The organism is Deinococcus ficus (assembly GCF_003444775.1).
GTDB lineage: Bacteria > Deinococcota > Deinococci > Deinococcales > Deinococcaceae > Deinococcus > Deinococcus ficus.
The window spans coordinates 569,564-627,234 of record NZ_CP021082.1 but is presented as its reverse complement, the minus strand read 5'-3'; the positions used below and the strand labels follow the sequence as shown (position 1 = coordinate 627,234).

The 57,671-nt window shown below is 69.0% G+C and carries 47 protein-coding genes (2 of these 47 running past the window's edge); 39 read left to right on the top strand and 8 right to left on the bottom strand.

The genetic code is table 11. The features are described 5' to 3' along the window. The 9 genes from cobN to DFI_RS20990 form a co-directional block, all read left to right on the top strand. Window positions 1-685: the end of a cobaltochelatase subunit CobN gene (cobN, locus tag DFI_RS16465; protein ID WP_244940381.1), read on the top strand. The gene continues 3,611 nt to the left of window position 1, outside the view; 685 of the gene's 4,296 nt are visible here — the last part of the coding sequence; its start codon lies beyond the left edge, outside the window; the stop codon is at window positions 683-685. Next, on the top strand, window positions 675-1,454 hold the full coding sequence (locus DFI_RS16460) for a class I SAM-dependent methyltransferase (RefSeq protein ID WP_027464146.1): 780 nt from the start codon (window positions 675-677) through the stop codon (window positions 1,452-1,454). Before cobN ends, DFI_RS16460 begins: the two co-directional genes overlap by 11 nt. Then, window positions 1,451-3,115: a VWA domain-containing protein gene (locus tag DFI_RS16455; protein WP_027464145.1), complete on the top strand. Its 1,665-nt coding sequence runs from the start codon at window positions 1,451-1,453 to the stop codon at window positions 3,113-3,115. Before DFI_RS16460 ends, DFI_RS16455 begins: the two co-directional genes overlap by 4 nt. Window positions 3,116-3,345: 230 nt before the next feature. Continuing rightward, complete coding sequence (locus tag DFI_RS16450; protein WP_051308269.1) at window positions 3,346-5,214, top strand: GAF domain-containing protein; 1,869 nt, start codon at window positions 3,346-3,348, stop codon at window positions 5,212-5,214. A gap of 405 nt (window positions 5,215-5,619) precedes the next feature. Further along, on the top strand, window positions 5,620-6,108 hold the full coding sequence (locus DFI_RS16445) for a hypothetical protein (RefSeq protein WP_027464144.1): 489 nt from the start codon (window positions 5,620-5,622) through the stop codon (window positions 6,106-6,108). Between the two features lie 11 nt (window positions 6,109-6,119). Continuing rightward, a complete protein-coding gene (locus tag DFI_RS16440; protein WP_027464143.1) occupies window positions 6,120-8,129 on the top strand; it encodes a DUF11 domain-containing protein in 2,010 nt (669 codons plus the stop codon). Window positions 8,130-8,241: 112 nt separating this feature from the next. Next, window positions 8,242-11,028: a DUF11 domain-containing protein gene (locus DFI_RS16435; protein WP_027464142.1), complete on the top strand. Its 2,787-nt coding sequence runs from the start codon at window positions 8,242-8,244 to the stop codon at window positions 11,026-11,028. After that, a complete protein-coding gene (locus DFI_RS16430; protein ID WP_043779530.1) occupies window positions 11,025-14,174 on the top strand; it encodes a hypothetical protein in 3,150 nt (1,049 codons plus the stop codon). The genes DFI_RS16435 and DFI_RS16430 overlap by 4 nt, the downstream gene beginning before the upstream one ends. A gap of 100 nt (window positions 14,175-14,274) precedes the next feature. After that, window positions 14,275-18,036: a beta strand repeat-containing protein gene (locus DFI_RS20990; RefSeq protein ID WP_027464140.1), complete on the top strand. Its 3,762-nt coding sequence runs from the start codon at window positions 14,275-14,277 to the stop codon at window positions 18,034-18,036. A 286-nt stretch (window positions 18,037-18,322) separates the two neighbouring features. On the opposite strand, the gene DFI_RS16420 is transcribed toward DFI_RS20990, so the two are convergent. From DFI_RS16420 to DFI_RS16405, 4 genes are all read right to left on the bottom strand, one after another. Next, on the bottom strand, window positions 18,323-19,375 hold the full coding sequence (locus DFI_RS16420) for a hypothetical protein (protein ID WP_155864604.1): 1,053 nt from the start codon (window positions 19,373-19,375) through the stop codon (window positions 18,323-18,325). Between the two features lie 135 nt (window positions 19,376-19,510). Next, entirely contained in the window at window positions 19,511-20,635 is a 1,125-nt protein-coding gene (locus DFI_RS16415; RefSeq protein WP_027464138.1) for an NAD(P)/FAD-dependent oxidoreductase, read from the bottom strand. Next, window positions 20,632-21,453, bottom strand: coding sequence for an SDR family NAD(P)-dependent oxidoreductase (locus tag DFI_RS16410; RefSeq protein WP_027464137.1), 822 nt, complete (start codon window positions 21,451-21,453; stop codon window positions 20,632-20,634). The genes DFI_RS16415 and DFI_RS16410 overlap by 4 nt, the downstream gene beginning before the upstream one ends. Before the next feature lie 185 nt (window positions 21,454-21,638). Continuing rightward, complete coding sequence (locus DFI_RS16405) at window positions 21,639-22,547, bottom strand: EamA family transporter (RefSeq protein WP_027464136.1); 909 nt, start codon at window positions 22,545-22,547, stop codon at window positions 21,639-21,641. A 107-nt stretch (window positions 22,548-22,654) separates the two neighbouring features. On the opposite strand from DFI_RS16405, the gene DFI_RS16400 reads away from it, so the two are divergent. From DFI_RS16400 to DFI_RS16350, 11 genes are all read left to right on the top strand, one after another. Beyond that, window positions 22,655-23,398 carry an AraC family transcriptional regulator gene (locus tag DFI_RS16400; protein WP_043779529.1) on the top strand — a complete coding sequence of 248 codons (744 nt, stop codon included), beginning with the start codon at window positions 22,655-22,657 and terminating at the stop codon, window positions 23,396-23,398. A gap of 62 nt (window positions 23,399-23,460) precedes the next feature. Then, window positions 23,461-23,790 (top strand): DHCW motif cupin fold protein, encoded by a 330-nt coding sequence (locus DFI_RS16395; protein WP_027464134.1) that lies wholly within the window; start codon window positions 23,461-23,463, stop codon window positions 23,788-23,790. Window positions 23,791-24,083: 293 nt separating this feature from the next. Continuing rightward, a complete protein-coding gene (locus DFI_RS16390) occupies window positions 24,084-25,301 on the top strand; it encodes a tetracycline resistance MFS efflux pump (RefSeq protein ID WP_043779526.1) in 1,218 nt (405 codons plus the stop codon). Window positions 25,302-25,305: 4 nt separating this feature from the next. Next, complete coding sequence (locus DFI_RS16385; RefSeq protein ID WP_043779524.1) at window positions 25,306-25,515, top strand: hypothetical protein; 210 nt, start codon at window positions 25,306-25,308, stop codon at window positions 25,513-25,515. 26 nt (window positions 25,516-25,541) lie between these two features. Then, window positions 25,542-26,093, top strand: coding sequence for a helix-turn-helix domain-containing protein (locus tag DFI_RS16380; protein ID WP_043779522.1), 552 nt, complete (start codon window positions 25,542-25,544; stop codon window positions 26,091-26,093). Window positions 26,094-26,127: 34 nt separating this feature from the next. Continuing rightward, a complete protein-coding gene (locus tag DFI_RS16375) occupies window positions 26,128-26,604 on the top strand; it encodes a GNAT family N-acetyltransferase (RefSeq protein ID WP_051308265.1) in 477 nt (158 codons plus the stop codon). Between the two features lie 99 nt (window positions 26,605-26,703). Further along, window positions 26,704-27,177, top strand: a complete 474-nt coding sequence (locus DFI_RS16370; RefSeq protein ID WP_027464132.1) for a DinB family protein — start codon at window positions 26,704-26,706, stop codon at window positions 27,175-27,177. 407 nt (window positions 27,178-27,584) lie between these two features. Next, window positions 27,585-27,992: a response regulator gene (locus DFI_RS16365; RefSeq protein ID WP_027464131.1), complete on the top strand. Its 408-nt coding sequence runs from the start codon at window positions 27,585-27,587 to the stop codon at window positions 27,990-27,992. A gap of 272 nt (window positions 27,993-28,264) precedes the next feature. Next, entirely contained in the window at window positions 28,265-28,669 is a 405-nt protein-coding gene (locus tag DFI_RS16360; protein ID WP_027464130.1) for a hypothetical protein, read from the top strand. A 1-nt stretch (window position 28,670) separates the two neighbouring features. After that, a complete protein-coding gene (locus DFI_RS16355) occupies window positions 28,671-29,411 on the top strand; it encodes an SRPBCC family protein (RefSeq protein ID WP_027464129.1) in 741 nt (246 codons plus the stop codon). Further along, the gene (locus DFI_RS16350) at window positions 29,408-30,640 is read left to right on the top strand and encodes a zinc-dependent alcohol dehydrogenase (protein WP_027464128.1); all 1,233 of its coding nucleotides are present in this window, start codon (window positions 29,408-29,410) and stop codon (window positions 30,638-30,640) included. The genes DFI_RS16355 and DFI_RS16350 overlap by 4 nt, the downstream gene beginning before the upstream one ends. 72 nt (window positions 30,641-30,712) lie before the next feature. On the opposite strand, the gene DFI_RS16345 is transcribed toward DFI_RS16350, so the two are convergent. Together DFI_RS16345 and DFI_RS16340 are read right to left on the bottom strand one after the other, a co-directional pair. Beyond that, complete coding sequence (locus DFI_RS16345) at window positions 30,713-31,711, bottom strand: transposase family protein (protein ID WP_118375969.1); 999 nt, start codon at window positions 31,709-31,711, stop codon at window positions 30,713-30,715. Between the two features lie 111 nt (window positions 31,712-31,822). Further along, a complete protein-coding gene (locus DFI_RS16340; RefSeq protein ID WP_027463837.1) occupies window positions 31,823-32,101 on the bottom strand; it encodes a hypothetical protein in 279 nt (92 codons plus the stop codon). Between the two features lie 531 nt (window positions 32,102-32,632). Between DFI_RS16340 and DFI_RS16335 the strand changes: the two genes are divergently transcribed. The 10 genes from DFI_RS16335 to DFI_RS16295 all read left to right on the top strand — a co-directional run bounded on the left by DFI_RS16335 (window position 32,633) and on the right by DFI_RS16295 (window position 43,964). Then, entirely contained in the window at window positions 32,633-33,322 is a 690-nt protein-coding gene (locus DFI_RS16335) for a winged helix-turn-helix domain-containing protein (protein WP_162145435.1), read from the top strand. Window positions 33,323-33,379: 57 nt separating this feature from the next. Beyond that, on the top strand, window positions 33,380-33,616 hold the full coding sequence (locus DFI_RS20325) for a hypothetical protein (protein WP_155864584.1): 237 nt from the start codon (window positions 33,380-33,382) through the stop codon (window positions 33,614-33,616). A gap of 26 nt (window positions 33,617-33,642) precedes the next feature. Beyond that, window positions 33,643-35,139, top strand: a complete 1,497-nt coding sequence (pelF, locus tag DFI_RS16330) for a GT4 family glycosyltransferase PelF (protein WP_043779158.1) — start codon at window positions 33,643-33,645, stop codon at window positions 35,137-35,139. Window position 35,140: 1 nt separating this feature from the next. After that, window positions 35,141-36,535 (top strand): hypothetical protein, encoded by a 1,395-nt coding sequence (locus DFI_RS16325; protein ID WP_043779160.1) that lies wholly within the window; start codon window positions 35,141-35,143, stop codon window positions 36,533-36,535. 62 nt (window positions 36,536-36,597) lie between these two features. Then, window positions 36,598-37,590, top strand: a complete 993-nt coding sequence (locus tag DFI_RS16320; protein WP_043779164.1) for an SDR family NAD(P)-dependent oxidoreductase — start codon at window positions 36,598-36,600, stop codon at window positions 37,588-37,590. 36 nt (window positions 37,591-37,626) lie between these two features. Continuing rightward, window positions 37,627-38,388, top strand: coding sequence for a nucleotidyltransferase family protein (locus DFI_RS16315; RefSeq protein ID WP_051308151.1), 762 nt, complete (start codon window positions 37,627-37,629; stop codon window positions 38,386-38,388). Next, complete coding sequence (locus DFI_RS16310; protein WP_051308153.1) at window positions 38,376-39,302, top strand: NAD-dependent epimerase/dehydratase family protein; 927 nt, start codon at window positions 38,376-38,378, stop codon at window positions 39,300-39,302. Before DFI_RS16315 ends, DFI_RS16310 begins: the two co-directional genes overlap by 13 nt. A gap of 24 nt (window positions 39,303-39,326) precedes the next feature. Next, a complete protein-coding gene (locus DFI_RS16305; protein ID WP_155864585.1) occupies window positions 39,327-41,447 on the top strand; it encodes an Agd3-related carbohydrate-binding protein in 2,121 nt (706 codons plus the stop codon). A gap of 79 nt (window positions 41,448-41,526) precedes the next feature. Continuing rightward, a complete protein-coding gene (locus tag DFI_RS16300; RefSeq protein ID WP_081425955.1) occupies window positions 41,527-42,291 on the top strand; it encodes an endo alpha-1,4 polygalactosaminidase in 765 nt (254 codons plus the stop codon). Window positions 42,292-42,593: 302 nt separating this feature from the next. Then, complete coding sequence (locus DFI_RS16295) at window positions 42,594-43,964, top strand: endo alpha-1,4 polygalactosaminidase (RefSeq protein WP_081425956.1); 1,371 nt, start codon at window positions 42,594-42,596, stop codon at window positions 43,962-43,964. Between the two features lie 58 nt (window positions 43,965-44,022). Here DFI_RS16295 and DFI_RS16290 read toward each other — a convergent pair whose 3' ends face one another. Then, complete coding sequence (locus tag DFI_RS16290) at window positions 44,023-45,339, bottom strand: AfsR/SARP family transcriptional regulator (RefSeq protein ID WP_051308157.1); 1,317 nt, start codon at window positions 45,337-45,339, stop codon at window positions 44,023-44,025. Window positions 45,340-46,064: 725 nt separating this feature from the next. On the opposite strand from DFI_RS16290, the gene DFI_RS16285 reads away from it, so the two are divergent. From DFI_RS16285 to DFI_RS16275, 3 genes are all read left to right on the top strand, one after another. After that, window positions 46,065-46,256, top strand: coding sequence for a hypothetical protein (locus tag DFI_RS16285; RefSeq protein ID WP_155864586.1), 192 nt, complete (start codon window positions 46,065-46,067; stop codon window positions 46,254-46,256). Further along, window positions 46,257-46,610: a phosphotransferase gene (locus tag DFI_RS16280; protein ID WP_118376004.1), complete on the top strand. Its 354-nt coding sequence runs from the start codon at window positions 46,257-46,259 to the stop codon at window positions 46,608-46,610. A 311-nt stretch (window positions 46,611-46,921) separates the two neighbouring features. Continuing rightward, the gene (locus DFI_RS16275; protein WP_027463843.1) at window positions 46,922-49,597 is read left to right on the top strand and encodes an ATP-binding protein; all 2,676 of its coding nucleotides are present in this window, start codon (window positions 46,922-46,924) and stop codon (window positions 49,595-49,597) included. A gap of 344 nt (window positions 49,598-49,941) precedes the next feature. On the opposite strand, the gene DFI_RS16270 is transcribed toward DFI_RS16275, so the two are convergent. Continuing rightward, window positions 49,942-50,673, bottom strand: coding sequence for a FadR/GntR family transcriptional regulator (locus DFI_RS16270; RefSeq protein WP_027463844.1), 732 nt, complete (start codon window positions 50,671-50,673; stop codon window positions 49,942-49,944). Window positions 50,674-51,057: 384 nt separating this feature from the next. Between DFI_RS16270 and DFI_RS16265 the strand changes: the two genes are divergently transcribed. The 6 genes from DFI_RS16265 to DFI_RS16240 form a co-directional block, all read left to right on the top strand. Next, entirely contained in the window at window positions 51,058-52,215 is a 1,158-nt protein-coding gene (locus DFI_RS16265; protein ID WP_027463845.1) for an ABC transporter substrate-binding protein, read from the top strand. A gap of 4 nt (window positions 52,216-52,219) precedes the next feature. Next, entirely contained in the window at window positions 52,220-53,131 is a 912-nt protein-coding gene (locus DFI_RS16260; RefSeq protein WP_027463846.1) for a carbohydrate ABC transporter permease, read from the top strand. Continuing rightward, window positions 53,128-54,000: a carbohydrate ABC transporter permease gene (locus DFI_RS16255; protein ID WP_244940380.1), complete on the top strand. Its 873-nt coding sequence runs from the start codon at window positions 53,128-53,130 to the stop codon at window positions 53,998-54,000. Before DFI_RS16260 ends, DFI_RS16255 begins: the two co-directional genes overlap by 4 nt. Before the next feature lie 116 nt (window positions 54,001-54,116). After that, on the top strand, window positions 54,117-55,082 hold the full coding sequence (locus tag DFI_RS16250; RefSeq protein WP_081425958.1) for a dihydrodipicolinate synthase family protein: 966 nt from the start codon (window positions 54,117-54,119) through the stop codon (window positions 55,080-55,082). A 49-nt stretch (window positions 55,083-55,131) separates the two neighbouring features. Beyond that, a complete protein-coding gene (locus tag DFI_RS16245) occupies window positions 55,132-56,040 on the top strand; it encodes a ribokinase (protein ID WP_043779168.1) in 909 nt (302 codons plus the stop codon). 57 nt (window positions 56,041-56,097) lie between these two features. Beyond that, window positions 56,098-57,671, top strand: the 5' portion of a protein-coding gene (locus DFI_RS16240; RefSeq protein ID WP_027463849.1) for a fucose isomerase. Its footprint extends 37 nt past the window's final position; only the first 1,574 of its 1,611 coding nucleotides appear in the window; the start codon lies at window positions 56,098-56,100; its stop codon lies off the right edge, out of view.

The following is a 57,671-nucleotide window of genomic DNA, read 5'->3' as shown; positions in this document are numbered from 1 at the left end:
CGACCTCATTCAGGAAGGCAACTGGCAGACGGACGCGGACTTCGCGAACGTCTTCGTGAACTGGGGCGGGTACGCCTACACGGCCGCCGAGCAGGGCGCCGACGCCCGCGAGGACTTCCGGGCCCGCCTCTCCCAGACGCAGCTGGTGCTGCACAACCAGGACAACCGAGAACACGACATCTTCGACAGTGACGACTACCTGCAGTTTTTCGGGGGGATGCTCGCCTCGGTCCGGCACCTCAGCGGCGCGCAGCCGAGAGGGTACTTCGGGGACAGCGCCAACCCCGAGCGGGCGCGCGTGCGCGACCTCAAGGAAGAAGCCCTGCGGGTGTACCGCTCACGGGTGGTGAACCCCAAGTGGCTCGAGGGCATCCGGCGGCACGGGTACAAGGGCGGGCTGGAGCAGACGGCCACCGTGGACTACCTGTTCGGTTTCGACGCCACCGCCCAGCTCGCGCATGACTTCATGTTCGAGGGCGTGGCGCAGGCCTACGCCCTGGACCCCGAGAACCAGGCCTTCCTGAAACAGAGCAACCCCTGGGCGCTGAACGCGATCACCAGCCGCCTGCTGGAAGCCGAGCAGCGGGGCATGTGGAAGGCGGGCAGCGGGACGCTGGCCGCCCTGCACGACCTCCTCGCCGAAAGCGAGGGGCTGCTGGAGGAACGGGGGGAACATGCCCGCTGATCCGTTCATCCGCTGGCGGGACCTGGTGTACTCCGCCCGGTCGGAGCGGTACCGGCCGGAACGCGACCTTGCTTTCTGGCAGGGCAAGGCGGCCGGGTACGACCACTCCCAGCCGCCGCTGCCGAACACGGCCGCCTGCCTGCGGGAGGACCTGCGCGGGCTGGGCAGCCTGCTGGAGGTGGGGGCAGGCACGGGCCGCCTGCTGCTTCCCCTGGCGGACGCCGTGGCGCAGGTCACGGCGCTGGACCACTCGCCCGACATGCTGGCGCAGCTCCAGGCCAAAGGCCCACCCGCGCACGTGCGCGCCGTCTGCGGCTCCCTCGAGGAGGCGGAGGGAGTGGTCGCCCCCCATGACGCGGTCCTCGCGGCCTGGTCCCTGGCCTACCAGCCGGACCTGCGCGCGGCCCTGCTGACCCTGCGGCGCCTGAGCCGCCGCGCTCTCTACCTGCTGGAAGACGACGGCGTCGGCAGTCCCCATGTGCAACTGCGCCGCGCGCTGGCCGGCACTCCCAAGCCCGGCCGGGCGAGTCTGCTGCAGGACGCCCTGGACGCCCTGGCCTGGACCTGTGACGTCCGGCGCGTGACCGAGCGCCGCAGGCTGACGTTCACGGACATCGCCTCCCTGCTGGCCTTCGCGCGCCTTCCCCTGAGCGAATCCGAGAGTCTGGCGGCGCTCGGGCCGTTCCTGACCGAAGAGGACGGTCAGTGGACCTACGCCTGGACGTTCGACATCACCATCCTCCGGGTCGACCAGGGGGTGCGGGCGTGACCGCGTACCCATTGTCGGCCGTGGCGCACCAGCCCCAGCTGCTGCTGGCACTGTCGCTGGTGGCCGCCTGCCCGGACCTGGGTGGGGTGCTGATCCGGGGCGACAAGGGCGCCGCGAAGAGCACGGCCGCGCGGGGACTGGCGGCCCTGCTCCCGGACCGCGGCCCCTTCGTGAACCTGCCCTTGGGCGCCACCGAGGACCGGGTGGTGGGAACCCTGGATCTGGACGCGGCCCTGCGGGGCGAGGCCCGGCTCCAGCCAGGCCTGATGGCGCAGGCCCACGGCGGCCTGCTGTACATCGACGAGGTCAACCTGCTGCCGGACCACCTCGTGGACGTGCTGCTGGACGCCGCGGCGATGGGCGTGGTGCGGGTTCAGCGCGACAGCCTCAGCGCCGAGCAGCCGGCCCGCTTCGCGCTGGTGGGCAGCATGAACCCGGAAGAGGGCCAGCTCCGGCCGCAGTTTCTAGACCGGTTCGGGCTGTGCGTGGACGTGCTGGCCCCCCGGTCGCCGGAGCACCGCGTGGAGATCATCCGCCGGCGCATGGCGTTCGAGGCTGACCCGGCAGAGTTCTGTGCCCGCTGGGCGGAGCAGGAACAGGCGCTGCGCGCCTGCCTCCGGCAGGCCGCCGAGGGGTGGCGGGGCGTGCAGGTCAGTGACGAGGTGCTGACACAGGTGTCCGAACTGGTGGTGCGCTCCGGTGTGAGCAGCCTGCGGGCCGACCTGGTGCTGCACCGCGCCGCCCGCGTTCACGCCGCGATGCACGGCCGCGAGACGGTCACGTGGGACGATGTGGACACGGTAGCCCCGCTGGTGCTCAACCACCGCGCGTCCGTTCCGCCGCCCCCCGCGCCGCCCCCGCCGCCTCCCCCACCGGAACCGCCCGCACCGGCCCCGCCTGACCGCCCCCAAGACCCGCCGGAGGCCGCCGCGGACGAGTTCTTCGCCGCCACGCCGGCCGCGCCCATCGTGCTGCACCGGGCCGCCCCGGGCCGGCAACCGGCAGGCGCGCCGCGCGGACCGGTGATCCGCACGCAGCCGGATCCGGCGGCCGAGCGTCTGGACCTGCCCGCGACCCTGCGCACCGCCCTGCAACGCGGGCTGGGAGCGCAGGGCGACTTCACACTGACCCGGCAGGACTTCCAGGCCCCCGTCAGGCAGGAGCAGGCGGGACGGCGGGTGCTGTTCGTCGCGGACGCCAGTGGCAGCGTCGGGGTGGCGGGGCGCATGGGCGCGCTCAAGGGCGCAGTCATGGCCCTGCTGGCGGAAAGTGGCGGGCGCGACCGGGTGGCCCTGATCACCTTCCGGGGCAGCGGAGCGGACCTGCGGCTTGGCTGGACGACGGACCGCCAGGCCGCCGAGGACGCCGTGCGCGCCGCCCCGACCGGGGGGCGGACCCCGCTGGCGCACGCCCTGCAACTCGCCGGCGAGGTTCTGCGTCAGGAGGCGCACGCCGAACTGGTGCTGTTCACCGACGGGCGCGCCAATGTCCCCCTGAGCCCGGGCAGCGACGCCTGGGCCGACGCCCTGGCTCAGGCCCAGCTGCTCAAGATCTACCCCAGCACCGTCGTGAACACGGAGCACGGTCACGTCCGCCTGAACCGCGCCGCGCAACTGGCCCGTACCCTGGGGGCCACCATGCAGGACCTGCAGCCGGTCTGAAGGGGGGGGGTGGGGCGGCCCTGGCGAAAAGGGGGCTCACCAGGGGGCAGCCCGCGGGGCTTGTCTGCAAAAGATCCTCGGAATCCGGATCCTGGTGCTGGGCACCGTGGTGCCCGCAGTGACCTGCGCGCTGGCGTCCGGCGGGCAGGGACGCTCAGCCGGCGACTTTTTCGCTGACGCGTTGTGTTTTACATGGGCGCAGCCACAGCCAGCCCCTACAGTGTGCGGTGATGTCCGCGCACGTCGATGCCGAATACGCCCGCCTGGAGGCCCTGGCGCGTTACCAGATCCTCGACACGCTGCCGGAGGCCGCCTTCGACCGGCTGGTCAACCTGGCAGCCCGGCTGTTTGACGTGCCGATCTCCATGATTTCGCTGGTGGACGAGACGCGGCAGTTCTACAAGGCCTGCGTGGGTCAGAACAAGCGGCAGGATGACCGTTCCGTGTCGTTCTGCGCCTACGCCCTTCACAGCCCGGAAGTGCTGGTGATTCCCGACGCGACCCAGGACGAACGCTTTGCGCACAATCCCCTGGTCACCCACAGCCCCCACATCCGTTTCTACGCCGGGGCGCCCCTGATCACCCCGGACGGCCACATCCTGGGAACCCTCTGCGTGATCGACAGTCGGCCGCGACTGGGCCTGACCCCGATCGAACGTCAGACCCTGGAGGACCTCGCGGCCCTGGTGGTGGACGAACTGGAGCTGCGTTTCCGCACCATGGAACTGGAGCGGGAAGCCAGCGCCAATGCCTCACTGGTCCGAGCGCTGCGGGACACCCAGACGTACAGCGACACCCTCCTGGGCGTCAACGCCCTGTTGCAGCTGGTGGACCTGCCGGTGGAGGACGTCGCGGCGCAGGCCATGGCCCTGGTCGCGCACACCACCGATACCGACTGGGCGGCCCTGGTCGCCGTCCAGGGGGACGAGGCCTGTCATCTGGCGGCCTGGGCCCGGCCGGGCGTGGGGGAAACCTTCGGCGCTGCCGTACCCGGCCGGCTGGTCCGGCCGACGGGCCTGATCTGGGCCGCGGTGTCGTCCCCCAGGGCCGTGTACGTGGAACGGTACCGCGAGCATCCGGACGCGGCCCCCACCCTGATCTCGGCCGGACTCCAGGGCGTCGCGATGGTGCCGCTGGGGTCGTACCAGGAGCGGGAATTCGTGATGATCTTCGGGCGCGTCCGGAGCGCCGAGCCTTGGCGGGCGGCGGACCGTGACCTGCTGGAGTCGGCGTCCGGCGTCGTGAGGCACGCCCTGTACACCGCGGAGGCCATCGAGCGGGGGCAGGGAACAGCGGGGGTCGACCGGGTGACCGGACTCCCCACCGATGGGGCCTTCTTTGCGGGGCTGACGCAGGCGTCCGGGCAGCAGGCCGGGGTGTGCTGCGTGATGGTGCGCGGTCTTCAGGAAACGGACCTGAGGCAGGGCGCGGAGCAGGGTGACCAGCTGCTCAGGGAGCTGGCCGCCGCCCTGGAACGTGCCCTGCCCCCCCAGACCCGGCTGTTCCGGCTGGGCGGCGGGGTCTTCGCGGCCCTGAACACGGCTCCTGAGCAGCTGCCCGACTGGACGGCGTCCGTTCAGGCGGGAATGGGGCACGCGAGGGACGCGGCGCGCTCTGCCGGGTTTCCGGCAGTGGATCTCGCCTGTGGCTCCGCGTGCACGTCGCCTGAGGTGGTCAGTGCCGAGGATGCCTGGCGACTGGCCCGCGCCCACTGCCGCAGGCAGATGGTCGGGATGCTCGACGCCGCGGCTGGCAAGAAGCCGCAGCCGAAGGGCGATGTCCAGGCGGGCGACACCGTGCACCGCGGCCTTCTGAGGATCGAGCGCGAGGCGCAGCGCGCCATGGTTGGCCCGCACACGCTCCCGCTCAGTCCCACGGAACTGGCCGTCCTCACCGAGCTCGCCTCGGCGCCCGGCCAGGTGGTGTCGCGAGACGTTCTGGCGCAGGCCACCCGGCAAGGCTCAGCGGGTGCCAGCAACGCCCTCGACGTGCATGTGGGCAACCTCCGCCGCAAACTGGCCCGGGTGACCAGCGCGGTGGAAGTCCGGTCGGTCCGTGGGGCGGGATACACCCTGCACGTCGATCCTTCATCTACCTGAAGAGTCGGACCTTCATCTACCTGAATAGCGGCACTGCCCTGTGTGAACCTGTGCAGCTGGCTCCTGAACAGTGGTCCTGACCAAAGTCAGGAGACGGGGCAGAGTCATGCCATTACAGGCCAGATCGGGAAATCGATAAAACATCGGCCAGGTCGGCCTTTTCGCGAGTCGCAACAGCAGGAGTCGGGCCCGGAGAACGGTCCGGAGCGCCCACCTTCATGTAGATGAAGGTGGGGACATTCACGCGGAAAACCACCACCCACACAGGTAAGAGCGGCGTAAAGGCCCATTTCCTAACCTGAACGGGCTCAGAGATCGCCCCCCTGCCCAACGCTCACCACTCCCGGCTGCACTGCTGACTGTCTCAGTGCACTGTCGTTGTCTGCCTGTCCAAGGAGGCCCACTGTGAACCGCACCGTGCTTCTGCTGACCACCCTGCTCGGGACCGCTTACGCGGCCACCCAGGCTCCCCTTTCCCTGACCCTCGTTCAGGACCTGATCGTCCGCGTACAGAAAGACGGCAAGGTCACCGAGCAGCGCCTGGACATGCCCAAGAGCATCAAACCCGGCGACCTGCTGCTGGAAGAGGTCACGGCCCGCAACACCACCCGGGGCGTCCTGCGCGGCGCCGCCATCAACCTTCCGGTGCCGCGCGGCACCACCTACGCCGGGGACGCCACCCGCAACGCTGCGGTCACGACGCTCTTCACGGTCGACGGCAAGACCTTCGCCGAGGCACCCCTGAAACGCAAGGTCACGGTGACGGAGAACGGCAAGTCCGTTCAGAAGGAAGTCACCGTCCAGCCCAACGAGTACACCGGCGTCCGCTGGGTCGTGGGCGCCATCAAACCAGACGAATCGCTGAAGCTCAGCTTCCGCGTCACGGTCAAATAACGGAGGAATTTGTGAAGAACACCCTGTCCCTGGCGGCCCTGACCGTCGCTCTCCTGTCCGCCAACGCCCTCGGCGCCGGTACGCTCGCAGGCACCCAGATCACCAACACCGCGACGGCCACCTACGGCGACGCGACCGGCGCCGCCCAGCCCGAAGCGAAGTCCAACACGGTCATCACCACGGTGCAGGAAGTGCCCAGCTTCTCCGTCCTGCTCAACGGCCAGAACTCCAGCGGCACCCCCGGCGGCACCACCTTCACGCCCGCCGGTACCATCAGCGCCCGCCCCGGCGACGTCGTGTCGTTCCGCTACACCCTGACCAACACCGGCAACGTCGCCGACACCTACACCCTGCAGCCCCAGACGGTCTTCGGTACCTCGGCGCCCACGAACGTGGCGTACTACCCGGCCAGTGCCGACACGAACAGCGACGGCGTCCTGACCCCCGCCGAAATGAGCGCTTCTGCGCCCATCACCTCGATCGCGTCCGTGGCCGCCGACGATCCCAACACCACCGGCAACGACGGCTCCACGGTGTTCTTCTTCGCCACGTACACCGTGCCCACAGCCGCCACCGACGGCCAGACCCTGGGCACCAACCCCATCGTGGCCGGCGCCAAGGCCACCACCGCCGACGACAACAACTACAACCAGACCACCGTGAGCCGCAACGACTCCGGCCTGATCGGCCCGCGTGACGACAGCAACGCCGACGGGACCGTCGACAACACCACCACGGCCGTCACGCCCTACCAGAGCCCCGAAGGCCGCACCATCACCTACAGCGGCGACAGCCAGAGTGCCACCCTGCCCTACAGCGCCGCTGCCCAGGTCATCACTTTCACCCAGACGGTGAAGAACACCGGCAACCGCGACGACGTCTTCGACATCACCCTGCCCACCCCGGCCCAATTGGACGCTGCCGGCTTCCCGCTTGGTACCACCGTCGAACTGGTTGGCCTAACCGACAGCGACAGTGACGGTGTGCTCGACACCGGCGTGCTGGCCCCGAACGGCCTGGCCGCGTTCAAGACCTTCCAGGTGAAGGTGACCGTGCCCGCCGGCGCCATGCCCGACGCCCCGACCACCATTCCCTCAGTGCTGATCACGGCCCGCTCCAGCAACGACCCGAGCTTCGTGAACACCACCAGTGACAACGTCCTGCTGTCCGGCGTTCAGTTCGGTGAGCGCACCACGCAGCCCGGCACCTCCCCCAACCCCGTCACCCAGCTGGTCGGGGCCCCGGGAAGCACCGTCACCTACCCGCTGGACGTGTACAACGCCGGCAACACCAGTGACACCTTCACCCTGAGCGGCAGCGTGACCGTGCCCCTCGCCGCCGGCGGCACGCAGCTGGTGCCCGTGCAGTACTACGTCGACGCCGACAACGACGGCGTGCTGGATCCCGCGGAATTGGCCGCCGGCCCCGTGACGAGCACCGGGGCCCTCGCCCCCGGCGCCGAAGCCAAGCTGATCGCCGTGATCAACATCCCGGCCGGCGCCGCCTCCACGCCGAACACCACCCTGCCCATCACCAACACGGTGACCTCTGGAAGCACGGGCGCGGTGGCCGCCGACAACAACGACACGCTGCGCGTCACCAGCACCGGCGCGCTGGACATCAAGAAGTTCGTGGACGCCTGCGGCAAGACCAACGTCTGCCCGGCCGCGCCGCTCTTCGGCTCGACGCCCACCAACATCCCGGCCGAGCCCCAGGACGTGCTGCGCTACACGGTGATTGCCAAGAACAACACCAACAACGTCGTCACCTTCCTGTACCTCAAGGACTTCCTCCCCGAGAACACCACCTTCGTCAGCATCAGTGGCGCGTACTCCGGCACCGGCACCATCAACTACCGCGTCGACGGCGGCGCCTGGAGCACCACGGCCCCCACCGCCCTGACCGCCGGCCAGATCGTGGAGATCGCCGTGGACACGAACAGCGACGGCTCCATCAACCTCAGCGACACCATCGGCGTCGGCAGCGAACTCAAGATGGACTTCCGCGTCAAGATCAACTGATTTCCGCTCTCCCCGGGCGCCCGGTCCCCCATTTCCGGGCCGGGCGCCCACCAACACGAGAATGTCCTTTTTGACACGGCACGTCCTTTTCCTGACTTTCCTGGAGGCCCCTGTGCGAATCCCCCCCCTGCTGAACTCGCTGATGGCGGCGCTCCTGACGCTGACGGGCGCCGCGGCTGCCCTGGGCACCCCGGCGGGCACCCAGATCACCAACGTGGCGAGCGCGGAAGCGCGGGGCGCCGAGGACGGGCAGCTCTTCCGCGTGGCCAGCAACCTGATCTCCACCGAGGTCAGGGCGGTGTGCGCGGTGAACGTGACCCCGGACGGGACCGCCGCGCAGCCGGCGCGGACGCTCACGGTGTTCAGCGGCGAGCGCGCCCTGTTTCCGTACACGGTCGTCAACACCGGCAACGCCGGCTTCACCCTGAACCTCACAGCCCGCCAGGAGCCCGGCTCCACCCTCACGCTGGGTGAGGGTGACGTCCGGGTGTTCCGGGACACCAACGCCAACGGCCTGCTGGACGCCGGTGAACCTGAGGTGTCCGCCGTGACCCTGCGGGCCGACGAGGCCGCCGCCGTCATCATCGAGGCGCGCACGTCCCGCCTGGCCCGCGGGACGGCCGCGCTGACGCTGGTGGGCGCCTGCACCGCCGCGAACGGCGGCGTGCAGGACGAGAACAACACCTCGGTCCTCAACGTGCGGGGCCTGGCCGCCGTGGGTCTGAGCAAGACCATGGTGCCGGCGCAGCCCAAGCCCGGCGACGTGGTGGACGTCAGCGTACGCGCGGAGAACAGCGGCAATGCCGACGCCTCCGCGCTCAGCGTGACCGACCTGCTGAACACGCCGGAGCTCGCCGGCCTGCAGTACGTCCCCGGCAGCGCCAGCGTGGCGACCGGGACACTGGAGTACACCCGCGACGGAAGCACCTGGGGCCCGGCCGAGACCGCCCCGGTGGCGGGCGTGCGGTGGAATCTGGCGCAGCTGAAAGAAGGCGGCGTGGGCGAACTGCGCTTCAAGATGCGCGTGGACGCCCAGGCGGCCCTCGGACAGCGGGTCAACACTGCCCGGCTGAGTGACGCCTCCGGCATCCTGGCCGAGGCGTCGGCCACCGTCACCATCGGTGCCGGCCCCCGGATCGCGCTGGGCCCGGTCAACGCGCCGGACGTGACCGAACTCGGCGAGGACGACCAGCAGACGCGCACCGGCGCCGTCCTCAACCAGCCCACGTGCTTCGAGCAGACCCTCCAGAACACCGGCAACGTCCCTGACCAGGTGAGCGTCCGCGCCGCCGTGACGGCCGGCCAGGCCGACGTGACCCTGCTGGACCTGAGCGGCGCACCGCTCCGGCAGCCCCTGGCGCTGGCCCCGGGTGAGCGCCTGAGCTTCCGGGTCTGCCTGACCCCCCGCAGCGGCGAGGACGTCCGCCTGATGCTCAGCGCCTCCTCCTCGGCAGGTGCGGCGGACAACAGCACCGTGGATCACCTGCGCGGCATCGACGCCCGGCCGGCCAATGTGGCTTTGCCCCTGACCAAGCGCGTGACGCCGGAAGGCGCGGTGCAGGCCGGCGCTGCCCTGACCTACACGCTGACGGCCCGCAACAACTACGCCTTTGACCTGACCGGGGTCACGGTAACGGACGTGCTGTCCTCCGACGTGACGTTCGTGAGCGCGGACCTGGGTGGCCGGGCCGATGGCCGCACCGTGACCTGGAGTCTCGACCGGCTGGCCGCAGGCCAGGAAGTCCGCCTGACCCTGGCGGTCCGGGTGCTGAACGGCGTCAAGGACGGCACCGTCATCACTAACGAGTTTCAGCTCACGAGTGCCCAGACGCCCAACGCGGTGACGTCCAACCGCGTGCTCACGCCCGTGTGGTCGGCCGCCCTGACGCTGCAGAAGTCGGTGTCGGCGGCGCAGGCCACCACCGGGGACCGGCTGACCTACACCCTGCGGGCGGTGAACACCTCCCCCACCGCGGCCCTGCGTGACCTGACGATCACGGACGTGCTGCCCCGCGGCCTGGTGTACCTGCCCGGCAGCAGCCGCCTGGACGGGACGGCGGTGGCCGACCCGGTGGGCGAGCAGGGCCGCCTGACCTGGACGGTGCCGGCCCTGGCGGCGCAGGCGAGCGCAACCATCAACTTCGACGTCCGCGTGACGCCGGACGCCGGCGCGGAGTTGCTCAACACCGCCGTGGCCCGCGCCTTCGGGGTGGCGGGTGAAGCGGTGGCCGCCGTGGCCTCGAACACGGCGAGCGCGGTCACCCACCTGACCCGCGGCCTGCTGGGTAGCGCGCAGCACGTCCTGATCGGCCGGGTGTTCGTGGACCGGAACGACAACGGCGTCTACGACAGCACCGATTCCCCAGTGGGCCGCGCCCGGGTGCTGCTGGCCGACGGACGCGCCGCCCTGACCGATGCGGACGGCCGCTATCACTTCGCCGACGTGACGGGCGGCACCGTCGCCCTGCGCCTCGATCCCAACTCGGTGCCCTACCCGGCGCGGCCCATGCCGCAGGACGGCGGACTTCGCGGCACGCGGGGCGTGCTCGTGAGCGGCCTGACCAGCGTGGACTTTCCCCTGATCCCGCTCGCGGGCGGTGTGAGCGCCCTCACGTGCAACTGCGCGGAGTTCCGCTATGGTGACCTCACCCTGACCAAGACCGTGACCCGCGACCAGGACGGCTTTACCGTCACCCTGAGCCTGCGTGCGCCCCGCGCCCTGGCCGACCTGAACCTCACCGATGCCCTGCCCGCCGGTGCCCGGCTGCTGAGCGGAACTCCCGGCCTGACGGTGGCCGCCCTGCCCGCCGGCGAGCACATCCTCACCTACCGCTACACCATGCCGGCTTCCACGAGCGGCGCCCTGACCCCCCCCACCCTGCGCTGGAGGCTTCCATGATTCACTCCCGGATGCGTGCCCCGCTGGCCCGTGCCGCGCTGGCCCTGACGCTCGCCCTGTCATCCGGCGCACTCGCGCAGACCGTCCCCCCGGCTGTCCCGGCGCCGGCCGGCTCAGAAGCGGTCCCGGCCGAGGTCACCCAGACCGTGACCCTGCCCTTCTCGGCACCCGCCCAGGCCGAGCGGCTTGTGCTGGCCCATGACCTTCCTCAGGGCGTGCGCTTCGTGGCCGGCAGCGTCACCCTGGACGGCGTCTCGGTGCCGGATCCCCGGGTGGGTCCCAGCGGGCGGCTGTACTTCGAACTGCCCGCCCGGACCCAGGGGGTGCTGCAGTACCAGATCATCGGCGGCCAGGCCGACCTGATCCTCCCGGCACCGGCCCTGCTGGCCGTGTACCCGCGGGACCGGCGCGAGGTGCTGGCGGGCAGCCTGGACCTGCGTGACTACGCGGCGGCCAGCACGCCCCGGGCCGGCGCGAGTGAGAACCCTGGCGCGGTCAAGACGCCCCTGGCAGGCACGGTCTACCGGGACCGTAACCAGGTCAGCGTGACCGTGCAGGGTCCGCTGGACCGTGACCTGACCCTGACGGTCAACGGCCAGCCGGTGCCCGCCGCGCTTCTGGGCCGCCGCGTGACCGATGAGTCGCAGGGCACCGAGACCCGCGACTACCTCGCGGTGCCCCTGCAGGTCGGGGAGAACGTGTTGAGTGCCGGCGGCGATCAGGTCCGCGTGTACCTGGCCGGACGCACCGAGCGGGTCGTGGCGGAAGGCGTGCAGTTGCAGGCCGACGGCAGCACCCCCGTGCGCGTGCGGGTCCGGGCACTGGACGCCAACGGCCTGGGCACCGCCGTGCCGTTTGTGACGGTGCGCAGCAGCCTGGAACCGCTGAGCCCCGACGCCAACCCCCAGGAAGCCGGCTATCAGGTGCGCCTGACGGACGGGGAGGGCGTGCTCGAGCTGCGCCCCCAGACGGTGCCGGCCACCCTCACGCTGGAGTTCGGGGTCGACACCCTGGTGCAGCGCCAGGTGCTGGCGGTGACCCCGGACCCGGCGCGGGTGGCCCTGGGGCACGTCAGCGTCACCCTGGGCCTCACGCCACTTCACTTCGCGGACGCGCGCGGCGCGGCGTACCTGGAGACGATGCTGGGGGCAGGCAAGCTGTACGCCGCCGTCAACAGTGAGGGCCTGCCAACACAGGAAAACCCCACGCAGCGCTTCCCGCTGTACGGCGACGCGTCCACGCAGACTGTGCCCCTGTCCGGGGCGGATCCAGTGGCGTTCCGCTATGAGCACCCGGATTACTGGGCGCACTACCGCCAGGCCACCGTGCCGGTCGATGTCTTCCCGGTGGGGAGCCTCACGGCGCTGGCCTTCAGCACCCGCGGCGACACCCGGATCTCGGGGTACGCGGCCCTGGTTCCGCGGGAACAGGTCGATGAAATCCTGACGCCGGACGGGACGCGCCTGTACCGTCTGCGGGTGTCGCCCGTGGCGCCCGACTCGGAAAGCATCGAGCTGGTCACCCGTGAGCCCGGAAGCGGCAAGGAACTGGGCCGCACCGAGCTGCGCCGGATGGTGGACTACACGCTGGATCCCATCACGGGCGTGCTGACGCTGAGCCGCCCGCTCACCCGCGTGGACGAGGCGTTCCGCGACGTGACCCTGGAAGTCCGCTACCGGACCGCCCAGCCGCTGAGCAACCGTGGGCTGTCGTGGGGGGCCCAGGTGCAGCGCGACGCCGGTCCCTGGAGTGTGGCGGCCGCGGCCGTGCAGCTTGACGGCACGCTTTCCAGCGGCGCGCGGGCCCGCTACACCACCGCCAACACCCGCGCCAGTGCCCTGGTGGCGTACAGCGGCGCGTGGCAGGTCAGTGCGGACGTTCAGAGCAAACTGACGTTCGGGGTGGCCAGCGCGAGCGTGCGCTACCAGCAGGCCGGCTACGCGGGCCTGGGCGCCTTCGATGAGGGCCTGCGTGCCCAGGGAAGCGTTCAGGCCAAACTGAACGACCGCTGGACCGGCGTGCTGGAAGGCACCTACGTCAGCGCGCCAGAGGAGCACAGCAGCACCGTCAGCGCCGTGGCCAGGACCACCCAGGGCCCCTTCTCGATCGGAGGAGGCGTCCGGGCCGGCAGCGGCGACAAGGCAGGCTTCGGTCTCCTCGGTGAACTCGGGTACCGCGGCGAGCCGCTGAATGTGGACCTGACGCACTACCAGGCCCTGACGGGCACCGGCTCGACCACCACCTTCAGCGCCAGTTACGCCCTGAGCCCCAACGTGAGCCTCACCGCCCGGGAGGAGGTGCGCTGGGGGGAAGACAGCCGGGGCCACCTCGGCCTGAGCGGCCGGTTCGGCAGCACCAACCTCAGCGTGCAGTACGAGCTGCCCACGGCCAGCGGTGACGGCAACCGCGCCCGCTTCGGTGTGGACACCACGCTGCCACTGAACCGGCAGTACAGTCTGGGACTTGCCGCGGCTTACCTGTACGACCTGGAAGACCAGGAGAGCGAGGTCAGCTTCAGCCCCACCCTTCGTTACCAGAACGGCCAGACGAGTGCCACGCTGGGCGCCGATTTCTCGGTGCGTGCAGGCGTCCTGAAAACCGTGCTGCGCGGGGGCATCACCACGAGTGTCAACGACCGGCTGACGGTGACGGCCGACGGAACGGCAGAATTTGGCGCGACCCCAGGCGCCCGGGTCGCCTTCGGCAGCGCCTACCGCAGCGGCGACTGGAACGGCCTGGCGTACCTGCGCTACCAGAGTGGCAGCCTGGCGGCCGGCCGCCCGGAACTGACCGGCGAAGGGCAGCTGGAATACCACCGCGGAACCTGGGCGCTGCGGGGCGGCGTGGCGGCGCGAACGCTGCTGAACGACCCAGACAGCTTCACCTGGCAGCCCAGCGTCGCCGGCATGGCGTACGTCACCGACTGGCTGGGCCTGGGGGCCGGCGCGCGCGCGCTGATCCAGCCGGCCACCCAGACTGCCCAGTACGGCTTCGGGATCGAGGCCAGCCTCCGCACCCTCCCTGGCATCTGGACCACCCTCGGCTATAACCTGAGCGGCTTCGACGGCCTGGGCACGGTCTACACCCGCCCCGGCTTCTACGTCCGCCTCGATTTCATCTTCGACGAAACCACAGGAGCCCGCTGATCATGTTCTGGACCCCTGCTCTGCTCAACCCGCGCGGAGGCCGCGTCAAGGCGGCCTCCGGACGTCCCCTGGCACCTTCCCCGGAAAGGCCCCGACTGTGATGCCGGCCCTGCTGCGGCGGCTGCGTCTGGGGAAGGTCCCGCTGATCGGCATGCTCCTGGCCCTGCTCAGCGTCAGCGGCGTGTCCCATGCCGCGACCCTGAACCTGGTGTTTCAAAACGGCGTCAGCAGCGCGGGCGGCGCCTGCGCCACAACGGTCGGCAGTGTGTGCCGGTTCCGCAACGTGGTGGTGGACAGCGCCAATGCGCCGCTCGCCTCGAGCAATCCGCTGCAACGTGACGTGCTGGTCACCGTGACCGCGCTGAGCGGCAACGCCCGACTCTCCGGCGCGCTCGACGACGACAGCGGCACCAATATCGGTGCGTCGTTCTTCGCGCCCACCACGGACGTGACCTCCACGCCCGTCAATACGGACGGCTACGCCTCGTTCAGTTTCCAGTTCGTCACCCCGGGGACGTCGACCGTCCAGGCGGCCGACGGCACGGTCTTTATCACCGCCTTCGACGTGGACGGTGACGGGGCCACCAACGGCCTGCGCGAATTCAACGAATTCGACGGGGCCGCCCGCACGGGCCTGGCCGCGACCACCAACCTCGACCCCATCACCCCCATCAATGCCGGGGCGGCCAACGCCCGGTACCGGTCCAGGACCTCAGCCGCGCTGGCCGGCATCAGTACGGCAGACACCAACAAGGCCTCGGCGGTCTACACCAACCCGGGCACCTTCACGCTGATCACCGGCTCCACCGCCGGCGCCCAGGTCTGCAGCGGCGTCGCCTGCGCCCGCCTGAACGCCTTTTCATTCCAGATCAGCCCCAGTGTGGTCACCACCAGCGTCCTGAACGGCTACAAGGCGGCCCGGCTGACGACCGACGTCAACAATGACGGCCGGGTCGGCACGGACGACACCGTGACGTACACCGTCACCTACGCCAACACCGGCAACGCCCCCGCCACCAACTTCCAGGTCACCGACGCCCTGCCGGCGGACGTCACCTTCAAAGGGCCGCTCACAGTGACCGTCAACGGCACGGTCACCGCCAGTGCCGCCAACACCACCTACAACGGCACGACCCAGACCGGCCTGCTGGCCAGCGGGGTGACGCTGCCGGCGGGCGGCACGGTGGTGATCAGCATTCCCACGACGGTAGTCCGGACAGTCGCCGGGACCTTCACCAACCAGGCGGTCTCCGGCACGATCAGCACCGACAACGTGGACGCCAGTGCCACCTACCCGCCGTCCGTGGGCACGACCACCGGTTGGACAGCCTTCACCACGAACCTGAGCGGCAGCGTCGCCCAGACGATGACCACCGACGTGCTGGCAACCAGCGTCACCACCGTCGGCGCGCCCGGCATCGGCGGCGTGGTCTTCGAAGACGTCAACTACGGCGGCGGCGCGGGCCGCAGCCGCGCGGGCGCCGCCGGGGTGGCCCGGCCCGGGGTCCGGGTCGAGCTCTACACGGCCGCCGGCGCCTTCGTGGCGGCCACCACCACCGATGCGAACGGAGCGTACACGTTCCAGACGGCTGCCGGCAGCTACGTCGTGCGGGTCGTGAACAGCACCGTGACGTCATCCCGCGCCCTGAACGCGGGCGCCACCACACCCCTGGCCGTGCAGACCTTCCGCACCAGCGGCGGCGCCGACGACGTCAACCGGGTCGGCGGCGAAAACCCCCAACTGGTGGACGCCGCGGCGAACACCAGCAGCGCGGCCCTGAACACCCTGAACACCTCCACCACGGCGGCGCAGTCGGTGGGCGCGGTCACGGCCGTGAACACGGCGGCCGTCACCACCCTGGACTTCGGGTTCAACTTCGATACGGTGGTCAGCACCCGCGACGCCGGACAGGGCAGCCTGCGGCAGTTCATCCTGAACAGCAACGCCCTGACCAACACGGGGCTGGCCCAGGTCGGCCAGACGGCCGGTACGGAAACGTCCATCTTCATGATCTCCGACGGCGTGGCCCGGCCCGGCCTGCGCAGCGGCCTGCCCAGTCAGCTCACCGCCGGGGTGGCCGTCATCACGCCCGCCAGCCTGCTGCCCGCCGTCACCGACAGCTACACCGTCATCAGCGGCCTCACCCAGACCGCCAACGTCGGCGACAGCAACCCCGGCACCCTGGGCACCGGCGGCACGGTCGGTGTCGACGCCCTGGCCCTGCCGGTCCAGAACCGTCCCGACGTGCAGCTCACCGGCGCCGGAACAACCGCGGCCTTCGCCACCGGCCTGGACCTGCAGGCCAGCAACACCACCGTGCGGGGCCTGAGCATCACCGGCTTCGGCACAGCCGCCAACACCAACACCAGCGCCAACATCCGCATCGGCGCTTCCGCACAGAACACGCTGATCGAGCGGAACTTCCTGGGCATCGCCGCGACCCGCCCCACCTTCGACTGCCGGACCGGCACCACCGCGGCCACCGGCCTGGGGGACAACATCCGTGCCATCGGGGGCGACAACGGCACCGTGCAGGACAACCTGATGGGCTGCTCCGCCGGCAAGGGCATCGGCCTGGAAGCGGGCTCGACCGGCTGGCTGGTGGTCCGCAACGAGATCCGCGGCAACGGGATCGGCAACAGCAACCTCGATGGCGTGGACCTCGAAGGCGCAGGATCCGGCAGCCACACCGTCCGCGGCAACCTCATCGTGAACAACGAAGGGGTGGGCATCGACAGCTACGGAGGTCAGGGCAGCAACACCATCGAGAACAACACGGTCCTCAGCAACGGCCTGGGCACCGGCGCCAACCTGGAAAACCCCGGCATCCGCCTCTTCGGCACGGGCAACACGATCCGGCGGAACATCATCACCGCCAACCGGGGGGCCGGCGTACTGGTCACCGCGTCGAACGGAACGCTGCCCGACGCCACCGGCAACACCCTCACGCAGAACAGCATCTTCGACAACAGCGGCATCGGCATCGACCTGGCCAGCGCCGCCGACAGTCAGGCGGTGGGCACCAGTCCCTTCGTGACCCGCAACGACGCCGGGGACGTGGACACCGGCGGGAACGCCCTGCTGAACTTCCCGGTCTTCAGTGGCGCCGTGATCGACGCTGCCGGCAAGAACCTGACCCTGAGCGGCTTTGCGCGCCCCGGCGTCCTTATCGAACTGTTCGTGGCGGCGCCCGATCCCAGCAACTTCGGCGAGGGCAAAACCTACCTGGTCAGCCTGACCGAAGGGGCCAGCGGCACGTTCAGCGACACCAACGCCGGTACCGGCACGTACACGGACGTCAATGCCGGAACCGACACCACCAACCGCTTCACCTTCGTCGTGCCGCTGACCAGCCTGGCGGGCGTCCAGCTCGGCACGAAACTCACGGCCACCGCCACGTGCCTGAGCAGCGCCACCTGCACCGCCGCGCCCACAGGCTCCACCAGTGAGTTCAGTCTGATCACGACCGTCACCGGGACGCCGCTCGTCAACCTGACCAAATCGGTGCGCAATTGTGGTCCCATCGCGCCGGGCGCGGCCTGTACCGGCACGTACGGCGTGAATGTGGTCGGGAAGCCGGGCGACGTCCTGGAATACAAGATCGACTACGTGAACGTGGGCGTCGACACCGCCACCGACCTGGTGATCATCGACAACGTCCCGGCCAACAGCACGGCCCTCCAGAGTGGCTTCGCCAGTGGCCGCGGTCTGAGCTGGACGGTCGGCAGTACCTCCACACTGCTGACCTCCGCCGCGGGAGACGACGCGGGCACCCTGAGCCCCACCCGCCTTCAGCTGAACGTCGGATCGGTGGCTCCTGGCGCCACGGGCTCGGTCGTCTTCCGCACCACCATCCAGTAAGGAAGCAGAACGGGAGGTCCGCACACAGCGGCAGGAATGTAAGCCCGCGGACCAGAACGCCAACTCAAGGGGACGCCACCCGTGTCCCCTTGAGTTGGCTGCTTCTCTCAGCCGGCCAATCTGAAGCCGTGCAGCTGACGCCCGGGCGCTCCTGACGCGCGGCGCAGGAGGCATCCGGGCCATGGGTTCGGAATGCCTCCTGCACGTGAATGCGTCAGGGACCTCGGGCGGACAGGCCTGACCCGGTCTTCCGCGTCAGAGCTGAGGGGCGCCCTGTTCCGGCCGGTCAGGCTGGCGAGCCGCGGCCGTTCGGGGTGCCCGGCGCCGTCCGGCGGGGCCGCACGACAGGCGCCTCGTCGGTCAGGTCAGCGTCGATGTTCGCGGCCGTGGCGGGCGCCTGGTCTCCCTGAGCCGCAGGCGCCGGGCTCAGACGATACAGCGCCGCTTCCCGGCACAACTCCTCGTACTGACCGTCCAGGCGAAGGTCCGCGCGGTCCGGGCGCACCTGTCGGACCACCAGGTACTCCAGCAGGGTCGGCTCTGCCCGGTCCAGGACGGGAAGGAGCTGCCCACCGTAGAGGGTGCTGTAGGCGCGCCACGCTGCGCCCAATGCGGCCGAGGACCAGTGGGCGAGTTCGGGATGGTTCGTGCGGAGCAGCCGCGTTTCGGCCAGCCGCAACGGCCGGCCGTGGTACGCGGCCGGATCCAGGACGAGCGCCGGACGGATCAGGTCGTACAGCCCGCGGGCGTAACACACGACCCGCCCCTGCCGCTCCCACACCCGCAGCATCTTCCGTGCCTGCCGCTGGGCGTCCGCGGAACGGCTGCCGAAGACCGCGTCGGCCAGGCGCTCCGCGGTCATGGGCCAGGCCGCGCGCCGGGCCAGGTGCCAGTCCACGTCCACGGCCGGCGCGCGGGAGGTCAGCCCCTCCTGTATGGCGGGCAGGTCGTCCAGGGCGGTCCGGGGGAGGTAATCGACGTTGGGAAAGTCTCGCCAGGGCGACCGAGGCCGGTGCAGGGCAAGGTACCGGCGGGCATCGTCGAGGTGGACGAGCAGGGGCGTGGTCCGGCCCCGGCGCCCGTTCTGAATCAAGGGGACGTGATGACGGCGCATCCAGCGTTTCAGGCTGGCGAGAGGCACTTCGGCCACGCTGGCCAGGTCGGTAAGGCGGACCCAGCTGTGCTGCGCGGCGCGGCCACCGTACAGGTGCTCCGCGGCCACGTCCAGGGTGCATAGCAGTTCCTCGGCGACAAAGGCTGGGCTGAGGTCGCCGTAGACGTGCTGCAATTGACGGATGTGCTCAGCTGGCGGCAGGCAGCACGGTGGGCGGTCGGACATCAAGCCCCCATGGTAACGCGGCGGCGCGGTCACAGGTCTGGACGCCGGGGCCCACCTCCCCTCAGGGAGTCCTCCTGCCGTTCAGCGGGACGCGGCCCAGCACCACGTTCGGGCTGGAATGCTCCCAGAGGCAGCTCACACCTGAATGTCGGCGGTGGCCGCGGGCACACGGGCAAAGCGGTCGTAGTTCAACGGGGTCACGTCGATGAACGGGGGTTCGCCCATCACCTCCTGTGCGATCACGCGGGCGACCGCGGCGGCCTGCATCACGCCATGTCCGGAGAACCCGCAGGCGTTCAGCCACCCGTCGGCTCCCGGGAGGCGGCCCACGATGGCCTGATGGTCCGGGGTCACCTCGTAGTACCCCCACCAGCTGGCCCGGCGGTCCAGGGTGGCCTCGGCCAGCCACGGAAAGCGCGCCATGGCGGCTTCAAGGGTCGGTTCCAGCCACGTCCAGTCCATGCCATCCCTCCACCCCACGTCGGCCGGGTCGGCGCGGCCCAGGATGAGGCGCTCGCCCTCGGAGCGCAGCCACACGCCGCTGCCCAGGTCGAAGATCATCGGCAGGGGGCGGGGAAGTGGGAGGGGCCCGGTCGTGAACACCATCCGCCGCGCCGGCCGGACGGGAATGGTCAGGCCGGCCAGCGCGCCCACTTCGCCGGCCCAGGCGCCCCCCGCATTGACGAGCAGCGGCGCCTCCACCGCCCCCGCCGTGGTGCGGAGCTGCCAGACGCCCGCAGCGCGCCGGAGGCCGGTCACCGCGGTGTCCAGCTGAAAGCGCGCGCCGGCCTGCCTGGCCCGGGCGACGTACGCCATCGTCAGTCCGTGGGCGTCCACGTACCCGTCGGTCCCGCAGTACGTGCAGCCGCCCACACCGCCCGGGTCGAAAGTCACGTGAGCCTGGGCCTGTGCGGGTGTGAGCTGCTCCGTGGGCACGCCCAGCTGGCGCTGCAGCCTCACGGCCTCCTGGTGGGCGGTCCACTGGGTGTCCGGGACCAGCAGCAGGTACCCGCCCGGGTGGTAGCCCGACTCGGGCATGCTGGCGTACTCCTCGATGCTGTGCCTGGACAGCAGGATGTTGGTCGGGGTGGTGAACTGTGCCCGCACGCCGGCGGCGCTTTTGCCGGTGGACCCGCCGGCCGGCCGGCCCTGCTCGACCACCAGCACCTTCAGGCCCCGTTCGGCGAGGCGCCACGCGCAGGCGGCGCCGATGACGCCGGCCCCGATGACGGCCACGTCCGCGGCTGCCGGGGCGGTCATTCGAGGTCCGCGTCCACGGCAGGGAACCCCTCGACGGGGAAGGTGTCCACGTTCGCCGAGCGCTGCTGCACCAGCACGCCCCCGTCCACCGAGATGAACTGCCCGGTGACGTACGCCGCGTCGTCCGACGCCAGGTAAAGTGCCGCCCCGGTCATGTCCTCGGCCACGCCGTACCGGCCCAGGGGGACGGTGCGCTCGCGCACGCGCAGCTCGTCGTCCGTCAGGCCGTACGTGTTGATGAAGCCCGGCACCACACCGTTCACGCGAATGCCGTAGGGGGCGAGGTCCAGCGCCATGGCGCGGGTCATGGCCTCAATCCCGCCCTTGGTCGCGTCGTACGCGACGTTGCCCCGGTGAGCGCGGGTGGCGCCGCCGGACGACGTGCTGATGATGACGCCCCGGCGCCGCCGCGCCATCACCCGCGCCGCGCGGTGGGAGCACAGGAACACGCTTTTCAGGTTCACCTGGATGATCCGGTCCCACCACGCCTCGTCCGCCTCCAGGAAGTGCCGGGCGGTGTCGATCAGTCCGGCGTTGTTGTACAGCACGTCCACGTACCCGAAGGTCGCCTCGACCTGCTCGAACATGGCGTTCACCTGCGCGGCGTCCGAGACGTCCGCCGGCACCGCCAGGGCCCGGCCGCCCGCCGCGGTGATGCCGTCCACCACCACCTGCACCGCGTCTTCCTTCACGTCGTTGACGGCCACCTGGGCCCCTTCAAGGGCGAAGCGTTCCGCCACGGCCCTTCCGATGCCGCCCCCGGCACCGGTCACGAGAACGACGCGGCCTTCGAAGCGGCGGGATGCACTGTTCGTCATAAAGTCTCCTTGGGTCTCATGCGGGCCTGACCCCGCGGTCCCTTCCGCGGTCAGGCAGGCCGGTCACAGGTCGATTGTGACGGGCAGGGGGTCCTCCATGCGATGAAGGGCGGGCTTGGGGAAGCCGCCGCACTCCCGGGTGCTGGGCAGCGGGTCGGCCCGCACCCGAAGAGAAAGCTTGATGCTCAAGGCTGGCCTGAAGACTCAGGCGCAGTGGTGGCCGGGGACCGCTGGGCGAACGCGGCCCCCGCGAGAATGAGGGCGCCGCCCACCACCTGGGTGAGGTGCACGTCCTCCCCGAGAAACAGCAGGGCGAACAGCGCCGCCCACAGGGGGTCGGTGGTGGTGAGCAGACTGACCCGAGCCGGACCGATGCGCCGCACCGCTTCCGAGAGGGCCGGCAGGGCGACCAGGGTCGGGATCAGCAGCATGGCCAGGATGACCCCCCACTGCGCGGGGTGGTGCGGGACGGCCAGCTGGGCGGTCACGCCGCCCAGAACCACGAAGGTGGCCGCACACACCAGCGAGACGTGCGCCGTCACGGTCAGGGGCGAGGCGGTGCGGGCCAGGCGGCCACTGGCGTACAGGTACCCGCCGTACAGGGCCCCGCTCGCTCCGCCCAGCAGCAGGCCGGCGCTGTCCCCGTCACCGGCGCCGGGGAGCCCCACGACCACCCCGAGCCCCGCCAGGGTGCACAGCAGCGCCCCGCCCTGCCCGCGGGTCGGACGAACGCCGGCCAGTGCGCCGTACAGAATCACGAAGGCGGGCGCGACGTACACGAGCAGGGCGGCCGTTCCGGCAGAGATGCGCGCCAGGGCCAGGAAGAACAGCACGGTCGACGCGGCGTACAGCGCGCTGAGGACCAGCAGTTCGGCGCGCAGCCGAAGGGACAGGCGCCCGAAGCCCAGGGCGAACAGCAGCACCGAGGTCAGGCCGAACCGCCAGCTGAGCAGGGCCGGCGTGGACAGCTGAAGGGTCAGGGCCAGCTTCCCCCACAGGCCCAGCGTTCCGGACGCCGCCGCCGACAGCAGCGCCAGACCGATGCCGCCCCGGTCAGCGGCCGCCGGTGGAGGAAAGGAAGAGGCCCGCAACATGGGGTCATGGTAGGCGGCGCCCGGCGGGGCGTCTTGATCAGAACGGCCTGGGCTTCTGCGGAATTCAGCACACCTCTGCGGCCAGTGCAGGTGTGGCAGAGTGGGTCATGCAAGACCTCAGGGAGTGGCTGCGGCCCGCACCGGACGGCAGCTGGCCGCTGGAGACCCTGCTCGACGGGGCGCCCGACCTGATGTTCTACGTCAAGGACCTCGGGGGCCGGTACGTCAGCGTGAACGACACCGTGCGGCGCCGCAGCGGGGCGCGGCACAAGCGCGACGTGCTGGGCCGCACCGCCGCGGAAGTCTTCACCGGCGAGCCGGGGGTGCGCTCCAACGAGCAGGACGTGCGCACCCTGCGCGAAGGCCGGGAACTGCGGGACGTGCTCGAGATGTACTTCGGCCCGCGGGGCGAGGCGATCTGGTGCCTGACCCACAAGATTCCCCTGCGCAACGCGGAGAACGACGTGGTGGGACTCGTGGGCGTCTCCAGGGACGTGCCCGCCTCCGTGGAACGGCACGAGGAGTTCACCCGGGTGGCCGAAGCGCTCGCGTACATGCACGCGCACTACGGGGAGCCCCTGCGCGTCCCGTCCCTCGCCGCCCGCGCCGGGTTATCCCAGGACGGTTTCGAGCGGCTGATGAGGCGGGTCTGCCACGTCACCCCCCAGCAGTTCCTGATCAAGGTGCGGCTCGACGCCGCCGTGGCGCTCCTCCGGGACCCCGGCCGGTCCATCTCCGACATTGCCCATTCGTGCGGGTACACCGATCACAGCGCCTTCGCGCGGAAGTTCCGGGCGGTGACAGGCATCACCCCGCAGGCCTACCGGGCCCGCGTCCTGAACGCACCCTGACGGCCCGGTACCCCGGTCAGGGCGTCCGCCCGCCACACGCACCACCGGGGTACGCTCAGGAGATGCAGATGCATGACATCCCGTTCGGCACGACCGACTGGTCCCTGGTCGAGGAGACGGTTCACGCCGGTGAACGCGGCGTGGCGCGCTGGCGCACCCGGCATTTCGGGGCGGTCCGGGTGCGTCAGGTGGAGTACACCGCGGGGTACCTGGCGGACCACTGGTGCCGGAAGGGCCACATCCTGCTGGTGCTGCGCGGTCAGCTGGACACGGAACTGGAGGACGGGCGCGTGTTCACCCTGACGCCGGGGATGAGCTACCAGGTGGGTGACGAGGCCGAGGCGCACCGGTCCTCGACGCCGTGCGGAGCCCTGCTGTTCATCGTGGACTAACCCACCGTCCTTGCCGGTGCATGAGCGGCAGCAGTCTGACCGGCGCGACGTCCTCTTTCTCGGCAACCCAGCCCCCGGGACCGGCGATGGACGTGGCCTGACCCTGCTTCCCCTCAAGGTGGGCGGGCCGCCTGTCGGGAGCAGGGTCCGACGGGTCCAGGGGGCGTGCAGGCGACCTGGGCGGCCCGCTCAGGCCGCCCCTCAAGCGGCGCAGGACGCTCCTGAGGCCGGGTCCCTCCAGTCGTCGCGTTTTTACAAGTGCTTCCGGCAGCCCCCTTCCTACCCTGGCACGCATGAGCCGCGCTTCTCTTCCTTTTCTGCTGGTCACGGCCTTCCTGTTCGCGGTGGGCATGTCGATCGTGTTCCCGCTGCTTCCGGCCCTCGTCGGGCAGTACGTCTCCGGCCGCGAGCAGGCCACAGTCGTCGGCCTGCTCGCGGCCCTGTATGCCTTCCTGTCCTTCTTCTCCGGCCCGGTCCTCGGGGCGGTCAGTGACGCGTACGGCCGCCGTCCGGTGCTTCTGCTCAGCCTCGTGGGAACCGCCGCCGGCAACCTGCTGTTCGGTCTCGGCGGCAGCCTCGGCCTGCTGTTTCTCGGCCGTTTTCTCGAGAGCGTCATGTCCGGCGGCATGGGCGCCCTGATGGCGTACGTCGCCGACACCACCGACGAGGCGGACCGCGGCGCGGTCTTCGCGAGGATCGGCGCGACGGTCGGCGCCGGGATGATTCTCGGGCCTGCGATCGGCGGGGCCCTGGCCCATTTCGGGCTGGGTGTGCCCATGTTTGCGGCGGCGGCCATTGCCCTGCTCAATGCCTTGTGGGGTGCGTTCGCCCTGCCGGAGAGTCTCCCTCCCCGGGAGCGGCACCTGGAATTCAGCGCCGGGCACCTCAATCCCTTCACTCATCTGCGGGCGGCGCTCGCGCATCCCCCGGTGCGCCGCCTGGTGACGGTCAGCATGCTGTTCACCCTGCCCCTGCCCCTGCTGCAGATCGCGCTGCCGATCCTGGCGCAGGGGTCGCTGCACTGGTCGGTCGCGCAGGTCGGCACGCTGTTCATGGTGGCGGGCACCTGCGACATCGTGGGCCAGGGCCTGGTCCTCCCTCGCCTGCTGACCCGCTTCGGGGAACGCCGCGTGGCGCTGAGCGGCCTGGTGATGGGCGCGGCCGGCCTGCTGCTGCTCGCGGGTCTGTCCGCGTGGCCGTCCGCCGGGCTGCTGTACGGCGCGGTCGTGGTCTTCTCCCTGGGCGAGGGGATGTTCACCGCAGCCTTCAACACGCTGCTCTCCCTGGCCATTCCCGCGGGGGAACAGGGCCGCGTGCAGGGCGGAGCGCAGGCCCTCGGTGAACTCACGCAGGTGGTGGGCCCGCTGGCCGGTGGAGGCCTGTACGCGCGGTTCGGCGGCGCAGGAACGTTCAGCGCCGGGGCGGGCCTGGCCGTGCTGGCGCTCATGCTCCTGGCCGGCCGGACCACTCCGGCAGCGTCCCGGGTGGCCCCAGGTCCCGGCCTATCCTGACCGCATGGCCTACCGCGAGTTCACGCCCGCGCCGCCGCTGCAGCCCCTGGTGGGGCGGCTGTGGGTGATGGACCATGACGCCCCCGGCACGGCGCACGAACACCGCCTGCTGCCGGAACGCCTGGCGCGGTTGACGTTCGCTTCGGCGCGCAACTGGGAGCGGGATGGGCGGGAGGTCTGGACGCCCCACCAGGGGCTGCAGCGGCGGGCCTGACAGTCCGCCCGCGGGACGGCCTGGTGATGGGAGCCGGCCGGGTGCTGGGGGCGGAGCTGTTTCCGTGGGGTGCGAAGCAGCTGTTCGGCTGGCAGGCGGACGCGCCCCTGGACCTGAGTGACCGGCCGGAAGCCGTGGCGATCACGGCCCTGCTGCGGGCCGGGAACGTGGGTGAGGCGCGGGAGGTCCTTGAGGACTGGTTGCTGCGGCGGCTGCGAGTCACGGACCAGGAACCGGGGCGGGGTGTCCAGGCCGCGAGGGTGCTGTACACCACGCCCGGGGAAGCGAAGGTGACCCGGCTGGCTCAGGCCCTGAACGTGAGCGTCCGGCAGCTGGAGCGCGAATTCGTGCGTGAGGTGGGCGTCACCCCGAAGACCCTGGCCCGCCTCATCCGGTTCGGGGCGGTGCAGGACCGGCTCGGACGCCAGCCTGGGGGGACCCTGACGGCGCTGGCCCATGACCTGAATTTCACGGACCAGGCACACCTGAACCGTGAATTCAGGGCGCTGGCCCACATGGCTCCGGGGCAGTACCTGAAGTTCCTGGGCCGGCGTCAGGCCGCCGAGGGCATCAGCTAGCCCGGTGGGTTCAGAACGGGCTATGGTGGGGTTCATGACCCTGTTGCCAGTGCGCGGCCTGCGCGAAGCGGACGCTCCGGTCGTGCAGGCATGGCTCCGTACCTACCTGGCCGAGCATCTGAGCTGGTGGCAGGCGGCGTACGGGTCCCCTCCGGCGTCGGACCTGGCCGAGCTGGTGGGCCGCGACTGGCAGGAGCTGATCGGGGCCGACCCGGACCGGCAGTGGGTCCGGGTGACGGGCGAGCACCGCGCTCAGGGCATCGTGTTTGCTGAGAAGCGCCGGGACCGCTACATGGGCTTCGAGGTGGGCGTCCTGTCCTGGATCTACGTGGACGAGACCGCGCGGGGACAGGGGGTGTCCACGGCGCTGATGACGGCAGCCGGCGACTGGATGACCGCCCAGGGCGTGCGCGGGCGCGAGGTGTTCGTCACGGCGCAGAACACGGCGGCCGTCAGGCTCTACGAGCGTCACGGCTACCGGGTCGTCGACCACCGGATGCTCGGCCGGTGATCGCACAGAAGCCAGAACGTCTCCCCGCTGGCGCCCACCCTTGAAAGACGTCAGGAACTGACGGCAATCCCCGGTACCCTGGGCTTCAAGGAGAGCCACATGACAGAAGCGGACGCGGGGGCGGGAATCTTTACGGCGCAGGAAACGCTCGACCACTGGCGGGGCCACCGGGCGGTGACGCGCCGCACCATCGAACGCTTCCCGGACGAGCATCTGTTCTCGTTCACCCCTGCCCCGCCCCTGCGGCCCTTCGGGGAGATGATGCTGGAGGTCATTCGCATGATCCCGCCCAGCCTGCAGGGCATCGAAACCGGGGACTGGAACTTTCAACTGGCCGACATGAGTGGCGTTCAGGACAAAGCGGCCCTGCTTCAGGCCTGGGATGAAGCGGACGCGTTCATCGAGGCGCGCTGGGCCCACCTGACCCGCGAGCCGCTGCGGGGCGTGGTGCCCCCTCTGCCCCATCTGCGGGCGGTGCCCTACCTGGTGGACAACGAGATCCACCACCGGGCGCAGGGGTTCATCTACCTGCGCCTGCTGGGAGTCGAGCCCCCCGCTTTCTTTGAGCGGTGATCCGGACGCCTGGGCAAGGTGCCACCGACTGGGCCGGCGAAGGTGCGACCTGAACCTGGTGGCCCGTGGGCTCCACACGGAAGGCGGTGACTCGCGGGTCAGCTGGACAGGGGCTGCGCTCTGTCCTGCCCTGGGTCCAGACTGGAGGCACCCCACAATTCAGGCCGACCGAGTGAAGCCGGCCGGGTCCGCCCCACCTTGCCCGTGGGGCGTTTCGCCGCCTGGTCATGGCGCGCCCGTCGCTTGGCATATTGATCGAAGAGCCCAGGCAGCCGGGAGACCTGTGGTGGCGCAGGGCACCCGGACGGCCCGCGCGCTCGGGACGCGAGCCATCGACACTGCGTCCTGGAAGCGCACTGGGCGTTCCATGACTGTTCCAAATGAAGATTCGGTTAACCTTTTGGCCGATGAAGCTGCGACTCGCCCTGGTAGACGACAACCCCATGGACCGGGACCTCGCCACCGAGGCCCTCGATGAGGCCTGCCCGGACTGCGAGGTCGAGCTGTTCGCCAGCGGTCAGGCCGTCCTCACGCACCTGCAGACCGGGGGTGTCCTGCCGGACGTGATTCTCCTGGACATCAACATGCCGGGCATGAACGGCTTCGAGGTCCTTAGAGCCCTGAAGGCCGACCCGAGGCTGTGCCTGATCCCCGTGGTGATGCTGACCACCTCCGGGGCGTCCGAGGACATCCAGCAGGCGTACACCCTGCACGCGAGCTCCTACGTGGTCAAGGCTGCGTCCTTCAGCGCCTTCCTGGAACAGGTGGAGTCATTCATCCGGTACTGGACCCTGAACGAGCCTGCCCTGGTGTGACGGTGAGGCGCCCACAGCGCCTCACTGAATGCCTTGGAGTGTCGCACCCCTGGCGGTCCTTTCCATTCTGTTGAACGCCATGTCGGTGTTTGCTAAATCCACTTTCAGGCCCGCTCCGGAACTCCTTGACCAGAACCGAGGTCCAGTCTTGAGATGCCCTCAGGGCCCTTTGGCCGAGTTTACTTGTCCGCCAGACGGCAGGCCGCAACGATGAACCCGTGAGAACGCCCGAGGGCCAGCGTGCCGGGGCCAGTGCCAGACAGGGGGAATCCATGAATTCACAACAGGTGGCCACAGGACTCGGGCTGTTCAGCCTGACACTCGGGGCACTGGAAGTGCTCGCTCCGGGGACACTGACGCGTTTTTTGGGCGTCCGGGAGCACAACACACTCGTGAGGGCGTACGGGGCCCGTGAGCTGCTGGCCGGCGCCGGGCTGCTGCTGCAGCCGGGGGCGCGTGCTGTGTGGCTGTGGTCACGGGTGGCCGGCGACATTCTCGACCTCGCGACCCTGGGGATGGCGAAACCTGACGAGCCGGCGGGACGCAAACGCACCGCGAATGCCCTGGCCATGGTGACGGCCATCACCGTGGTGGACGTGCTGACCGCCCGCGCGGTCACGCAGGGCGCCCAGCCGGTCGGATCTCGGCTCAAGGTTCAGCTCGGCGGGAGGCGCTGAGATGGCCGACCAGCCGCTGAGTCCGCAGAATGCCAGCCCGGTGGAACGCGCCGTGACCGGCGGGTTGGGCACGGGCCTGATTCTGGTCAGCCTTCACCGGCCCAGCCCAGCAGGCGTGGTCTTCGCCACCACAGGCGCGCTGCTGCTCGCGGGCGCATCCATGGGCCGCAGTGTTGGCGCGCGCCTGGTCGGGGTGCGGCGGACGCCCGACGACCGCGTCGCCGTGGAGAAGGCCGTCACCGTCGGCCGGTCCCCGGAGGACCTGTACGCCTTCTGGCGGAACTTCGAGAACCTGCCGCAGTTCATGACTCACCTCGAGTCGGTGTCGGTGCAGGCCGGTGGGACCCGGTCCCACTGGGTGGCGAAAGCGCCCGTGGGCACCCAGGTGCAGTGGGACGCGGAGATCACCGAGGACGAGCCGGGGCGACGCATTGCGTGGCGCTCCCTGGAAGGCGCGCTCGTGCCCAACGAGGGGCACGTGGATTTCCGGCCGGCGCCCACCGGACGCGGCACGGAGGTGCACGTGTCGCTGACGTACCGCCCGCCCGGCGGATCGATGGGAGCGTCGGTGGCGCGCCTGCTCGGTGAGGATCCCGCCGTGCAGGTCGCCGAGGACCTGCGGCGGCTCAAGCGGCTGCTGGAGGTGGGCGAGGAACCCACCACCGAGGGACAGACCAGTGGGCGCAAGGGCGCCATGAAGCGGGCGGAGGCGAAGATGTACGACAACCGGAGAACGTCGTGAAGGCCGTCGTCTGGGAAGGCGTCAACCGGGTCAAGGTCGAGCGCGTGCCCGATCCCGAGATTCTGCAACCCACCGACGCGATCGTGCGGGTGACCGCCACGGCGATCTGCGGCTCGGACCTGCACCTCCTGGATGGGTACGTGCCCAGCATGGTGCACGGCGACATCCTCGGCCACGAGTTCATGGGAGAGGTCGTGGACGTCGGCTCGGCCGTCACGAAGATCAAGGTGGGTGACCGCGTGATCGTGCCGTTCCCGATCAGCTGCGGGAAATGCTGGTATTGCCAGCGCGGGCAGACGTCGCTGTGCGACAACTCCAACCCGAACGCCAAACTGGCCGAAACCATGTGGGGGTACGCGCCTGCCGGGATCTACGGGTACTCGCACATCACCGGCGGGTACGCGGGTGGCCAGGCGCAGTTCGCGCGCACGGTGTACGCGGACGACAACCTCTACCGGGTCCCGGACGGCCTGTCGGACGATCAGGTGCTGTTCCTCACGGACGTTTTGCCCACCGGGTACATGGCGGCCGAGAACTGCAACATCGAACAGGGGGACGTCGTGGCCGTGTTCGGCTGTGGACCAGTCGGTCAGTTCGCCATCCGCAGCGCGTTCCTGCTCGGGGCCGGGCGTGTGATTGCCATCGACCGGTTCCCGGAACGCCTGGCTCTGGCGCGCGGCGCGGGAGCAGAGACCATCAACTACGAGGAGGAGGAGGTCTTCGATCGGCTCAAGGCCATGACCGGCGGGCGGGGTCCGGACAGCGTGATGGACGCGGTCGGCATGGAGGCGCACGGTACCGGGGTGGGCGGCGTGGCCGACGCGGTCAAGCAGACGACCCGGGTGCTCGAGTCCGAGCGGCCGCACGCGCTGCGCTCAGCGATCATGGCGTGCCGCAAGGGTGGCACGGTGAGCGTCCCCGGCGTGTACGGGGGCCTGGGGGACAAGATTCCGCTGGGGGCGTTCATGAACAAGGGCCTGACCCTCCGCACCGGGCAGACCCACGTTCACCGCTACCTGGACGTCCTGACCCGCCACATCGAACGCGGCGAGATCGACCCCACGGTAATCATCACGCACCGCCTGAGCCTGGATGAGGCGCCGCACGCCTACAAGATCTTCAAGCACAAGCACGAGCACTGCATCAAGTGCGTGCTGGATCCCTGGGCCGATCCCAAGGACCACGATCCGGTCAGGACGGGCGACATTCAGCCGAACTCCGCGGACTGAAGACCGATTGCGCAGTTGGGATGCGAGTTGATCGGGGGAGGCGCTGCCTCCCCCGATCTGTGGTCTGGTGATTCAGGCGAACTGTGGTGCGCGGCTCATGGTGCGGAGATTGACCAGGCCGGCCACACAGCCCCAGAACAGGCCGTGTCGCCGGGTGTCGTTTCGGTAGAACTCCCGGCAAACGTGGAACTTCTTCAGCTTACACACGACGTTCTCCACCGTGATCCGCACCTTGGACATCTGATGGTTGAGCTCCCGCTCCTCCGGACTCAGCGTGCCGCCTTTGGGGCGCATCCGGGGAACGATCACCTCGTGGTCGGGGCACAGCTTGTCCAGGCCCGTGTACCCCCGGTCGCCCCACACGCGACTCCCCCGGGGGAGTCGGGGCAACAGTCGCGATTGTTTCAGGACCTTCATGTCATGGGTGCGCCCGCCGGCGGGCGCACTGAGGTGCACGACGAGTCCATCCGGGGTCACCGCCACCTGCGTTTTCAGCGTATGGGTGCCCTTCTTGACGCTGAAATACTTCTTCTGGTCCTTGGGCCGCCCGACGGCCTTCTTTCCGGGACTGCTGCCTTTCTTCTGCTTGGGTTGTCCTCGGGGCTGCTCCGTGCCGTCGATGATGATGTCGGCGATCTCCGGGAAGGCTTCGAGGACGTCTTCGAGCGTGCGCAGCCGACGACGCGGGGCGTCGTCGGGCGTGACCTTGCGGCTGTCCAGCGTCCGGGCGCGGAGGGGAGCAGGCAGCGCCTGCTCCAGGATCGGCAGGAGCGCATGAACGTTCCGACAGACGTTGGCGGCATCCATCTCGAACAGCACGCCCAACAGATGCATCGGGAGATAGTGTCGCAAGTAGATCAGCGTCAGCAGCAGACGGTGGGGAACATCGAGTTTGAACTGCCGGCCGGCCCCGATACGGCGTTGCCGTCCCTCCCGCAGGAGGGACGTCCGGTGCGCCCGAATCCACAGGGGCTCGAGCTGTTCAGCGAGGAGGGTGAATTCGCTGGGGTTCAGGCCACACAGCGACTCGAAGGACCGGGGACGCTGGGCCAGGCGCGGCACCTGAAGCATGCCGTCACTCTGCCCAATTCACCTCAACTGCGCAACGGGTCTTGAGTGCCGCCCAAACGGGTCATCTTCAGGGCCGACCACCCATCAGGTTCACTGGCAGCACACCTTCCCTTACGACTCTGCCCGGTCCCCCATTCCGGCTGGAAGGGGCGTGACCGGGTACAGGGCGTGGAACAGGCGTGAGAACGCGGGGATGTCATCCCCAGTGACCACGAAAGCGCGGAAGTCGCGGCCGTGAGTGGCGTGCAGCACTTCCGCGCACACGTGGGGGAGGGACAGCAGCGCCCGCGTCCGCGCGACCGGGTCCGCCACCGCGGCCTCGGCGGTCAGGGCCTGAAGTTCCGCAAGCAGGGCGGCGAGGTCAGAGGTGGTCCAGGCGGGCTCGGTCATGGGCGCCGCCCAGTGTGCACCGAAGTATCCGGAATGTCTCCCCCTCCCCCAGCGGGGGTCCATCCCCAGACTGCCTGTGTGACCGGTCTCTTGGATGGAAAAGGAATACAGGAATGTTTCACCTGCTTCCTTCAAAAATTGTGCCAAAAGTGAGAATTATTTGTGAACACCCAACTCAGCCTTATTGTATAGGATGAGAAAAATGGGAAAGGTCTTGAACCGACCCGTTGTCTGACCGATCCGATCGCTTCCGATAAGGAAACGCGAAGGCGGTGACAGCCCGCAAATTCCGAAATCAGTCGTTTTCATGCGCCTTCAATCGCTCTGAAGGCGGAGAGACACGCCTGAGGACTCCCGTGAACGTCGCTTGGTCATTCCCATGACCACTCTTCACCTTTGTTACTGCCTCAGTCAGCTCCGTCTCATACTGACTCCAGAGTCATTGGAACCACATCTTCATCTCATCCCGCTGCTCCGTTGCCTGTGACTTGAAGACATGCGCGCTCACGACGCATGGCAAAGGAGGCCGAGATGACACCCCAGGTTCTCTTGCATGGCCACTTCAGCCCCGAGCTCCGCTGCGTCGCCACAGTGCTCGGCCACCTGCCCGTCCACCTCGTCGTGTTCGACAATCTGCAGACACCACCCGACCCGGCAGCCCTGGTCATCTACGCGTACCGGCCCGGCCTTGAGCACAGCCAAATCGTGCAGGCTCTGACAGCTGCCTACCCGGCGACTCCCCTGGTCGCCATCGGCCCCGATTACTCCGAGGCCATTCACCGGGACCTGAGCCGGTACCCGCACGTGACGTATCTGTCCCTGAACACCCCCACGGCGGAGAAACTGAACCGCTTCCGTACCTGGCTCGGGTTGACCGGTCCACACCCGCTGCATGTCGGCCCGCTGACCCTGAACCCAGACACCGGCACTGTCCGCTGCCACGAGCGCCCCCTGCCCCTCACCGCCACAGAATTTGAACTGCTCAGCGTGCTCATGGAACACCCTGGACAGCGGTTCACGGTGTCTGCCCTCGAACCGATGCTTTCCTGCAAGGGCGTGGCTGTTCACGTCTACCAGGTGCGGCGCAAACTCGCCGTCCTCAACATGGACGGTCTGCTCAGAGGCGACGCTTCACGCGGTTACACCATCGACGCGAGAACCTCGGTCCGCCGCACCCCGAATCCCAGCACCGCGCTGCGAAGACACCTGCTGCGCCTGTAACGACGACCCGGGCCCCGGGCCTCCCTGGTGCGTTCAAGGCGCCAGGGGCGTCCGTTCGTGCTTCTGATCTGGCCCGTCCGTCCCACCCTTTCCAAGGAGGTTCCGTTTATGTCCGCACCGGCTTCACCCCTTCGGACCCAGGCCGCCTGCATTCCAGATCGTGAACCAGATCCGGCGGCAAACATCACGGCTCTGCTGGACAGCATCGCTCGCCTGGAAAAACGACTGGCGGCACTGGAGGAACTCACCCGGCCGCGCCGTCACCCTTCCCGCGATCTCCACATCGACTACTGAACAGCCCAGCAGGGAAGGCGGTCCCGATGACCATCACAGCAGCGCTGATCACCGAAGGCACGTACCCGCTTGAGAGCGGCGGCGTGAGCGTCTGGTGCGATCAGCTCATTCGCGGCCTGAACGACATCAACTATCACGTCATGGCCCTGGGCACCGCCGAGACGCCCCCTGCCTCACTGACCTTGCCGGGCAACGTACGGCAGTTGAGTCTGGTTTCACTCTGGACGGCCCCCCGTCCTGGCCGGCTTCGGCCCGCCCAGCGGCGGACCTTCGACGCTCTGTACGCACAGCTGGTTGAGAGTCTGGTCACCCGGTCCCCTGTGCAGGACGCCAACCAATATTTCACCCACGCCCTCGTGGAACTCGCCCACCTCGCACAACATCTGCCTCTGGACGCCGCACTCGCTGACCCGGCGAATGTCGCGCTGATCCTGGACCTCTGGCACGCCCATGCCCGGCGAACCGGTGAGGAGCCGCAGCCCGGCGATCTGCCGCGCCCCACTCTACGCGACGCGCTGCACGCAAGCCTGTGGCTGATGAACCTCCTGCGCCCCCTGGCGCACCCCCTTCCCGGCTGTCAGCTCACGCACGCCGTCAGCAACGGACTGTCCGTCCTGCCCGCCATCGCTACCAAGGCCCTGTACGGCACACCATTCATCCTGACGGAGCACGGCATCTACCTCCGAGAACGGTATCTCGCACCGCCCAGTCCATACCTTTCGGGCGCCACCCGGGCGTTCCTGCTGCGCTTCTACGACCATCTGACCCGCGCCGCGTACGACCAGGCGGATGTCATCTCCCCCGCCTCGAACTTCAACGTGCGCTGGCAGCTGCGCCTGGGCGCCGACCCCACCCGGATTCAGCCCATTCGCAACGGCATTGAACCCAGCGCCTTTCCTGCTGGCGACACCGATCCGAAAGAACCCACTGTGGCCTGGGTGGGCAGAATCGATCCGCTCAAGGACCTGAGCACCCTGATTCACGCGCACGCCCTGACGCAGCGCCGAGTCCCGGGTGCCCGACTGCGGCTGTACGGACCGGTCCCCCGTGGAAACGAAGCCTACGCTCAGGCCTGCCGGACCCTGGTCCAAGACCTCGGCCTGGAGGATCACGCCACATTCGAGGGAAGGGTGCCGTCGGTGGTGGACGCCTACCACTCCGGGCATGTGGTCGCCCTGTCGAGCATTTCCGAGGGCTTTCCCTACACCGTGCTCGAAGGCATGGCGACGGGCCGGCCGGTGGTGGCCACGGATGTCGGCGGCGTCAGCGAAGCCGTCGGCGACACGGGCATCGTGGTGCCTGCCCGCGACCCTGAAGCGTTCGCTGACGCGTGCAACGAGCTGCTCCGCGATACCCGCCTGCGCCGCCGCCTGGGCCGTCAGGCCCGTGACCGGGTGCTCTCACTGTTTACTGTCAGCCAGTGCACGGAGGCGTACCGGGGGGTGTACACCCGCATCACCCGGCGCGCCGCCCTTGCGCCGGTACGATCACTTCCGCTCGCCGGGCCAGCAGGAGGCAGTTGACATGGGCGCCCCGAGCTCCCGGCCTGCCCTGATCAGTGCGCGGCCCACCTGCACGGATGTCCAGGCCCATCTCCCAGTGACGCAACCCGCGCTGCACCCGGACGAACTGGCCGCCCGGCTGGAAGCCGAGGGCCTCACGGACGTCCTCGCCCGTCAGCAGTATGGCGAGCCCAGCGTCTTCGCTTACGCCGATCAGCTGTTCCGCGCCCAGGCCGCTCTGGCCACCACGGCGAGGCACGTCGAGGGCGCAACCGCCCCGCCAGTGGCCTGGACCGGCCTCCTGCGCGGCGTCGTGTACGCCCTGCCGGGCGCCGCCATGGCCCTCACCGTGTCGCTGCTCGCGACCTTGCCGGCCGGCGCTCCGCGCGGCCTGTCCCACGCACTGACCGCCGCCGTGATGCTCGCCTGGGGATGGAGCCAGGGTTTCGCGGTGACCGGCTACCGCCTCAGCGGCGCGGCGCAGCGGCGCTTCGTGCAGCGGGCGACCCTGGGTGTCGTGCCATTCGGCGCCCTGGCCGGAGCGGCGCTCAGCGCCCTCCAGTCGGGATCGACCCTGGCCGACGTGCTGAGCTGCGCCCTCATCACCGCGTTCACCGCAGCGGTTCTCTGCGCGAGCAGCGCCCTGCTCATCCTGCGCCTGGTGCCGTTGGCGGTCCTGGCCTACCTGCCGGCGTGCGCCGGCCTGCTCGCGCAGGCCGCAGGTCACCCGTTCCAGCCGGGTCTGGCCCTGGGCGCGGTCCTGAGCGCGGCGGCCCTGCCCGGGGCCGCGCTGTTCCTGCACCGCCCCGGACCTGCCGGACCGGTGCTGCCGGCCCCGGGATGGCCAGCGGTGAGCGGGAACGCCCTGTCCGCCTGGGCGTGCGCCGGGTTCGTGGCGCTCACCTGGGGCGTAGCTCCTGGCGTCCCCGGCTGGGCGCAGGGGGCGCTGCCTCTGCTGTTGCCGGTGATCCTGAGCCTGGGGATCATGGAAGTCCTGGCGGAATTCACCTTCCGCGCCCTGCGCCGCCACGCCGCGCAGCATCACTCCCTGACCGCCGTGCGCCGCCGGGCCTGGCGCACCGCCCTGCGCTCCCTGATCGTCTACGCGGCCGCCCTGCTCACCCTGCTGCTCGTGAGTGTTGGCCTGAGCCGCCCGGATACCCTGCAACAGCCACAGGCCCTGCTGCTGTTGATCCTTCCGGCCCTGCTGTACGGCTCGGCCCTGATGTTCGGCACGCTGAGCGCCACCGCCGGCGCGCCCTGGTGGGCGCTGGCCGCGTGGGTGCTGGGCATCGCGGCGCTCCTCAGTCCACTCGTGACCCTGCCGTACGGCGCGGTCCTGGCTGCCGCGCTGCCCGTGCTCGTGATGGCCGCCGGCGTCCACCGCGCCCTGCTGCACCCGCACACCTACCTCTGACCGGCGCCTACGCGCCCGCTGGCACACCGGACCCCAGGCCACTCTCACCGCAGGAGGACAGCATGCAGCCCACCGTTTCCGTGACCGGCGCCGAAGGCTTCATCGGCTCTCACCTCGTCGAGGCCCTTGTGCGCGACGGCCAGACCGTGCGCGCCATGGTGCAGTACAACTCCTTCAACTCGTGGGGGTGGCTGGAGACCCTCACGCCGGACATCATGGGACAGGTCGAGGTGTGCCCCGGAGACGTCCGCGACCCCGGTTCAGTCCGGTCGCTGATGGACGGCACGCAGGCGGTGTACCACCTCGCCGCGTTGATCGCCATCCCCTACTCGTACCAGGCACCTCGGTCGTACATCGAAACGAACGTCAACGGCACGCTGAACGTCCTGGAGGCGGCCCGGCAGCTTGGGACGCCACGGGTGATCCACACGTCCACCAGCGAGGTGTACGGCACCGCTCAGACCGTGCCGATCCAGGAAAGTCACCCGCTGCACCCGCAGTCGCCCTACGCGGCGTCCAAGGCCGCCGCCGATCACCTCGCGCAGAGTTACCACTTGAGTTTCGGCCTGCCGGTCGTGACGCTGCGGCCCTTCAACACCTACGGCCCGCGGCAGTCGGCGCGCGCCGTGATCTCGAACATCATCGCGCAGCTCACCGCAGCCCGTGCGGCCGTGCAACTCGGGGACCTGACGCCCACCCGCGACTTCACGTTCGTGGAGGACACCGCTCAGGCATTCCTGGCCGTCGGCAAGGCCGGTCCCGAGGTGCTGGGCTGCACGCTGAACGCCGGGAATGGTCGGGAGATCAGCATCGGGCAGCTGGTGGAAGTCATTGCCGAGGTGATGAACCGGCCCGTGCAGGTGCGCCGTGAACCGGCCCGCCTGCGCCCCCCCGGGTCCGAGGTACGGCGCCTGGTGTGTGACAGCAGTGAACTGCGCCGCGCGACTGCCTGGCGGCCGAATCACTCCCTGCGCGAGGGTCTGGGCCGCACCGTGGACTGGTTCCATCGCCCGCAGAACCTCGCGCGCTACAAGACCGGTCTGTACAACGTCTGACGCCCGGCCCCCGCCCCACCAGTTCTGGAGGTTCCCATGCACGCAGTGATTCTCGCCGGAGGCAAAGGCACCAGGCTGCACCCCTACACCACCTGCGTCCCCAAACCGCTGGTGCCGATCGGCAGCCGCTACTCGATCCTGGAGATCCTCCTCACGCAGCTGCAGTACCGGGGGGTGGAAACAGTCACGCTGGCGATCGGGCACATGGGCGGCCTGGTGCGGGCGTTCATCGGCGACGGCAGCCGCTTCGGGCTGCACGTCGAGTACGTCAGCGAGGACCACCCGCTGGGCACCGTGGGTCCACTGCTGCCGGTCCTGGACTCCCTGCCGGAGCATTTCCTGATGATGAACGGTGACGTCCTGACCGACATCGATTTCGCGGACCTCTACCAGGTGCACGGGCGCAGCGGCGCGCCGCTGACGGTCGCCACGTACGCCCGGCAGATCAGCAGTGAGTTTGGCGTTCTGGACGTCGAGCAGGGTCACATCATGGCCTTCCGGGAGAAACCCGTGCTGAACTTCAACGTCAGCATGGGCGTCTACGCCCTGAGCCGCGAGACGCTGCGCCGCTACGAACCCGGCTACCCGCTGGGGATGGACGTCCTGATCTACGACCTGCTCGCCCAGAACAACCGCCCCGCCACCTACCCGTTCAGCGGGTACTGGCTGGATATCGGCCGGCCTGAGGATTACGACCGGGCCAACGCGGAGTTCTCCGAGCTCGAAAGCCGGCTGCTGCCGCGCCCGCAGCAGGTGGCCCTGACCCTTCTCCCGGAGGGTGCGGCATGCGCGTCCTGATTCTCGGCGCGGCCGGGTTTCTGGGCCGGCATGTGAACGCACTGCTGCGCGACCAGCCGGACCTGCAGGTCCGCACGGCACCCAGGCAGCGTGACCTGGATCTGGGACGCGCCTCACCGGCCGAGTGGACCGGGCTGCTGGACGCCACGCGCCCGGACGTCATCGTGAACTGCGCCGGCTGCACCGACGGCACCCTGGAGGACCTGCACTGCGCCAACACGGCCCTGGTCGGGGGTCTCGTGCAGGCTGTCCTGGGCCTGCGCGCCCCACCCCGGATCATTCACCTGGGATCGGCGGCCGAATACGGCCCGGGCCCACTACGCCCCCACGAGGACGCACCCACCCGGCCGGCCAGTCTGTACGGGGCATCCAAACTGCGCGGCACGCAGGTTCTGCTCTCCGCGCCAACCCGGCTGGCCCGCGTCGTGCTGCGGCCGTTCAATCCGGTCGGGGCGGGTCAGGCCGCGAACACCGTCGCCGGCCGCGCGGCGCGGCAGTTCCGGGAGGCGGTGTCCACAGGCGGGCCGACCGTGACATTCGGGAACCTGAGTGCCGAACGGGACTTCATTGCGGCGAGCGACGTGGCCCGCGCCGTGCTGACCGTCCTGCGCCGCGCCGACGCTCCGGCAGTGCTGAATGTCGGCCGCGGCGAGGGTCGACCGGTACGGGAAATCGTGCAGACCCTCGCCCGCCTGAGCGGATTCACCGGTGAGGTGCGCGAGGACGCGGCCGGATCCGGGCGGTCCGCGAGTGTGTCCCGCCAGTGGGCCGACACCGGCCGCCTGCGCACCCTGGGCTGGTTGCCCGCGACTTCCCTTGATGAGGCCTTGGGCGAGCTGTGGCGCGCCACGCGCTGCGGGCTGCTGGAGCCGTCAGTTCGTCCGGACGTGCACCGCCCGCCCCCTGCCGCCTGAATTCCCCCCCTGGAGGAGACTGCCATGAAAACGCGATTTTCCCTGCCCCTGCTTCTGCTCACGGCCGCCCTTCTGGGTGGATGTGGCGCCCCCCCTGCCGCTCCAGTGGAGGCCGCGCCAGAAGCCGGCGACGCCCCGAATGGTCAACTCGCCGCCCGGCCGGACACGCACCTGCAGCTGACAGCGCCGGCTCTGCCTGCCCGTCCGGCGCTGCAGCCCCTGCCGGATTACCGCGGGCCCCGCATTCCGGACGCCTCCCTGCGGTCCATGGCGATCACCACCAACCCAAACCTGGTCAAGCTGCGCATGCTCATCCTCACAGCTGGAATGAAGGACTACAGCCTGGGGACTGCGCGCGACATGCTGGAACACGCCGGCATTCCCTTCGATGTCGTGGACGCCACGGTGACAGCTCTGACTGAGGAAACCCTGATTGACCCGGCAAACGGCGCTGGCCGGTACCAGGGTGTGATCCTGACCAGTAACGCGCTGCTGTATCAGGGGCCGGCCGGCTTGGCCAGCGCTCTGGAACCCAATGAATGGTCGCTGCTGTGGCAGTACGAGAAGACCTACCGGGTGCGGCAGGTCGCGCTGTACACCTACCCCAGCTACTGGCCCGAGGATTACGGACTGCGCAGTGACGGCACCGCGTCCGACAGCGCAGACGTGACCCCGGCCGGTGGGCAGACTGTCACGGCTGGCCTGAGGAGCGGCGCGGTGATCCCGGTGCGCGACGCCTGGAACTACCCCGCCAGCGTGGCCCCGCAGAGCGAATGGGCCGGACTGAGCAGCGTTCAGCCGGTGCTGGTGAGCGCCGGCAACCCCGCCCGGGTGTTTGCCGCGACGTCCGTCGGCACGGACGGCCGCGAGAAGATGGCGCTCACCATGTCCCACAACGAATTTTTCCTGCATAGCCAGCTGCTGGAAGACCCGGTGGTGCAGTGGGTCACGCGCGGCCTGTACCTGGGCAACTACCAGCGGTACAACCAGCTGGACGTCGACGACTGGTTCCTCCCAAACGACCATTACGACGCCGCGACCGGCGATATTCGGCCTGACGCCTTCCGCATGTCCGCGCGGGATGCCCTGGCCGTGCGGGACCAGCAGACTGCGCTTCAGAGCACGTACGACGTGGCCCGCGCCTTCCGCTTCGCCATGGTCTTCAACGGGGGAGGCGCGAACATCAATGCGCCCGTCAGCTGCGACCCCGCGGCGCCCAGCGTTGATCCGTTGACCAGCGTGAGCCGGTGCCTGGCAGGCACGTTCGACTGGGTGAACCACACCCGCGATCACCTCTACATGGATTTCATCTCCTACAGCGGCGCTTACCAGCAGATAGCCAACAACAGGAACATCGGCTCGAAACTGGGTCTGGTCATGAGCAAACGCGGCCTGGTGACCGGGGACATGTCCGGACTGGGGTACTACAACCCGGCCGGGGACGGCGACAAGACCAATTACGGGCTGGAAGCGTCGAACACGGCGTTCCTGCGCGCAGCCGTGGACGCCAACGTCGCCTACGTGGCCTCGAACCACTCGGTGGACGGCCAGTGGGATCCCGGCTGCTCCGCCTGCGGGGTGCGCCACCCGCTGAACAGAGCCATCCTGCTCGTTCCGCGCTGGCCGACGAACATCTTCTACTACGCCACCACCCCGGAGGAGATCACCGCGTCGTACAATCGCGTGTACGGACCGGGCGGCACCCGCGCGTACTGGGATCACGCCCTGAGCTACCAGGAGATCCTGGACAAGGAAAGCGACCTGGCAGTCAGTCACATGCTCTCGGGCGCCCCTTTCCCGCATTACATGCACACCGCCAACCTGCGCGAACACACCCCGGGCCGCAGCGTCGCCTCGGACTGGATGAACGCCGTCCTCACCAAGTACAGCCAGTACAGCAGCCTGACCCTGAACACGCTCACCTGGGACCAGCTGGGCACCTTCGTGCAGCGCCGCACGTCGTACGCCAAGAGCAGCACCAGCGCCGTGTGGAACCGCGCTGCCCGGACGCTGACGATCACCTCCCAGAACGGCGGGACGGTGTACCTGACCGGCCTGAACGGCAACGGCACCAAGTACGTCAGCCGCAACATCCGAACCTGGGATTTCAGTCCGAATCAGTCCCTGACCGTGCAGACGCCCTGACCGCTGGTCCTGCCCCGCGCGGCGCACCTGACCGTGCCGGGGCAGTCCGGGATCCTCGCCACCCTCGCCTGGAGACCGCATGCTGCTCACCTCATCCACCAATCTGCCCGCCTTCGCGTCTCGCCTGTCCCGGGGCCGCACCCGGCAATTACGCCGTCCGAAAAAACCCTTCGCGGTGTACTACGGCGATCAGCAGCTGAACAAACTGCGGGCGTATCAGACGGTGGTGCTGCAACCCCAGCATTACACCGGACAGGAGCTGCGCTGGCTGCGCGATCAGGGCGTCCGTACCCTGGCGTACCTGAGCCTGGGGGAGGATCCACACGCCCTGCCGGGCGCGTGGGCCCGGCAGGAACGGAATCCCGCCTGGGGCACCTGGTACGTGAAAGTCGGCCATGCCGCCTGGCGGGCCCAGGTGTTCGAGTCGGCCGCGGCGTACATGCAGCACTTCGACGGGCTGTTCCTGGACACCGTGGACAACACGCGCCTGTTCCCTGCCGACCGGTCACCGCTGCTGAAGATCCTGCGGACCCTGAGGCTGAGCTACCCGGACGCTTACCTGCTGGTCAACCGGGGCTTTGACCTGCTGCCCGAGATGGCCCGGCACGTCAACGGCATCCTGATCGAATCGTTCACGACGTCCTGGCTGGACGGGTACCGGAAACTCTACCCTTCGGAACTGGCCTACACCCGGGATCTGCTGGTCACCGCCCGGTCCTACGGATTGGACACCTACGCGCTCGATTACGCGCGCACGCCGGCGCAGCGCCGCGCTGCGCAGGTGCGGGCGCGGGCGCTGGGGGTCAGCACGTTCGTCAGTTCGCGGGAACTCGCGGTCCTCTAGAGCCCTCCTGCGCACACACGGTATTCACCAGGCGTCAGCATGAGGGCCATGAGCACCGTCTGACCATGCCCTCACCAACAACCGGCCGCTGAGCCGAGGCGGGCCACACCCACGGCCGCTCCCGGGAAATGAGCATGAATTCATGCGCTGGGCCGGAACATTGAGCGTCGACGGCGGGCCGTCCGGGTGTGGAGAATTCAATATCGTTCACCCCTTAAGCCGACTTAAGTTCTGACCCGATGCCGAGTCAGCTTCCTGCCGCCCCGACTGCCCCGCGTGCCCGCGCGAAAGGTCCCGCCCTCATGTCCCTGCTGTGCGTCCTGATTCTGTCCGCCTGCGGGCAGTCCACGCCGAACCCGGTGACTCCGGATCCGCTGGCCTCCGCTCCCCGGCCCAGGCCGGGCGTCCAGGCGGAAGCTGAAACCGCCGAACTGACTTTCGACGCCGAGGGGGCCACCGCCCTGGCCACGGCCGACCCGAGCGGCACCAACGGCGCCACCATCATCAGCGACGCCGCCGCGAGTGGCGGGCAGGCCGTGCGCCTGTCCAGCACCGGCAGCACCGTGCGCTTCACGGTGCCCAGCACGGTCAGCGGCAGCACCGTCGTGCGCGTGCAGGCCCGCGCCGTGCCGTACAACGGCAACCCAATCGTGAAACTCGCGCGCGGCACCACCCTGCTGGCCAAGCAGGAGCTCAGCTCCACCACGTACGCCCCGTTGACCTTCGGGACCTTCACCGTGCAGCCCGGGCAGACCCTGAAGGTCACCCTGACCAACGGCCTGAGCAGCGGCTCCCGGCGCGCGATCGTGGATTTCCTGATCCTCGACGCTGCCGGCACTGCGCCCGCGCCTGAGCCGGCCCCCAGTCCTACGCCGACACCGACGCCCAGTCCCACGCCTGCGCCGACGCCCGGCAGCATCAAGCTGCCCCCCACCGGGAACGTGCCCTGGGACTGGCAGATTGGTGCCAACAGCGACAAGGACATCGTGGTGCCCGCCGGCGTGAAACTCATGGACGTGGACGGCTTCAACACCAGCGCGGCGAAGGTCGCGGAGCTGAAGGCCGCCGGTCAGTACGCGGTGTGCTACATCAACGTCGGCAGCTACGAACCCTGGCGACCGGACTCCAGCCAGTACCCGGCTTACCTGAAAATCCAGACCGACCCGGACTGGCCGGACGAGGCGTTCCTGGACATCAACGACGTCTGGAAGGAAGGCAGCGTGCTGGCCAAGATCCTCAAGGCCCGCTTTCAGATGTGTAAGGACAAGGGGTTTGACGCGCTGGAACCTGACAACCTTCAGAATGACGAGAACGTCAGCGGCGGCCTGATCACCCGCCAGCAGCAGCTCGATTTCAACGGCTGGGTGGCGGATCAGGCCCACGCGGTGGGGCTGGCTGTCCTGATGAAGAACGGACCGGACAAGATCCTGCTCAAAGACAAGTTCGGCCGCATGATGGTGGACCTGTTCGACGGCATCCTCAACGAGGAATGCCAGCAGTACAGCGAATGTGCCCCGCTGGGTGAATTCACCAAACGCGGCAAGCTTGCCCTGAACGTCGAGTACAAAGCGGCACTCACGCTCAACTGCACCATCGCGGCCAACAACATGCGCAAGGACCTGAATCTCGTCGGGTACACCATGACTGGCTACAAGCGCCAGCCCTGCCCCTGACCGGCACGCAGAGGCCGCGCTGACGCCCCAGCGGGGGAAGCAGACTTGGCGACCCGGATCAATCTGAAGTGGGCGGCCCCCTGACGGCCGCCCACTTTGGCTGGGCGAGCACCTGGTTCAGGACCGCGGTCGCCTGAGCGGTCAGCTCCGCGTTCAGCGGGTCAGGCTCGAGGCCATCCGGAATCCCCAGGCAGAGAATGGCGCGTTCCCTGACTTCCCCGCAGTTCAGCGGCACGGCCTTCACCCGCCACCCCTCCAGCGTCACCACCGCCCCTTCCGGGCGATGGGATGAGCCGGGCAGGGCCGCCGCTTCCAGGGCCACAGCCAAGGCCGCCTGGGCGCCCGCTGGCCAGGCGGCGACGTCCGGCATGCGCCCAAGCGGCAGACTGAGCGGACCTCTGAGCAGCGCAGTGGCCACAATTCCAGCTGATCCCTGCAAGAAGGCGCGTGCCTGGGCCTCCAGCGCCACCCAGTGGCGGGCGGCGCTCAGCTTCGTGGCGAAAGCGTGCAGCACCTGACCGCGGCGCAGTTCGGCTGCCCAGGCATGCAGGTCCGGCGGCGCCGCCGGACCCAGGTGCCGGCGTGGAGGTCCATACAGGGCCAGCCGGGGACAAGCCAAGACCGATTGAATCTGTCTGGCGCCGCGCACCTCACCACGTTTGATGTCCTCGGCGAGGGTTACGGTCTCGTTCGAAAGCGTATCGCCCACTTCCCGCTGAACGAACAGGGCGTAGTTGCGGAAGTGGGTCAGGGCGTCCTCCCCCCGCCCGAGGGCGTATAGGCAGGTCAGAAGGGACTGGTGGTGCTCTTCCCCCGTCAAGGGATCACTGGCCAGCGCAGCCCCCAGGCTGCGGACCGCCGAGTGACATTCCAGCGCGGAGCAGTGCAGCGCGGCAAGCTCCAGCCGCAACTGAACGTACTCGCTGCGCAGCTCGTCTCGGCGCTCCTCGGCCCAGGCCTGACTTTGCGTCAGCAGGTAGTCGCCGCCGTACCGCATCACGGCGCGGTACCCGTACCGCAGCTTGCTTTCACGGGTCCTCGCGCGGCGCATCAGGCCGAGCTCGTCACGAAAGTGCGTTTCATCTGACGCTGCCGGGTAGCGTGGATGGAGGGTGTAGATGTGGTCGACTTCAACCACGGCCGCCTGATCCGCGAGGGCATGCCGCAGGCGGTGCAGGGTCACTTTGAAATTCGCCCGGCTGGCCGGGGTGAGCGGCGCGTCCCACAAAGCTTCGACGATTGCCGCACGAGAGAGTCCGGATGGATGCCCCAGCAACAGGAAAAACAGATTCTTCGCGGCTGTGGACGGCCAAAGCACCGCGTGGCCATCCTGAACCACGCTCTGGTCACCCAGGGTTGTCACGGTGAGTGCCATATGAGGTACCGTCAGTGTACGACCGTGCTGGACGACGCCGGCACCCTACCAGCGGGTTCCTGTCACAATTTCTGTCGCTCATCAAAGCGGGAGGCGGTTGATCTGTGACGGCGGGGTCCGCCGGGGAGCACGAATGCCGGCGTCTACCAGATGCCTGGGCAGGCCACGGAGCTGGATCTCCACGGACGTGAGGTGCAGACGGTTCCAGCCGGCACTGGCCGGGATCAACCCTTCGTCCGCGAGGCGTAGCAGGATTGTTTTGAGGCAGGCGGAACGAGGCGACGCGCCATCCGAAGGGGTCACGGGTCATCCTGGGCGTATCCAGACAGACACACCGCAGGAGCCGGTTAACACCGTCCAGCGTACACTCATCCCGTTGACCTCGGTTTCCTGGCCTCAGGCAAGCTCCGCTGAGCCCCGGTCGCCTGCCGCGTCTGTAGGAAGTCCAGCAATCCAGACCGCCTGCTGAGGTGTTTTATTACCGACGTGGCTCCTCCCGAGGCGCTCCAGGCCGTCCTGACGGCCGGCGCGGCTTTCACCCCTGCTGGCGCACGCCGGTTCCCGTTCCCATCCCTCGAGTGTGCCGGCATGCCACGGTGAATGGCCTGAGCGCAATCGCCTATCCGGCCCTGCCTGGAGAGCCGCTGCGACCGGAGCAGCCGCGGTGGCTGGAGGGCCGCGTGCGGGCGCGCGTCGCCGACCAGCTGACGCAGGTGAGTTCAGTGATGCAACGCTTTCCGGCACAGGAGGCGCAGGCGGCAGGTGTTCCTGTGTGCCGCTTCCCGTTTGCCTTCGAGGAGGATCACCTGCGCCTGGGGGACGAGCAGGCACTGTACGCCGAGGACCGGCGGCGCGTCCAAGCCCACGCCGCCGGAGGGCGCCTGCCGGGCGACCTGAGTGGGGAGCTGACCCGGTGACTGGACCGCCCCCTGGCCGTTTGGCCGGACGCGGATCTCGTTCTCCTGCACGGTGAGCTGAGCGCGGATCACCTGCTGTCCGATGGCCAGACGATGGATGGCATCATCGACCTGAACGGGGTGCACCTGGGACGACCCGCCGTTGAACTGCACTACCTCTACGACAGTTACGGTGAGGCCTTCGTGCGGCGGTTGCTTCGGCAGCTGCCTCACCTGGACCTGCACGCCACCGTGGAGGAAGTCCGCTTCATGCACACCTGGCACCACGTCGTCCGGTTGCTGTGGGCGCTGGATCATGACCACGCACCCAGGCAGGAGCGCTGGCGGTATGACCTGTCGCGGTCGCCCGGCTGATGGGCAGGGAAGCGGCGGAGAGAAATGCCCGCCAGCGTTGTTCCGCGGGTCCGGGATGGGGCCGGCGAGCAGCGCGCATGCCAAGGCATGACGCACGCTGCCAACAGGGTTGTTGAAGGGTGCAGTTCACCGGCGTCACGGCCCCGAAGTGCCTCACCCTCGATGCTGTCCAGGCGGCCCTGATCCGCGGGCGGCGCCTTTGCCTTTCAGGCTGTGACCCCGGCCATAAGGAAAAGTCAACATGACGGCGGCTTTGGGTCAGCCCACTCCCCTATGCTGTGCCGGATGCTCCGCTTCACTTGGCTCCCTGCATGACCGCCGCTCCAGACGTGCACTTGTCCCCGAAGCAGCTTCAGGCCGTCATTGACGCCAGCGGCGACTGCATCAAGGTGCTTGACCTGGATGCGCGGCTTCTCGCCATGAACCGCGGTGGGCAGCAGGTGATGGAGGTTACCGATTTCCAGCAGTGCCAGCACCTCCTCTGGACCTCCGTCTGGGACGCCGAGGACCGCGTGCGGGTCGAGGCGGCCCTGAACGCTGCCCGCGCGGGTGAGACGACCACGTTCGAGGCGCCCGCAAGGACGTTCGCCGGGACGCCAAAGTGGTGGAAGGTCTCGGTCTCTCCGCTGCGGAACGACGAGGGGCAGTTGACGCACCTGCTGGCCATTTCAAGCGACATCACGGCCCGCAAAGCCGCCGAGGATGCCGCTCAGGGAGAGTTGCGCCGGCACGCCAGCACCCTGGAGCAGCGCGTGCATCAACAGACGAGGGCGCTTGAAGCCTTCGCGGAGTTCACCACCACGGCTGCCAACTCAACCGATCTGCGCGTGCTGGGAGAAGCCGCCACCCAGATTCTTCACAATGCCGTGGATGGCGCCTTCAGCGGCTTTTACCTGATGCAGGGCGACGCGGCCGTCCCCCTGGCATTTTCCGCCAACACCCCCGCCGCGATCATCGCTGCCCATGAGGCCAGCGTACCCGTGACGACCCCCGTGGTGGCCGAGGCGTTCCGCTCGGGGCGGACCACCGTCACGATAGGGGATGACGGCCGTGCTCTGTCAGCGGGTCACGGCGGCGCCCTCAGCGTCACGCCGTACATGACGGCCGGACGGCCCTTCGCGTTCCTGACTGCCGGGGTGCCCCGGCACGTCTGGACGGAGCCCGAACAGGCTATCGTCGCGTCGGTCGGGCAGGGTCTGGGCCTGGCGCTTCAGCGGGTGCGGCACGCCGAGGAACTCGAGGAGCGGTCCATCGCCTTGGACGCCTTCGTCAACTTCACGGAGGCGGTCGGCGTCGAGACGAACCTGCACCGCCTCGCGCAGCAGGCGATGGACGTGGTTCAGGCCAACATCGACGACGTCAGCGTGGGGTACTACGAGCGGGATGTGGCGGCCGGGGTATGGCGGGGTGTGGTCTGGTCAGCCGAGCTCAGTCCGGAGATTGTGGAGCAGGTGCAGGCCGGGGTGCCGCTGGACGCTCCGGACTTCGCTGAAGCGGTACGAACCGGTCAGCCCGTGTTCGTGGAGGGCTGGGACGCCGAGAACAACTCGCTGTCCGAAGCATCGGCCTACGGGGCGGCGGGCTTCGTGCCCATCCTCATAGGCGGGGAGGCCCAGGCGATCTTCGCCGTGGGGAAGCGAGTGACCCAGCGCTGGTCCGCCCGGGACCAGGCGATCGTGCGGGCCGTCGTGCGGGGACTGGCCCTGGCGGTGGAGCGTGCGGTTCAGGCCCAGCAGCTCACGCAGCAGCGTGACGACCTGAACCGCCGCGCGCACGAGCTGGAAACCCTGATGCAGCTGACAGACAACCTGACCGACTCCCCGGACATCCCGGCCCTGATCCGGCGCACCCAGGGGCTGGTGCTCGGCCTGCTGCCGCCGGGCTTCGCGGCGTACTACGAGCCGCAGGGGGGACGGTGGCGGCTGCGCGCCCAGACCGGCCCGGCCTCCTCCGAGGCGTTGCAGACCCACATGAATGCCGGCTTCCCGCTGGGGCAGACGGCCAGCTTCGATCAGGTGGCGCGGTCGGGTCAGGCGGCCTTCGTGGAGGTCTACGACCAGGGCACCGATGTGGACCCGGACGTGGCCCGGGGTGTGGCGGCGCACGCCACGCTGCCCCTGATGGTCGGGGGCCGCATGCGGGGACTGTTCAACGTGCCGCTGTTCGAGTCACGGCGGTGGACGGCGGCCGATCAGGCCGTGCTGGTCACCGCCGTGCAGCACCTGGGGGTGGCGATCGAACGCATCGAGCGCACCGCCCAGCTGGCCCAGTCAAATGCCGAGCTTCAGGAAGCCAACCAGGAGCTGGAAGCCTTCACGTACAGCGTTTCGCACGACCTGCGCTCCCCGGTGCGGCACGTGGAGGGGTTTGCCACCCTGGCACGCCGGGAACTGGGCCAGGGGAATCCGGACAAGGCCGGGCGCCACCTGACCGTGGTGGCAGAAGCGGCGGAACGGATGAACACCCTGCTGGACGGGATGCTGACCCTCTCCAGGGCTGGCCGGGCCGTCCTGAATCTTCAGGCGGTGCCGGTGCAGCGCCTGATCGATCAGGCGCAGAAAGACGTGACCCTGCTCTTCCCGGACCGGTCCGTGAACTGGATCGTCGAGGCCATGCCGACCATTCAGGGTGACGCGGCCACGCTCCAGCAGGTGGTGTCGCATCTGCTGGAAAACGCCGTGAAGTACAGCGACGGCAGAGGTGAGGTGCAGGTGCACGTCTGGGTGGAGGAGCGGCCGCAGGAATGGGCCCTGTTCGTGCGGGACACTGGCGTGGGCTTCGATCCGCAGTACGCGGGGAAGCTGTTCAGCGCGTTTCAGCGCCTGCACACCCAGAAGGAGTTCGCGGGCGCGGGCATCGGGCTGGCGACCGTGAAGCGCATTGTCACGCGGCACGGCGGGCGCGTCTGGGCGCACGGCAGCGTGGGCGGGGGCGCGACCTTTGGCTTCACGATTCCGAAGCTGGTGAGGCTCCAACAGGGCGCCTGACGCCCAAAGAGGCGACGCGCCGTCTCAGGCGTCAAGCTTTTCACGGCCAGACGCGGCCGGCCCGCATTCGTTTGAAACCCCGTGCCCGGTCCCTTTGGCCCGCGTCATCACCCGTGACCATCCACGGAAGTGAAGCTGGCCGGTGTATGGCGCTGCACGATTTGAGCCGTGTGTCCGCAGTCCTGAGGGTCGCAGGACCCCGGGCCCACCTGGCGTGGCCGCCTTGTGCCCGGTCCTCAGCGCACGGCGCCCGGCCGCTTCCCACCCTGATGCCGGTGAGTGGGGCTCTCCCCGGGGAATGACGGAGGGCTTCACTCGTTTCGCTTCCCTACCGGGCCTCGCGCTCAGGCGGTGCCGTCCTCCCGCACGGGATTGAGCCAGTCACCCAGGGCCTGGAGGTTCTCCTGGGCGCGGATCAGGTGCCGCTGAACGGCGTCCTGCGTGGCCGCAGGATCACGCCGTTTGAGGCCGTCGTAGATGGCCCAGTGGAAGACCTGGGCCTGCTGGGCTGCGCCAGGCTTGAGAATCGTCTGCTGGAACCCGACCTTGAGCAGTTCATGCACCGGCTCCAGCAGTTTGGCCAGGATGGCGTTTTTTCCGCCCTGGATCAGGGCGACGTGAAATTCCGCGTCGAGTTCGGAGAATCGGTCGGGGTCGTCCAGGTACTGATCCATGGTGCGCAGCAGCGACTCCATGTGACCCAGGTCGCGGTCGCTCATGCGGGTGGCCGCCAGCCCGGCCAGCTTGACCTCGAAGACCATGCGGGCTTCCAGGAGTTCGGCCTGGACGGTGTAGAAGGACGAGCCCCGGCCGAGGTGCATCAGGACCTGCGGGTCCATGGGGTTCCAGCGATGGGCGGGGTTGACGGTGGTGCCGCGGCCCTGCTGAATCTCGATCAGTCCTTTTTCGGCCAGCACCTTCATCGCTTCGCGGATCACGACGCGGCTCACGTCGAACTCTTCGGCCAGTTCGGCCTCCTTCGGAAGCCGTGAGAGGGGGGGGACGTGTCCGGTTACGATCCGACGCGTCAGTTCCGACTGCACCAGGTGGCGGCGACTGAGGCTTTTGGTGGTCACGCCCTCAGCTTATGTCACCGCCCCCCACTTTGTCGAGAAAGATATGATCTATCCGCCTGGACCTGTCCAGGCCAACCTCCAGTGAGAAGGCCTTCCCGAACGGCATTCATTCGACTGCACCCGGTCAATTGTTTGACAAGGGTGCCTCCATCCCGTATATAAAGATAGTACGTTTAAATCGTTGCCGCTGAAGTCGTCGGTGTCGGACCGGGGTCATCCGCTCTGGATCACCCACGTCCCTTCCTGTTTCCGGGGGTTTGTATGAAGCGTTCTTTCTTGTCCATTACCGCTGCTCTGACACTGTGCACTGTGGGGGTCACCTCCACAGCTCAAGCCCAGAAATTCGACTGGAAATCCCAGAGAGGTAAGACCATTTCCGTCAGCGTGGTCAAGAGCCCCTGGTCGGACATCCTGCAAGACCGGCTGGGCGAATTTGAGAAGCTCAGCGGCATCAACGTGAACCTGAGCGTGCTTCCCGAGCAGCAGGCCCGGCAGAAGCTCGCCATCGACTTTGCGTCCGGCGGGCGCACGGTCGACGTGTTCGATTCCAGCCTGACCGTCGAAAAAGCCCGCTTCGCCCAGGCTGGCTGGTACGAACCCCTCAACAAGTACATGGTCGCCGGCAAGCTCGACCCCACCTACCGCTTCGACGACTTCTTCACGTCCGCCCGCACGGCCGTGAAAACCCAGGACGGCAGCATCATCGGCCTGCCCTGGAAAGCGGACGTCCAGGTGCTGTACTACCGCAAGGATCTGTTCGCGCAGGCCGGCCTCAAGGTGCCGACCACCCTCGACGAACTCGAGGCCGCCGCCGCGAAACTCCACGTTCCCGGGAAGATGTACGGCTACGCGGCCCGCGGATTGAAAAATGCCAACGCCTACACCTTCGCGTTCCCCCTGCAGGCCTTCGGTGGCCGGTGGGTGGACGGCAAGGGCAACTCCACGGTGAACAACGCCCAGGCGGTCAAGGCCCTGAACTGGTACAGCAGCATGCTGAAGAAGTTCGCCCCGCCCAGCGTCATCAGCTACAACTGGAGCGAGGTGCTGGGCCTCTTCCAGCAAGAGCAGCTCGCCATGTTCAACGACGGGATCGGCTTCGCCGTGCAGCTTGAAGACAAGAGCATGTCCAAGGTCGCCGGGAAGGTCGGGTATGCCGTGCTGCCCGGACGCCTGGCCCCCGCCACCTACAACGCCCTGGCGATGTCCTCGCGCAGTGGCAACAAGGACGCGGCGTTCCTGTTTATGCAGTGGGCCACGAACCGCGCGTTCGACAAGTTCCTGGTGGAGCACGGCGTGACCTCACCAAGGCAGTCGAGCTGGACGACCGCCACCAACAAACCCCTCGAGACCATTCCCTGGGCCAAGACGTACTTCGACGCGCTGAAAGTCGCCAAGCCGGCCTTCCCGGAAGTGCCCCCCGTGCAGGAGATGCGCGACACCGTCGGCATCGCCATCGTGCAGGCCATTCAGGGCGCGGCGTCCAAACCGGCCCTGGACCAGGCCAACCGCGACTTCCAGTCCGCGCTGAACAGCGCCAAGTAACGCGATGACCACGTCGCCCCTGCCTGGCCCTCCCCGCCGGCGCCTGAGGCGCGGGCCGGCCGCTCCGGTCCTGTTCGTTCTGCCGGCCCTGCTGCTGACCCTCGTCGTGATTGCCTTCCCGCTGGGCTACACCCTGTACCAGTCGATGACGAACTGGGTGATCACCAGCCCCAACCCCCCCAAGTTCATCGGGCTGGCCAACTACGCGGAGTTGCTGCAGGACGCCCGCGCGCTGCAGTCGCTGGGCCGGACGCTGCTGATCACGGTGTGCTCCGTGAGCCTGCAGATGGTGCTGGGCGTGGCCATGGCGCTGGTCATGAACAAACACTTCTTCGGACGCGGCCTGTTCCGGACCCTGGCCCTGTTCCCGGTCGTGGCGACGCCCGTGGCGATCTCCCTGATCTTCGTGACGATGATGAATCCCCAGACCGGGGTTCTGAACCACTTCCTGACCTCCCTGGGCCTGAACGCCCAGCAGTGGATCTACGCTGAGAAGAGCGTGCTGCCGGCGCTGATCCTGGTCGACACGTGGCAGTGGACCCCGTTCGTGATGCTGATCGCCCTGGCCGGGCTCGCCACCCTGCCCAGCGAGCCGTACGAGGCCGCGAAGATCGACGGGGCCAACGCTTGGCAGACCTTCTGGGGCATCACGCTGCCGATGCTGATGCCCTCGCTGTTCGTGGCGCTGCTGTTCCGGGCGATCGACACCCTGAAGCTCTTCGACACCATCTACGCGATGACGCAGGGCGGTCCCGGGACCGCTTCCGAGACCATCAACCTGTACCTGTACACCCTGAGCTTCAACTACTTCCGCATGGGGTACGCGTCCAGCATGGTCATCGCCCTCCTGGTGCTCGTCCTCGGGATCACGCTGCTGCTGATCCGCGCCCGGAAACTCGCGGAGGACCGCTCATGACCGTCACCGAAGTCCGCTCCACGGCCGCGGCCGCGCCCCGCCGCAAGACCCGGGCCCATCCCCTCCTGGCGCACGTCCTGCCCCTGCTGGTCTCGGCGTTTTTCATCGTGCCGATCGTGTTCGTCTTCTACTGGATGGTGTCGATGTCATTCCAGACGCAGGTGGAAATCAGCGCCAGCCCACCCACCTTCTGGTCCGCGCAGCCCACCACCGAGTGGTACAGCCAGCTGATGCGCCGGATGCCCTTCTTGCAGTACACCTGGAACAGCCTGGTGGTGGGCGTGTGCGCCACGACCATCGGCCTGGCCATCGGCCTGCCGGCCGCTTACGCCATCGCCCGCTGGCGGCTCACGAAACTCAGCACGCTGTTCCTGATCACGCGCATCACGCCGGCCATCAGCTTCCTGATTCCCTGGTACATCATCGCCAAACGGCTGGACCTGGGTGACTCGCTCGTCATCATCACGCTGCTGCACATCACGATCACCCTGCCGCTGATCATCTGGATCATGATCGGGTTTTTCGAGGCCCTGCCGCCGGACCTCGAGCAGGCCGCCACCGTGGACGGCTGCAACGCCTGGCAGTCCTTCGCCCTGGTGGCCGTTCCCCTGGTCAAGCCGGGCATCGTGGCCGCGGTCATCCTGGCGTTCATTCAGTCCTGGAACAACTTCCTGTTCGCCGCGGTGCTGGGCGGTCCCGGATCGCAGACGCTGCCGGTGACGGTGTACGGCATGCTGAGCTTCGAGCAGGCCAACTGGGGCCCGCTGGCCGCGGCCGCCACGCTGGTGTGCCTGCCCGTGATCGTGGGCACCATCTTCTTCCAGCGCCAGCTGGTCGAGGGCCTGACCGCCGGCGCCATGAAGGGCTGAGGCCCTCTTCCCCGCCTCTTCCCGTTCGCGCGGGACCATCCCTGCCCCCTGCCCAGCAGCCAGGCGTGGTCCCGCCTGTTCGTCCGCCCCTTTCCCCATGCCCTCCAGAGGTCCTTATGCCCCATACGACTCCGTCCGATTTTCACGTTCGTGGCCTGGTGGTCCCGATCGTCACCCCGTACTCCCCGCACGGCGACCTGGATCTCGCGCAGGCCGAGGCGCTGGCGCGGTTCTACGCCAGTCAGGGGGTGCCCGCGCTGTTTCCTGGCGGCACGACCGGCGAGTTCGCCCTGCTGACGCTGAATGAGCGCGAAGCCCTGCTGGAGGCGGTCGTCCGCGGCGTCCAGTCCAGCGGGAACACGGGCACGCAGATCATCGCCCATACCGGCGCCGCAACGCTGGACGAGGTGCTGAGGCTCAGCCGGCACGCTCAGGCGCAGGGGGTGCCGGCCGTGGCGGTCGTCACACCCTACTACTACGCTTACGAAGACGCGGCCCTGCTGGCGTTCTACCAGGCGGTCTGCCGGGCCCTGCCCGGGCTGGCGGTGTACGCCTACACCATCCCCCAGCGGGCCGGTAACTCCATGTCGCCGGCGAGCGTGGCCGAGCTGGGCCGCGAGCCCAACTTCGCGGGCATCAAGGATTCCAGCGGCGACATGCACCGTCTGCTGGCCCTGACCGAAGTGCCCGGACTGAGCGTGCTGGCGGGCGCGGACGACCTGTGCTTCCCGTTCATGACCAGCGGCGGGGACGGCCTGGTGTCCGGACCGGGCGGCGTGGTGCCGGAACTGTTCCTGGCCTTCTTCGCCGCGCTGAGCGCCAATGACACCGGCCGGGCGCTGACGCTGGCCCGGCACATCCGGGAATTCAGCCGGATCATCCGGGGCGGCGGCCGGATCGATTACCTGAAAGCCGGCCTGGACTGGCGGGGCCTGACCAACGGCCCGTCGCGTCCGCCGCTGCCGAACCTGACCGCCGAAGAGCGGCGCAGCCTGACGCAGCAGCTCGACCGCTTCGCCCAGGACCTGGATGCCGATGGGGTGACGCTGAGTGGCGCCGCCCGCCAGGACGCGGCGGTCTGACGGCCCGCATGACGCCCCCCAGCGCGCTTTTCAGCCCAGCCCGCCAGGCATGCGGGGCCGCCGCGTGATCATGGTGGCCGGGAGTCTCAACATGGATTTCGCCGTGCACGTGAAGGCCCTGCCGGCCCCGGGGGAAACGGTGACGGGCAGCCCGTACCTGGTCAGCCCCGGGGGCAAGGGCGCCAACCAGGCCGTCGCCTGCGCCCGCGCCGGTGCGGCGGTGAAGTTTGTCGGCTGCGTCGGCGCGGACGCCCATGGAGACACACTGCAAAAGGCCCTGCAGGCCGACGGAATCGACACGGCGCACCTGCGGCGCGTGAACGCGCCGACCGGCGCCGCGTTCGTCACCGTCGCGGCCAGCGGGGAGAACGCCATCGTCGTGTCCGGCGGAGCGAATCACGCCCTGGACGGTTCCGACCTCCCGGAGCTGACCGGCGTCACCCACCTGATCCTCCAGCTGGAAAGTCCGCTGCCGGCCGTCTGCGCCTTCGCTCAGGCCGCGCAGGACGCCGGGGTGCACGTCACCCTGAACGCCGCGCCTGCTCAGGCGCTTCCGGACAGCCTGCTCCACCTGGTGGACCTGCTGGTCGTGAACGCCGGTGAACTTGCGGCGCTCGGCGCCGCCCAGACCGGGCTGGACCTTGAGGGACAGCTCGAAGCGCTGGCGGGCCGGGGGCCGCGTGCCATCGTGGTCACCCTGGGGGAAGACGGCGCCGCGTGCTGGTCGGACGGCCGGGTTCAACGCACGGCGGCCTTCGGCGTCCAGGCGGTGGATACGACCGGCGCCGGCGACACCTTCGTAGGCGTCCTGGTGGCCTCCCTGCCCTTGATGCCTCTGGCCGCTGCCGTCCGGCGGGCCTCTGCCGCGGCTGCCCTGAGCTGCACGCAGCCTGGCGCGCAGCTCAGCATGCCGTTCTCACCGGCTATCGACCGGCTTGCCAGCACGGCAACACTCTGAATTCCCTGGTGCGCCGAGTGGGCGCGCCGCCCGGTTGTCCGGGCGCTGGAGAACCGTATGACGATGTCCCCGCTTCCTTTGACTGAAGCCTACCTGGTCGCCAGTGGCGACATGCGCCTCGCCGCGAACCAGCAGTGCTGGCCGGCGCAGGTCCAGATGGAGACGCAACTGACGCAGGCCCTGGCGGCCCTGGGGGTGCAGGTCACCCGGGCGCACGGGACCGACCCCGAGGAGGGCCACGGCTTCATCTCGTCGCAGCGCATGGGGATGGACGTGTTCCAGCGCATTCCCAAGGACGCGCCGGTAATTGTCGCCGAAGCGGTGTGGCAGTACAGCCACCATGTCCTCGCCGGGCTGCGCGCGCACCGCGGCCCGGTCCTGACCGTGGCCAACTGGAGCGGGCAGTGGCCCGGCCTGGTGGGGCTGCTCAATCTCAACGGCAGCCTCACGAAGATGAACGTCCCCTACAGCACGCTGTGGAGCGAGGACTTCCAGGACGAGTTCTTCGTGTCCCGGCTCGCCGAATGGGTGCAGACCGGCCGGGTGACGCACGACCGGTCGCACATGCGGCCCTTTTCCCCTCAGGAAGTGCCCGAGGCTCACCGGGCGCTCGGCACGCAACTGGCCGAGGCCCTGCGGGAGCGTCAGGCCATCCTCGGCATCTTCGACGAGGGATGCATGGGGATGTACAACGCGGTGATCGACGACGAACTGCTCAATCCCCTCGGGCTGTACAAGGAGCGCCTCAGCCAGTCCGCCCTCTACGCCGCCATGCAGCAGGTCACCGACGCGGAAGCCCAGGCGGCCCTCGACTGGCTGCTGGAGCGCGGCATGCGTTTTGCCTGGGGAGACGACCCGGCCACCGAACTGACCCGCGCGCAAACCCTGGACCAGCTCCGGATGTACGTGGCCGCCGTGCGCATCGCCGCACAGTTCGGCTGCGACGCCATCGGCATCCAGTATCAGCAGGGCCTCAAGGACCTCGCCCCGGCCAGTGACCTCGCCGAAGGTCTCCTGAACAACCCCGAGCGGCCCCCGGTGTACGACCCGAGAACCGGGGCGGAACTGTACGCCGGCGAGGCCCTGCCGCACTTCAACGAGGTCGATGAGGGCGCGGCCGTCGACGGCCTGCTGACGCATCAGGTGTGGACCGCTCTGGGCCTGAACCCGGCCAACACCCTGCATGACCTGCGGTGGGGTGAGGACCACCAGGGCCGGTTCGTGTGGGTGTTCATGATCTCCGGCGCCGCGCCCGCCGCGCATTTCAGCAGTGGGTACGCGGAGGCCTCCAGCGAGCGTCAGCCGCCCATGTTCTTCGCGCAGGGGGGCGGCACCCTCAAGGGAGAAAGCCGGCCAGGGGCCCTGGTGTGGTCGCGCGTGTACGTCAGGGGCGGCCGGTTGCACCTGGACGTGGGCCTGGGCGAGGCGGTCTCGCTGCCTGAGGCAGAAGTGCAGCGCCGCTGGGCCATGACCACGCCGCAGTGGCCGATCATGAACGCGGTGCTGGAGGGGGTCAGCCGGGACCAGATGATGGCCCAGCATCAGGCCAACCACATCCAGGTGGCGTATGCGCCCAGCCGCGACGAGGCCCTGCAGGCCCTTCAGGTGAAGGCCGCGATGATGGACGCGCT

Excerpts from the sequence above, each read along its gene's own strand:
- DFI_RS16290 (WP_051308157.1), bottom strand. The coding sequence starts at position 45,339 with ATGGCACTCACCGTGACAACCCTGGGTGACCAGAGCGTGGTTCAGGAT.
- DFI_RS16430 (WP_043779530.1), top strand. The coding sequence starts at position 11,025 with ATGATTCACTCCCGGATGCGTGCCCCGCTGGCCCGTGCCGCGCTGGCC.
- DFI_RS16355 (WP_027464129.1), top strand. The coding sequence starts at position 28,671 with ATGGCCGACCAGCCGCTGAGTCCGCAGAATGCCAGCCCGGTGGAACGC.
- DFI_RS16360 (WP_027464130.1), top strand. The coding sequence starts at position 28,265 with ATGAATTCACAACAGGTGGCCACAGGACTCGGGCTGTTCAGCCTGACA.
- DFI_RS16345 (WP_118375969.1), bottom strand. The coding sequence starts at position 31,711 with ATGCTTCAGGTGCCGCGCCTGGCCCAGCGTCCCCGGTCCTTCGAGTCG.
- DFI_RS16365 (WP_027464131.1), top strand. The coding sequence starts at position 27,585 with ATGAAGCTGCGACTCGCCCTGGTAGACGACAACCCCATGGACCGGGAC.
- DFI_RS16285 (WP_155864586.1), top strand. The coding sequence starts at position 46,065 with ATGCAACGCTTTCCGGCACAGGAGGCGCAGGCGGCAGGTGTTCCTGTG.
- DFI_RS16295 (WP_081425956.1), top strand. The coding sequence starts at position 42,594 with ATGTCCCTGCTGTGCGTCCTGATTCTGTCCGCCTGCGGGCAGTCCACG.
- DFI_RS16420 (WP_155864604.1), bottom strand. The coding sequence starts at position 19,375 with ATGTCCGACCGCCCACCGTGCTGCCTGCCGCCAGCTGAGCACATCCGT.
- DFI_RS16400 (WP_043779529.1), top strand. The coding sequence starts at position 22,655 with ATGCAAGACCTCAGGGAGTGGCTGCGGCCCGCACCGGACGGCAGCTGG.
- DFI_RS16405 (WP_027464136.1), bottom strand. The coding sequence starts at position 22,547 with ATGTTGCGGGCCTCTTCCTTTCCTCCACCGGCGGCCGCTGACCGGGGC.
- DFI_RS16410 (WP_027464137.1), bottom strand. The coding sequence starts at position 21,453 with ATGACGAACAGTGCATCCCGCCGCTTCGAAGGCCGCGTCGTTCTCGTG.
- DFI_RS16250 (WP_081425958.1), top strand. The coding sequence starts at position 54,117 with ATGCCCCATACGACTCCGTCCGATTTTCACGTTCGTGGCCTGGTGGTC.
- DFI_RS16315 (WP_051308151.1), top strand. The coding sequence starts at position 37,627 with ATGCACGCAGTGATTCTCGCCGGAGGCAAAGGCACCAGGCTGCACCCC.
- DFI_RS16390 (WP_043779526.1), top strand. The coding sequence starts at position 24,084 with ATGAGCCGCGCTTCTCTTCCTTTTCTGCTGGTCACGGCCTTCCTGTTC.
- DFI_RS16340 (WP_027463837.1), bottom strand. The coding sequence starts at position 32,101 with ATGACCGAGCCCGCCTGGACCACCTCTGACCTCGCCGCCCTGCTTGCG.
- DFI_RS16255 (WP_244940380.1), top strand. The coding sequence starts at position 53,128 with ATGACCGTCACCGAAGTCCGCTCCACGGCCGCGGCCGCGCCCCGCCGC.
- pelF (WP_043779158.1), top strand. The coding sequence starts at position 33,643 with ATGACCATCACAGCAGCGCTGATCACCGAAGGCACGTACCCGCTTGAG.
- DFI_RS16260 (WP_027463846.1), top strand. The coding sequence starts at position 52,220 with ATGACCACGTCGCCCCTGCCTGGCCCTCCCCGCCGGCGCCTGAGGCGC.
- DFI_RS16325 (WP_043779160.1), top strand. The coding sequence starts at position 35,141 with ATGGGCGCCCCGAGCTCCCGGCCTGCCCTGATCAGTGCGCGGCCCACC.
- DFI_RS16245 (WP_043779168.1), top strand. The coding sequence starts at position 55,132 with ATGCGGGGCCGCCGCGTGATCATGGTGGCCGGGAGTCTCAACATGGAT.
- DFI_RS16275 (WP_027463843.1), top strand. The coding sequence starts at position 46,922 with ATGACCGCCGCTCCAGACGTGCACTTGTCCCCGAAGCAGCTTCAGGCC.
- DFI_RS16380 (WP_043779522.1), top strand. The coding sequence starts at position 25,542 with ATGGGAGCCGGCCGGGTGCTGGGGGCGGAGCTGTTTCCGTGGGGTGCG.
- DFI_RS16395 (WP_027464134.1), top strand. The coding sequence starts at position 23,461 with ATGCAGATGCATGACATCCCGTTCGGCACGACCGACTGGTCCCTGGTC.
- DFI_RS16450 (WP_051308269.1), top strand. The coding sequence starts at position 3,346 with ATGTCCGCGCACGTCGATGCCGAATACGCCCGCCTGGAGGCCCTGGCG.
- DFI_RS16300 (WP_081425955.1), top strand. The coding sequence starts at position 41,527 with ATGCTGCTCACCTCATCCACCAATCTGCCCGCCTTCGCGTCTCGCCTG.
- DFI_RS16460 (WP_027464146.1), top strand. The coding sequence starts at position 675 with ATGCCCGCTGATCCGTTCATCCGCTGGCGGGACCTGGTGTACTCCGCC.
- DFI_RS16305 (WP_155864585.1), top strand. The coding sequence starts at position 39,327 with ATGAAAACGCGATTTTCCCTGCCCCTGCTTCTGCTCACGGCCGCCCTT.
- DFI_RS16385 (WP_043779524.1), top strand. The coding sequence starts at position 25,306 with ATGGCCTACCGCGAGTTCACGCCCGCGCCGCCGCTGCAGCCCCTGGTG.
- DFI_RS16335 (WP_162145435.1), top strand. The coding sequence starts at position 32,633 with ATGACACCCCAGGTTCTCTTGCATGGCCACTTCAGCCCCGAGCTCCGC.
- DFI_RS20990 (WP_027464140.1), top strand. The coding sequence starts at position 14,275 with ATGCCGGCCCTGCTGCGGCGGCTGCGTCTGGGGAAGGTCCCGCTGATC.
- DFI_RS16310 (WP_051308153.1), top strand. The coding sequence starts at position 38,376 with ATGCGCGTCCTGATTCTCGGCGCGGCCGGGTTTCTGGGCCGGCATGTG.
- DFI_RS16375 (WP_051308265.1), top strand. The coding sequence starts at position 26,128 with ATGACCCTGTTGCCAGTGCGCGGCCTGCGCGAAGCGGACGCTCCGGTC.
- DFI_RS16320 (WP_043779164.1), top strand. The coding sequence starts at position 36,598 with ATGCAGCCCACCGTTTCCGTGACCGGCGCCGAAGGCTTCATCGGCTCT.
- DFI_RS16415 (WP_027464138.1), bottom strand. The coding sequence starts at position 20,635 with ATGACCGCCCCGGCAGCCGCGGACGTGGCCGTCATCGGGGCCGGCGTC.
- DFI_RS16370 (WP_027464132.1), top strand. The coding sequence starts at position 26,704 with ATGACAGAAGCGGACGCGGGGGCGGGAATCTTTACGGCGCAGGAAACG.